The 54983-nt window shown below is 67.0% G+C and carries 55 protein-coding genes and 1 riboswitch (2 of these 56 cut by a window edge); of the genes, 23 read left to right on the top strand and 32 right to left on the bottom strand.

Features of this window, described 5'->3' with window-relative positions; translation table 11 throughout:
- Window positions 1-87 carry the beginning of a sensor histidine kinase gene (locus AC1DEZ_RS08500; protein WP_476779408.1) on the bottom strand. The gene continues 1467 nt to the left of window position 1, outside the view, so only the first 87 of its 1554 coding nucleotides appear in the window; it begins with the start codon at window positions 85-87; its stop codon lies off the left edge, out of view.
- A 168-nt stretch (window positions 88-255) separates the two neighbouring features.
- Between AC1DEZ_RS08500 and AC1DEZ_RS08505 the strand changes: the two genes are divergently transcribed.
- The 4 genes from AC1DEZ_RS08505 (at window position 256) to AC1DEZ_RS08520 (ending at window position 4565) form a co-directional block, all read left to right on the top strand.
- Entirely contained in the window at window positions 256-1278 is a 1023-nt protein-coding gene (locus AC1DEZ_RS08505) for an amino acid ABC transporter substrate-binding protein (protein ID WP_476779663.1), read from the top strand.
- Window positions 1279-1461: 183 nt separating this feature from the next.
- The gene (locus AC1DEZ_RS08510) at window positions 1462-2634 is read left to right on the top strand and encodes an amino acid ABC transporter permease (protein ID WP_476779409.1); all 1173 of its coding nucleotides are present in this window, start codon (window positions 1462-1464) and stop codon (window positions 2632-2634) included.
- 1 nt (window position 2635) lies between these two features.
- Entirely contained in the window at window positions 2636-3757 is a 1122-nt protein-coding gene (locus AC1DEZ_RS08515; RefSeq protein WP_476779410.1) for an amino acid ABC transporter permease, read from the top strand.
- Between the two features lie 124 nt (window positions 3758-3881).
- Complete coding sequence (locus AC1DEZ_RS08520; protein WP_441511829.1) at window positions 3882-4565, top strand: lysophospholipid acyltransferase family protein; 684 nt, start codon at window positions 3882-3884, stop codon at window positions 4563-4565.
- Between the two features lie 11 nt (window positions 4566-4576).
- Here AC1DEZ_RS08520 and AC1DEZ_RS08525 read toward each other — a convergent pair whose 3' ends face one another.
- Window positions 4577-5308, bottom strand: coding sequence for an EipA family protein (locus AC1DEZ_RS08525; RefSeq protein WP_476779411.1), 732 nt, complete (start codon window positions 5306-5308; stop codon window positions 4577-4579).
- Window positions 5309-5455: 147 nt separating this feature from the next.
- Between AC1DEZ_RS08525 and AC1DEZ_RS08530 the strand changes: the two genes are divergently transcribed.
- On the top strand, window positions 5456-6799 hold the full coding sequence (locus tag AC1DEZ_RS08530) for an ATP-binding protein (RefSeq protein WP_476779412.1): 1344 nt from the start codon (window positions 5456-5458) through the stop codon (window positions 6797-6799).
- A gap of 6 nt (window positions 6800-6805) precedes the next feature.
- Here AC1DEZ_RS08530 and AC1DEZ_RS08535 read toward each other — a convergent pair whose 3' ends face one another.
- The 8 genes from AC1DEZ_RS08535 to AC1DEZ_RS08570 all read right to left on the bottom strand — a co-directional run bounded on the left by AC1DEZ_RS08535 (window position 6806) and on the right by AC1DEZ_RS08570 (window position 14944).
- Window positions 6806-7489: a response regulator transcription factor gene (locus tag AC1DEZ_RS08535; RefSeq protein ID WP_476779413.1), complete on the bottom strand. Its 684-nt coding sequence runs from the start codon at window positions 7487-7489 to the stop codon at window positions 6806-6808.
- A gap of 144 nt (window positions 7490-7633) precedes the next feature.
- Window positions 7634-8278 carry an outer membrane protein gene (locus AC1DEZ_RS08540; RefSeq protein ID WP_476779414.1) on the bottom strand — a complete coding sequence of 215 codons (645 nt, stop codon included), beginning with the start codon at window positions 8276-8278 and terminating at the stop codon, window positions 7634-7636.
- A 225-nt stretch (window positions 8279-8503) separates the two neighbouring features.
- Window positions 8504-9379, bottom strand: a complete 876-nt coding sequence (locus AC1DEZ_RS08545; protein WP_476779415.1) for an alpha/beta hydrolase family protein — start codon at window positions 9377-9379, stop codon at window positions 8504-8506.
- Window positions 9376-10395, bottom strand: coding sequence for an ABC transporter ATP-binding protein (locus AC1DEZ_RS08550; RefSeq protein ID WP_476779416.1), 1020 nt, complete (start codon window positions 10393-10395; stop codon window positions 9376-9378). The genes AC1DEZ_RS08545 and AC1DEZ_RS08550 overlap by 4 nt, the downstream gene beginning before the upstream one ends.
- Complete coding sequence (locus tag AC1DEZ_RS08555; RefSeq protein ID WP_441511822.1) at window positions 10392-11372, bottom strand: ABC transporter ATP-binding protein; 981 nt, start codon at window positions 11370-11372, stop codon at window positions 10392-10394. The genes AC1DEZ_RS08550 and AC1DEZ_RS08555 overlap by 4 nt, the downstream gene beginning before the upstream one ends.
- Complete coding sequence (locus AC1DEZ_RS08560) at window positions 11369-12277, bottom strand: ABC transporter permease (RefSeq protein ID WP_476779417.1); 909 nt, start codon at window positions 12275-12277, stop codon at window positions 11369-11371. The genes AC1DEZ_RS08555 and AC1DEZ_RS08560 overlap by 4 nt, the downstream gene beginning before the upstream one ends.
- Window positions 12274-13251 carry an ABC transporter permease gene (locus AC1DEZ_RS08565; protein ID WP_476779418.1) on the bottom strand — a complete coding sequence of 326 codons (978 nt, stop codon included), beginning with the start codon at window positions 13249-13251 and terminating at the stop codon, window positions 12274-12276. Before AC1DEZ_RS08565 ends, AC1DEZ_RS08560 begins: the two co-directional genes overlap by 4 nt.
- A gap of 79 nt (window positions 13252-13330) precedes the next feature.
- Entirely contained in the window at window positions 13331-14944 is a 1614-nt protein-coding gene (locus AC1DEZ_RS08570) for an ABC transporter substrate-binding protein (RefSeq protein WP_476779419.1), read from the bottom strand.
- A 92-nt stretch (window positions 14945-15036) separates the two neighbouring features.
- Here AC1DEZ_RS08570 and AC1DEZ_RS08575 point away from each other — a divergent pair, with 92 nt between their 5' ends.
- Entirely contained in the window at window positions 15037-15909 is an 873-nt protein-coding gene (locus AC1DEZ_RS08575) for a MurR/RpiR family transcriptional regulator (protein ID WP_476779420.1), read from the top strand.
- A 118-nt stretch (window positions 15910-16027) separates the two neighbouring features.
- On the opposite strand, the gene AC1DEZ_RS08580 is transcribed toward AC1DEZ_RS08575, so the two are convergent.
- The 5 genes from AC1DEZ_RS08580 to AC1DEZ_RS08600 all read right to left on the bottom strand — a co-directional run bounded on the left by AC1DEZ_RS08580 (window position 16028) and on the right by AC1DEZ_RS08600 (window position 21700).
- Window positions 16028-17005: a MurR/RpiR family transcriptional regulator gene (locus AC1DEZ_RS08580; RefSeq protein WP_476779421.1), complete on the bottom strand. Its 978-nt coding sequence runs from the start codon at window positions 17003-17005 to the stop codon at window positions 16028-16030.
- A 106-nt stretch (window positions 17006-17111) separates the two neighbouring features.
- Entirely contained in the window at window positions 17112-17957 is an 846-nt protein-coding gene (locus AC1DEZ_RS08585) for an ABC transporter permease (protein WP_476779422.1), read from the bottom strand.
- Between the two features lie 10 nt (window positions 17958-17967).
- Window positions 17968-18909 (bottom strand): ABC transporter permease, encoded by a 942-nt coding sequence (locus tag AC1DEZ_RS08590; protein WP_476779423.1) that lies wholly within the window; start codon window positions 18907-18909, stop codon window positions 17968-17970.
- Window positions 18910-19003: 94 nt separating this feature from the next.
- Window positions 19004-20569, bottom strand: coding sequence for an ABC transporter substrate-binding protein (locus AC1DEZ_RS08595; RefSeq protein WP_476779424.1), 1566 nt, complete (start codon window positions 20567-20569; stop codon window positions 19004-19006).
- Between the two features lie 243 nt (window positions 20570-20812).
- Window positions 20813-21700: a LysR family transcriptional regulator gene (locus tag AC1DEZ_RS08600; protein ID WP_476779425.1), complete on the bottom strand. Its 888-nt coding sequence runs from the start codon at window positions 21698-21700 to the stop codon at window positions 20813-20815.
- A gap of 87 nt (window positions 21701-21787) precedes the next feature.
- On the opposite strand from AC1DEZ_RS08600, the gene AC1DEZ_RS08605 reads away from it, so the two are divergent.
- The 5 genes from AC1DEZ_RS08605 (at window position 21788) to pcaDC (ending at window position 26125) form a co-directional block, all read left to right on the top strand.
- On the top strand, window positions 21788-22228 hold the full coding sequence (locus AC1DEZ_RS08605) for a PACE efflux transporter (protein ID WP_476779426.1): 441 nt from the start codon (window positions 21788-21790) through the stop codon (window positions 22226-22228).
- A gap of 196 nt (window positions 22229-22424) precedes the next feature.
- Window positions 22425-23135 (top strand): CoA transferase subunit A, encoded by a 711-nt coding sequence (locus AC1DEZ_RS08610; RefSeq protein WP_441511811.1) that lies wholly within the window; start codon window positions 22425-22427, stop codon window positions 23133-23135.
- A complete protein-coding gene (locus AC1DEZ_RS08615; RefSeq protein WP_476779427.1) occupies window positions 23135-23797 on the top strand; it encodes a 3-oxoacid CoA-transferase subunit B in 663 nt (220 codons plus the stop codon). The genes AC1DEZ_RS08610 and AC1DEZ_RS08615 overlap by 1 nt, the downstream gene beginning before the upstream one ends.
- Entirely contained in the window at window positions 23794-24933 is a 1140-nt protein-coding gene (locus AC1DEZ_RS08620; RefSeq protein ID WP_476779428.1) for a lyase family protein, read from the top strand. Before AC1DEZ_RS08615 ends, AC1DEZ_RS08620 begins: the two co-directional genes overlap by 4 nt.
- Window positions 24934-24943: 10 nt before the next feature.
- Window positions 24944-26125, top strand: a complete 1182-nt coding sequence (gene pcaDC / locus AC1DEZ_RS08625) for a bifunctional 3-oxoadipate enol-lactonase/4-carboxymuconolactone decarboxylase PcaDC (RefSeq protein WP_476779429.1) — start codon at window positions 24944-24946, stop codon at window positions 26123-26125.
- Window positions 26126-26131: 6 nt separating this feature from the next.
- Here pcaDC and AC1DEZ_RS08630 read toward each other — a convergent pair whose 3' ends face one another.
- Entirely contained in the window at window positions 26132-27007 is an 876-nt protein-coding gene (locus AC1DEZ_RS08630; protein ID WP_476779430.1) for a helix-turn-helix domain-containing protein, read from the bottom strand.
- Between the two features lie 128 nt (window positions 27008-27135).
- Here AC1DEZ_RS08630 and pobA point away from each other — a divergent pair, with 128 nt between their 5' ends.
- The 6 genes from pobA to AC1DEZ_RS08660 all read left to right on the top strand — a co-directional run bounded on the left by pobA (window position 27136) and on the right by AC1DEZ_RS08660 (window position 33174).
- A complete protein-coding gene (gene pobA, locus AC1DEZ_RS08635) occupies window positions 27136-28308 on the top strand; it encodes a 4-hydroxybenzoate 3-monooxygenase (RefSeq protein WP_476779431.1) in 1173 nt (390 codons plus the stop codon).
- Between the two features lie 323 nt (window positions 28309-28631).
- Complete coding sequence (locus AC1DEZ_RS08640) at window positions 28632-29759, top strand: ABC transporter substrate-binding protein (RefSeq protein ID WP_476779664.1); 1128 nt, start codon at window positions 28632-28634, stop codon at window positions 29757-29759.
- Window positions 29760-29843: 84 nt separating this feature from the next.
- Window positions 29844-30707, top strand: a complete 864-nt coding sequence (locus AC1DEZ_RS08645; RefSeq protein WP_441511805.1) for a branched-chain amino acid ABC transporter permease — start codon at window positions 29844-29846, stop codon at window positions 30705-30707.
- A 1-nt stretch (window position 30708) separates the two neighbouring features.
- Window positions 30709-31716, top strand: coding sequence for a branched-chain amino acid ABC transporter permease (locus tag AC1DEZ_RS08650; RefSeq protein ID WP_476779432.1), 1008 nt, complete (start codon window positions 30709-30711; stop codon window positions 31714-31716).
- Window positions 31713-32477, top strand: a complete 765-nt coding sequence (locus AC1DEZ_RS08655; RefSeq protein WP_476779433.1) for an ABC transporter ATP-binding protein — start codon at window positions 31713-31715, stop codon at window positions 32475-32477. Before AC1DEZ_RS08650 ends, AC1DEZ_RS08655 begins: the two co-directional genes overlap by 4 nt.
- Entirely contained in the window at window positions 32458-33174 is a 717-nt protein-coding gene (locus AC1DEZ_RS08660; RefSeq protein WP_476779434.1) for an ABC transporter ATP-binding protein, read from the top strand. Before AC1DEZ_RS08655 ends, AC1DEZ_RS08660 begins: the two co-directional genes overlap by 20 nt.
- 145 nt (window positions 33175-33319) lie before the next feature.
- Here AC1DEZ_RS08660 and AC1DEZ_RS08665 read toward each other — a convergent pair whose 3' ends face one another.
- Window positions 33320-34285: a phosphoglycerate dehydrogenase gene (locus tag AC1DEZ_RS08665; RefSeq protein ID WP_476779435.1), complete on the bottom strand. Its 966-nt coding sequence runs from the start codon at window positions 34283-34285 to the stop codon at window positions 33320-33322.
- A gap of 19 nt (window positions 34286-34304) precedes the next feature.
- A complete protein-coding gene (gene ggt, locus AC1DEZ_RS08670; RefSeq protein ID WP_476779436.1) occupies window positions 34305-35981 on the bottom strand; it encodes a gamma-glutamyltransferase in 1677 nt (558 codons plus the stop codon).
- Window positions 35982-36120: 139 nt separating this feature from the next.
- A riboswitch (TPP riboswitch) is annotated at window positions 36121-36248 on the top strand.
- 89 nt (window positions 36249-36337) lie between these two features.
- On the opposite strand from ggt, the gene AC1DEZ_RS08675 reads away from it, so the two are divergent.
- The 6 genes from AC1DEZ_RS08675 to AC1DEZ_RS08700 are packed head-to-tail and all read left to right on the top strand — an operon-like array spanning window position 36338 to window position 42162.
- The gene (locus AC1DEZ_RS08675; RefSeq protein ID WP_476779437.1) at window positions 36338-37414 is read left to right on the top strand and encodes a LuxE/PaaK family acyltransferase; all 1077 of its coding nucleotides are present in this window, start codon (window positions 36338-36340) and stop codon (window positions 37412-37414) included.
- A gap of 5 nt (window positions 37415-37419) precedes the next feature.
- Window positions 37420-38868 carry an acyl-CoA reductase gene (locus AC1DEZ_RS08680; protein ID WP_476779438.1) on the top strand — a complete coding sequence of 483 codons (1449 nt, stop codon included), beginning with the start codon at window positions 37420-37422 and terminating at the stop codon, window positions 38866-38868.
- A 7-nt stretch (window positions 38869-38875) separates the two neighbouring features.
- Window positions 38876-39655, top strand: a complete 780-nt coding sequence (locus AC1DEZ_RS08685) for an ABC transporter ATP-binding protein (RefSeq protein WP_476779439.1) — start codon at window positions 38876-38878, stop codon at window positions 39653-39655.
- Complete coding sequence (locus AC1DEZ_RS08690; protein ID WP_476779440.1) at window positions 39652-40401, top strand: ABC transporter permease; 750 nt, start codon at window positions 39652-39654, stop codon at window positions 40399-40401. Before AC1DEZ_RS08685 ends, AC1DEZ_RS08690 begins: the two co-directional genes overlap by 4 nt.
- 4 nt (window positions 40402-40405) lie before the next feature.
- A complete protein-coding gene (locus tag AC1DEZ_RS08695; protein ID WP_476779441.1) occupies window positions 40406-41398 on the top strand; it encodes an ABC transporter substrate-binding protein in 993 nt (330 codons plus the stop codon).
- Entirely contained in the window at window positions 41395-42162 is a 768-nt protein-coding gene (locus tag AC1DEZ_RS08700) for an SDR family oxidoreductase (RefSeq protein WP_441511794.1), read from the top strand. Before AC1DEZ_RS08695 ends, AC1DEZ_RS08700 begins: the two co-directional genes overlap by 4 nt.
- Before the next feature lie 15 nt (window positions 42163-42177).
- Here AC1DEZ_RS08700 and AC1DEZ_RS08705 read toward each other — a convergent pair whose 3' ends face one another.
- From AC1DEZ_RS08705 to AC1DEZ_RS08770, 14 genes are all read right to left on the bottom strand, one after another.
- Window positions 42178-43131: a catechol 2,3-dioxygenase gene (locus AC1DEZ_RS08705; protein WP_476779442.1), complete on the bottom strand. Its 954-nt coding sequence runs from the start codon at window positions 43129-43131 to the stop codon at window positions 42178-42180.
- Window positions 43128-44237, bottom strand: a complete 1110-nt coding sequence (locus tag AC1DEZ_RS08710; protein ID WP_476779443.1) for a 5-methyltetrahydropteroyltriglutamate--homocysteine S-methyltransferase — start codon at window positions 44235-44237, stop codon at window positions 43128-43130. Before AC1DEZ_RS08710 ends, AC1DEZ_RS08705 begins: the two co-directional genes overlap by 4 nt.
- A gap of 25 nt (window positions 44238-44262) precedes the next feature.
- Window positions 44263-44970 carry an ABC transporter ATP-binding protein gene (locus AC1DEZ_RS08715; RefSeq protein WP_476779444.1) on the bottom strand — a complete coding sequence of 236 codons (708 nt, stop codon included), beginning with the start codon at window positions 44968-44970 and terminating at the stop codon, window positions 44263-44265.
- Window positions 44963-45715, bottom strand: coding sequence for an ABC transporter ATP-binding protein (locus tag AC1DEZ_RS08720; protein ID WP_476779445.1), 753 nt, complete (start codon window positions 45713-45715; stop codon window positions 44963-44965). The genes AC1DEZ_RS08715 and AC1DEZ_RS08720 overlap by 8 nt, the downstream gene beginning before the upstream one ends.
- Window positions 45715-46719 carry a branched-chain amino acid ABC transporter permease gene (locus AC1DEZ_RS08725; protein WP_476779446.1) on the bottom strand — a complete coding sequence of 335 codons (1005 nt, stop codon included), beginning with the start codon at window positions 46717-46719 and terminating at the stop codon, window positions 45715-45717. The genes AC1DEZ_RS08720 and AC1DEZ_RS08725 overlap by 1 nt, the downstream gene beginning before the upstream one ends.
- Window positions 46716-47573: a branched-chain amino acid ABC transporter permease gene (locus tag AC1DEZ_RS08730; RefSeq protein WP_476779447.1), complete on the bottom strand. Its 858-nt coding sequence runs from the start codon at window positions 47571-47573 to the stop codon at window positions 46716-46718. The genes AC1DEZ_RS08725 and AC1DEZ_RS08730 overlap by 4 nt, the downstream gene beginning before the upstream one ends.
- A 34-nt stretch (window positions 47574-47607) precedes the next feature.
- Window positions 47608-48783: an ABC transporter substrate-binding protein gene (locus AC1DEZ_RS08735; protein ID WP_476779448.1), complete on the bottom strand. Its 1176-nt coding sequence runs from the start codon at window positions 48781-48783 to the stop codon at window positions 47608-47610.
- A gap of 49 nt (window positions 48784-48832) precedes the next feature.
- On the bottom strand, window positions 48833-49516 hold the full coding sequence (locus AC1DEZ_RS08740) for a 4-carboxy-4-hydroxy-2-oxoadipate aldolase/oxaloacetate decarboxylase (protein ID WP_476779449.1): 684 nt from the start codon (window positions 49514-49516) through the stop codon (window positions 48833-48835).
- Window positions 49513-50238 carry a PIG-L deacetylase family protein gene (locus tag AC1DEZ_RS08745; RefSeq protein WP_476779450.1) on the bottom strand — a complete coding sequence of 242 codons (726 nt, stop codon included), beginning with the start codon at window positions 50236-50238 and terminating at the stop codon, window positions 49513-49515. Before AC1DEZ_RS08745 ends, AC1DEZ_RS08740 begins: the two co-directional genes overlap by 4 nt.
- Window positions 50239-50260: 22 nt before the next feature.
- Window positions 50261-51379 carry a 4-oxalomesaconate tautomerase gene (locus tag AC1DEZ_RS08750; RefSeq protein ID WP_476779451.1) on the bottom strand — a complete coding sequence of 373 codons (1119 nt, stop codon included), beginning with the start codon at window positions 51377-51379 and terminating at the stop codon, window positions 50261-50263.
- Window positions 51380-51383: 4 nt separating this feature from the next.
- Complete coding sequence (locus AC1DEZ_RS08755) at window positions 51384-52370, bottom strand: Bug family tripartite tricarboxylate transporter substrate binding protein (protein WP_476779452.1); 987 nt, start codon at window positions 52368-52370, stop codon at window positions 51384-51386.
- Complete coding sequence (locus tag AC1DEZ_RS08760; protein WP_476779453.1) at window positions 52370-53194, bottom strand: NAD(P)-dependent oxidoreductase; 825 nt, start codon at window positions 53192-53194, stop codon at window positions 52370-52372. Before AC1DEZ_RS08760 ends, AC1DEZ_RS08755 begins: the two co-directional genes overlap by 1 nt.
- A gap of 91 nt (window positions 53195-53285) precedes the next feature.
- A complete protein-coding gene (locus AC1DEZ_RS08765) occupies window positions 53286-54200 on the bottom strand; it encodes a LysR family transcriptional regulator (RefSeq protein WP_476779454.1) in 915 nt (304 codons plus the stop codon).
- A gap of 92 nt (window positions 54201-54292) precedes the next feature.
- Window positions 54293-54983 carry the 3' portion of a glycosyltransferase gene (locus AC1DEZ_RS08770; RefSeq protein ID WP_476779455.1) on the bottom strand. The gene runs 503 nt beyond the window's last position, so 691 of the gene's 1194 nt are visible here — the last part of the coding sequence; its start codon lies beyond the right edge, outside the window; the stop codon is at window positions 54293-54295.

The following is a 54983-nucleotide window of genomic DNA, read 5'->3' on the forward strand; positions in this document are numbered from 1 at the left end:
TGTGAATTCGATCGCGGCCCCCAGCCCGAGGCCGATGAGCGCAAGCGGAACCCACAGCAGCAGGAATGTGGCGAGTCGGGACTTCAAGGGCGCAATCCGGTTCGCGCCCAGCCTACCGTGCCGGCCCCGCGCCGTCACTCCGCACCGTCAAGGGATTTGGCGCGGAAGGTCCTTGCGGCGGCAACCGCAGCTCAATAGGCTCCCTGTCGACGCGCCGACGACAGGCACGCACCAGGGGAAACGCCTATGCCAAAAATGTTCTGCAAGCTGGCCGCGATCGGTCTCGCCGCGGCCGCCTTTTCCGTGTTCGCCGCTCCCGCATCGGCGCAAGCGACGCTCGAGGCTGTGAAGAAGCGCGGCAAGATTCTCTGCGGCGTCTCCCCCACGGCTCCGGGCTTCTCCTACGCCGACGACAAGGGCGTTCGCCAGGGCTTCGACAGCGACATCTGCCGCGCCGTGTCATCCGCCGTCTTCGGTGTTCCGGACAAGGTCGACTTCGTTCCGCTCAACACCAACGTCCGCTTCCAGGGGCTTCAGTCCGGCGAGGTCGACCTGCTTTCGCGCCAGACGACGATGACCTTCTCGCGCGACACATCGCTCGGCCTCGATTTCGCGCCGGTCGTTTTCTATGACGGCCAGGGCCTGATGGTTTCGAGCAAGCTCGGCGTGAAGAGCGCGGCGGAGCTGTCGCAGTCGGCCGTCTGCATCCTACCGGGCACGACGACGCTGCAGAACCTCGAAGACTACTTCAAGCCGCGCAACATCAAATACGAGGCGGTCGTCTTCGAGAATCCCGACGAGTGGCGCAACGCCTTCTTCTCCGGCCGCTGCGACGTCATCACCACCGACCGTTCGGATCTCGCCTCGGTGCGCGCGATCGCGAACGACCCCAAGCAATACGTCATCCTGCCCGAGACGATCTCGAAGGAGCCGCTTGCGCCCGTCATCCGCCAGAACGACAGCAACTGGCGCGACATCGTCTCCTGGACGGTCAACGCCCTGATCGCGGCCGAGGAGTACGGCATCACCAAGGCCAATATCGACGAGCAGCTCAAGAGCAAGGACCCCGAGATCCAGCGCCTGCTCGGCGTCAACGGCGATCTCGGCAAGATGCTGAACCTCGACAACAAATGGGCCTACAACGCCATCAAGCAGCTCGGCAATTACGGCGAGCTCTTCGAGCGCCATCTCGGCGAGAAGACCCCGCTCGGCCTGACCCGTGGCCCGAACCAGCTCTGGACCAAGGGCGGTCTGCTCTACTCCCCACCCTTCCGGTGATCCCGGCCATCGCATCGGACCGAAAAGTGGCTTCCGCTTTTTAGAAAATCCGATGCGGTATCAAATGAATAGATCGCCGTCGTCGCGTCCGGTGGGACGCGCGGCGATCTGGCGTTCCCTCGATTGACCTGAGACCGCCGGCCGTCGCGCGCGGCCGGTGCGTCTCCAGCACGGAACAGCCCGATGGCCTCTCCAGCATCCAGCCCGCTGCGGCTCATTTACGATGTGCGCGTGCGCGCCGTGCTCTATCAGGTCGTGGCCGTGGTCCTCGTCGTCGGGATCGGCCTCTACCTCTTCGGCACGGTCTCGCGGAAGCTCGCCGAACAGAACATCGCAACGGGCTTCGCCTATCTCTCCCGGCCGGCGGGCTTCGTCATCAGCCAGTCCTTCATCAGCTACGAATCCAGCGACACCTACGGCCGCGCCATTCTCGTCGGGCTGCTCAACACGGTCTGGGTTTCGATCTTCGCCGTTATCCTCTCGACCGTGCTCGGCCTGATCGTCGGCATCGCCCGACTGTCGCGCAATCCGCTCCTGTCCTTCCTCGCGCTGATCTATGTCGAGGCGCTGCGCAATGTGCCGCTGCTGCTCTACCTCTTCCTCTGGTATGCGCTGATCGTCGCGGTGTTTCCGCCGGTGCGGGACGCCTGGCAGGTGCTGCCCGACGTCTTCCTCAGCAATGGCGGCCTGATCGTCCCTTCGCTGCGCTGGTCGGCCGCCCATACCGGCGTGCTGGTCTCCGCCTTGGCCGGCATCGTGCTCGCCTTCGTGGTCGCCGCGTTCATGCGGCGCCACCGCGTCGCGTCCGGCCACGCCAGGGCCGCCTGGCCCTATGTGCTCGTCGCCCTCCTCGCGCCACCGCTCATCGGCCTCTTGCTGTTTCAGCCGGATCTCGTGGTGAACTGGCCGGAAAAAGGCCGCTTCCGCATCACCGGGGGCCTGCAGGTCACCCCGGAATTCACCGCGCTTCTGGTCGGGCTCGGCCTCTCAGCTTCCGCCGGCATCGCCGAGATCGTCCGCGCCGGCATCCTCGCGGTCGGGCGCGGCCAATGGGAGGCTGCGCGTGCCGTCGGGCTGCACGACCGCCAGACGATGCGGCTGGTCGTGCTGCCGCAAGCGCTGCGCGTGATCATTCCGCCGCTGACCAGTTCCTATCTCTCGACCTTCAAGAACTCCTCGCTCGCCATCGCGATCGGCTACCCCGATCTGGTGATGGTTTCCAACACCACGATGAACCAGACCGGACAGGCCATCGAGGGCATCGCGATCTTCATGCTGGTCTATCTCGGCCTGTCGATCACGATCTCGCTGCTCATGAACTGGTACAACGCCCGCGTCGCCCTGGTGGAGCGCTGAGATGTCCGAGCTCACCAATACGGCGATGCTTGGCGTCGAACGCGCCGACCGCCCCCTGCAGGGACAGCGGCGTTGGCTGGCTGGGCTGAAGCCCTTTGTCGGCTCTCCGCTCAACGCCGCCATCACCCTCGCCTGCCTCTGGCTGATCTATCGCCTCGTGACCGGCGCTTGGGGCTGGCTCGTCACCCGCGCGGTGACGGAAGGCGGACCGCAGGCCTGCAAGGCCGGGAACGGGGCGTGCTGGCCCTTCCTGGCGGCGAAGCTGCGCTTCATGATCTTCGGCTTCTATCCTTACGAGGAGCATTGGCGCCCGGCACTCGCCGTGCTGCTGTTCCTCGCTGCGGTGATCATCTCGATGATTCCGCGCTTCTGGTCGCGGCGTTTGGTCTGGCTCTGGCTCGCTGTCGTCATCGTCTGCGGCGTGCTGATGTATGGCGGGCTGTTCGGCCTCATGGTGGTGAGCACCACGAACTGGGGCGGCCTGCCGCTCTCCTTCATGCTCTCCTCGGTCGGGCTCGCCTTCGGCTTCGTGCTTGGCGTGCTGCTGGCGCTGGCGCGCTCCTCGAAGCTGCCCGCAATCCAGGTCATCGCCGTCATCTTCATCGAGACGGTGCGCGGGGTGCCGCTGGTCTCGATCCTGTTCATGGCCTCGGTGATGCTGCCGCTGTTCATGCCGGACGGTGTCACCATCGACAAATTGCTGCGGGCGCAGGTCGCAATCATCATCTTCGCCGGCGCCTATATCGCCGAGACCGTCCGCGGCGGTCTGCAGGCAGTGCCGAAGGGCCAGCACGAAGCCGCCGCCTCGCTCGGCCTCGGCTATTGGCTGTCGATGCGCAAGATCGTGCTGCCGCAGGCGCTCAAGATCGTCATCCCGCCGCTGGTCAACATCTTCATCGGCTTCTTTCAGGACACGACACTCGTCACGATCATCGGCCTGCTCGACTTCCTCGACACGGTGCGCTCGGCAATGCGCGATCCGGTCTGGCAGGGCATCGCCGTGCTGGAGGGCTATGTCTTCGCGGCGCTGGTCTATGCCCTGCTCAGCTACGGCATGGGCTCCTATAGCCGCTTCATCGAGCGCCGCCTGCGGACGGACCATAGCCATGGCCGGAGCGCCTGACGGGGCGGCAAGCGCGTTCAAACCCTGATTTTGTGCGAAGCCGGCCTCTCCGCCGGCTGCCGCGCAATGTTCCAGCAAGCCGGAGCACCGACCACTCCATGTGATTCATCATGGAGAGCGGAAGATGCGTCCCAGCTCAGGCCAGTCAGCGGCGCTCGCCGGCCGCGCACTGCACGGCTATATCAACCTCGTGCAACGAACCACCCGGTTCAGGCCGGTCATTCCCGGGGCCTGTCCTTGGGAGCGCAGCCGCGAGCCGTTCATCGCCCTGACATGGCACGGCCAGCAGATGCTGAGCCTTGCGGCGCTCGAGGGGGCATCGCGCGTGGCAATCCTGGCCTCGCTGCATTTCGATGGCGAGGTCGTCGCCTCCGTCGTCGAACGGGCCGGTTTCCGGACCATCCGTGGCTCGGGGACGCAGAGCCGCCCGAAAATTCAGACCAAGCGGGCAATTCCAGCGTTCTTCGAAATGCGGGACGCGCTCCGCGACGGCACCAGCGTCGTTCTCACGGCCGACGTGCCGAAAGTGTCGCGGGTGGCCGGCAAGGGCGCCGTGCAGCTCGCCCGCGTCACCGGTCGGCCGATCTACCTCTTCGCCGCCGTCACGAGCGCGCGCTTCGATCTGACAAACTGGGACCGGTCCAGCATCGCCCTGCCCTTTGGCCGCGGCTGCATCCTCTGGTCGGAGCCGCTCTATGTCCGAAAGGGTGCCGACGATCGCGAGGTCGGCCTCATCGCCATGGACATCTCGGCGCGCCTCGACGAGCTCCACTCTGCGGCCTACCAATCGCTCGAGCGGGCCCGCTGAGCATCGTCCCGTCAGGGGCGTCCCGGCGGCGGACAATCGGCCGGATTGCCGCAGATGTTTGCTGGTGGGCGCAGGATCTCCGGCGAACCCGCCGGCTCGATGCGGATGCGGCTGAGATCGCCCGAGAAGCGCAGGCCAAGGCCCGACGAGATGAGGACGATCCGCGCGCGCGGCGAGGCGAGGATCGTCGCATTGGCCCCGGCCAGGAAATGGGCGCTGCCGCCGAGGCTGGCATAGTCTCCGAACACGTCCTCCCGCCGGTCAAGCCCGTAGACCAGCATGATCACCCGGCCGTAATCGGCGCCGAGTCCGATGCCGACCGACAGCGCCGACCAGATCACCGGCTCAGGGGACCCGTCCGAAAAACGCAACTCGCCGCTGCCATGTCGCCCGCCGACAACGAAAGAGCCGCTCAGCTCGCCGCCGACGATATAGGCATTGGGCTCGCCGAACAGGGCGAACGCACGTTCGATCGGAAGGCTGACCGTTTTCGACGCGGTGTCGAATACCCCCTCGACCAATCGCAAGATATCGTTGCGCGATGTCGTCGGCAGTTGGCCCGGCCGGATCTGTTCCTTCGCCGGCGGTCTGCCCTGTGCCAACGCCGTGGCTTCGATCGGCGCGGCCGCGAGCAGCGCCGCCAACGCCCAGACCGGACGGCTCCCCCTTGCCACGGTGCGCAACACAGGCATCAGGTTGGCAGATCCATGGAAGAGTTGAACGGCAACGCTATTACGGTCCATGCAGAGCGAGCCAGAGCAGCGCGCCCTGTCCGACAAGCCATACCCGCACAGAGGCTCCGTGACGACCCGCAACATTGAACCGATTTCCGTGAGGCCGTCGCCGGCGACTTCGAACGCTCACGGCCGTCGTGAGAACGGGGGCCTGGCGTGACCTCGCTGTCGCGCGCCCTTACGCTCCGGCTCGGCCTGCTGGGCATCGTCCTGTTCGCGGCCTTCATCGCGGCCGTTCTGGCGTTCACCTTCATCACCGAAGACCCTGGCGCCCTACGCAACGACGTCACCTCACAAATCATCCAGCAAGGCGTACGGCCGTCGACGGGCGGCGGACTGCAGGTCGAGAAGACCGCGGCGCTTGTGCAGATCGAGCATGCCAGCCCCCGTCTCTGGTATCTCGTCTCCGATGGACGTTCCGTCGTCGAGTATGCGCCAGAGTTGCGTCCGGGGTTGCCCATCGACATCCGATTGGATGGCCCGACGATCGCGGCGCAGATGCGCGTCGGCGGCGACAACGCACTCGCCTTCGACGTGATCGAGAAGGATGGCAGCCGCGTCATCGTCGCGACCGGCGGCGGCGTGCCGGGTTGGGACCTGATCCTCGGCTATTTCCTGCGCGCGATCGCCGGTCCGGCCTTCGCGATCTCGGTGGTCTTCGGCATCATCATCGCTGCCGCAATCGCGATGTCGGTCTCCTATATCAGTGCGCGGCTGCGCAGCGCTGCCGAAGCGGCGGCCCGCATCGATCCCCGCGCGCCGCGCGGCCTGCTGCCGACCGAGGAAACCCCGATCGAGCTCATGCCCCTGACGACCGCGCTCAATTCGGCGCTCGACCAGATCGCCGGCAACATGGAGGGACAACGGCGCTTCATGAACAATGTCGCGCACGAACTGCGCACCCCGCTCGCCGTGATGCGCAGCCGGGTCGACGCGCTCCCGGACGAGCCGGCGCGCCTCCAGCTGACCACGGATCTGAGCCGGCTGACCACCATCGTCTCCTCGATGCTGCAACTCGCCCGCCTGCATGCCACCGAACTGCCCTTCGAACCGCTGCAGCTCAACGCGCTCGCTCGCTCCGTCCTGGCCGAGCTCGCTCCGCTCATCCTCAGCCACGGTGTGGATGTCGCGCTGGAAGAGGAGGGCGATCTGCACGGGGTGATCGATGCCAATGAGCCCACGGTCCGGGCCGCGCTCGCCAACCTCGTCGACAACGCCCTGCGCCATGCGAAGGCCAGATCGACCATTCTGGTCCGCGTCCTCGACGGAGCCGTCTTGGAGGTCATCGACGACGGCGTCGGCATCGCAGCGGCGAAGCGCCCGCAGGCGATGGAGCCGTTCAACCGTATGTCGCCGAGTTCGACCGGCGCGGGTCTTGGCCTGACCATCGTGCGCGACATCATGGCCGCCCATGGCGGCTCCATCGCCATTCTCGGCAATGAGGATGGCGGCACAACGGTGCGCCTGGCCTTCCCGCCGGACGGCACCAGCCGCGATTGAGATGCGCTAGAGCGCCGACACTGTCGTCTTCAGCATGTAGCCGATGCCGCGCAGCGAGGTGATCTCGACCTGGGCACCGGCGTCGCGAAGCTTGCGGCGCAGGCGCGAGATCTGCGCCTCCAGCGTGTTCGATTCGATCAGATCGTCGAAGCCATAGACGGCCTCGATCAGTACATCGCGGGTGACGACGCGGCCGACGCGCTGAACGAGGGCTTCGAGGATCAGCGCCTCGCGCCGGCGCAGGTCGAGAGGCTCGGCTCCGACACAGGCGCTGCGGCCCTCAAGATCGAGCGAGAGGTTACCGGCCGCAATGACCAGGGATCGCTTGGGATGACGCCGCCGCACGATCACCCGCAGGCGCGCAAGCAGCTCGCCCGGCTCGAAAGGCTTGACCAGATAATCGTCGGCGCCGCCATTGAGGCCTTCGATGACGTCGGCCTTGGCGTCGCGCGCGGTCAGGATCAGGAAGGCCGGACGCGCATCGTCGGCGCTGAGCGCCTTGACGATCGACAGGCCGTCGCCGTCCGGCAGGCGCCTATCGACGATGGCGATGTCGAAGGGCGCGGTCCGCAGGGCCGCCAATGCGGCATCGATCGTCGTGGTCCGATCCACGATCAACCCCGCATTCGTGAGAAGCGAGGACAGGAAGCTCATCAGATCCGGCTCGTCCTCGACGATCAATGCGCGCATGTCTGTCCTGTGGAGGTGCAGGGATGGAACGTGATGCCGGACAAGGGACGGTATTTCCGAACATCCCGCCCCATCCCTACCAGAGAACGGCCAAGAAGGCCGTGAATCAGGACTGGCCTTGCGAAACCGGCCGCTATGGCGGGGTCAGAAGCGGTAGTTGAGGCCGGCCTTGACGAGATGCTCGGTGACGCCGATGCGGCTGCGGGTATTGCCGAACTGGAAGTCCTGCTTGCCGAGCGAGACGTAGTTGTATTCGAGCTTGGCGGAGAGATGGTCGGTTATGCCGTATTCGGCGCCGGCACCAACCACATAGCCGATCTTGCTCTTGGTCTTCGACAGCAGGCCGTCCGTGGCCTTCAGGCTGCCATAAGCGAGACCGCCGGTGCCGTAGATCAGCACACGATCGAAGGCGACACCGGTGCGTGCCTTCAGCGTGCTGACATATCGCATGTCGGCGCCGGTGCCGGCACCGCGCTGCTTGGAGCTGTTGCCGAGGCCGTTCATCGACATGTCGCCCTCCATGCCGAAGACCATGCTGCCGAGCTGCAGGTTGTAGCCGAGCTGGCCGCCGAGCAGCACTTCGTTGCGGCTCTTCTTGGCGGCGCCGTCGAAGCGGTCGAAGGCTGCGCCGGAATGGATACCGGCATAGATGCCGTTCCAGTTGTAGGTGCGCGGCGCGGTATAGGCCGGCCACTCCTGAGTACGCGGCAGCAGGCGGTCCGCCGCCGCCGCGGGCACCGCGAACAGGGCCAGCAGGCCGAGGCCCGCCATCAAGATGGTGCGAAACATGACAACAACTCCTTGCGGCGGCTTTCCCCGCCGCCGACGCATCTGCCTGCGCCCTGGCTCCGTGAATCGGAGCGGGTCGGCATCCGCAGATCGCGTGCGAAGATTACGGGAGCGTTGCCCATGGACGAGGCGGTGACGGGGCGCTCAAACGCCCCGCGCGGGAAGCCCGACCAACCCCGGTGGCCCTCGCACCGGGTCAGCAATATTGCGCCGCAGCAGGAGTTGTCAGAGTACGGGTTCGACCTGCTTTCCAAGCTCCTCCACCGGTGGAATCCGGCCGGCTTCGAACCAATAGGCCGCCGCCGCGCGCGACATCGCCCCGCCGTCATGGCCGATCCCCGGCACCGTGATCAGCTGCCAGTTGCAGGGCACGCCAAGACGCGCGGCCTCGGCCCGGGCGAAGTCGAGCATGAAATGGGCGCGGCCATAGCGATGCGGCCCCTGAGCCAGCGCTTCGGCCTGCGCCGGCAGGTTGGGATCGTCGGTGACGATGTCGCGGTCCCCAGCGAAGAGCATCATGGGATAGGCGAGCCAGCGTGTGAGCGCACTACGGTCGAGATCGAGCCCGCCGAGCCCTTCCGGAAAGCGCCGATCGAGCGTCGGCAGCGTGTACCAGCCCGGATTGGAAGCCATCGCCGCCGCGAAGAGCTCACCGCCCTCCGTCGCCAGCATCCGGTGCACGAACTGGCCGCCGGCCGAATGGCCGAAAATGCGGATGACGGGGCTATCAATCACGCCGCCGGCCCGGAGCGCATCCAGCACGCGCTCGGGCACCGCGTAGAGCCACTGCTCGCGCGGAGCGATGGCATCGTCAGCGGAGACGACCAGACCGTTGTTGTAGCCTTCGGCTTTGGGGAAATGCTCGTCGGGAAAGGTCGGCGCGACGATCAGCAGATTGTGCTTCTCGGCCGCATCGATCCAGAAATCCCTGTAGTCGTCGCCGTTGCGCATCATGCCGTGCTGCACGACGATGACAGGGTCGTTCGGCTGGTGGCGCTCCGGGCGATAGAAATTGACAACCAGCGGCCTGTCCGGATGGCGCCGGTCGATGAAGGGCAGTGCGCCGCGCCCGACGGGCGGGTTGAGGGTGGTGGTGGTCATGCGGCCTCCGGAGCCTTGTGCAGATGACATGCGGCGCTGCGGCCGGGCGCGATCTCGGTGAGCTTCGGCCGGACCTCGCGGCAAACCGGCATCGCCTGCTCGCAGCGCGGATGGAAGGGGCAGCCGGGCGGCGGCGCCAGCGGTGACGGCAATTCGCCCTTGAGCGGCTGGAAGGCGCGCTTGCGCCGCGCCGCCGAGGGGATCGCGGCGATCAGCGCGGCGCTGTAGGGATGCGCCGGTTCTGCGAAGATCTCCGCCGCCCGCCCAACCTCGACGATGCGGCCGAGATACATGATCGCGACCCGGTCGCTGATATGGCGGACGAGGCCGAGGTCATGGCTGACGAAGAGATAGGTCAGCCCATGGCGCTCGCGCACATCCATGAACAGATTGACGACCTGCGCCTGAATCGAGACGTCCAAGGCCGAGACCGGCTCGTCGCAGACGAGGAAATCCGGCTTCACGGCCAGCGCCCGCGCGATGCCGATGCGCTGTCGCTGCCCGCCCGAGAACTGGTGCGGATAGCGCTCGCGATAGGCGAGATCGAGCCCGACCTCGCTCAGCGCCCGGTCGACAGCCCCATCGATCTCGGCCTTCGGCAGGAGTTTGTGGACGCTCAGCGCCTCGCCGACGATGCGGCTCACCTTCATGCGCGGGTCGAGCGAGGCGTAGGGGTCCTGGAAGATCATCTGGACCTTCAGCAGGAAGTCGAGTCGCTCCTTGCCTCTGAGCCCGGCCACCGGCCGCTGCTCGTAGACGACCTCGCCGGCGGTCGGCTTCAGGATGCCGGTGACGACGCGGGCGAGCGTGGACTTGCCGCAGCCGGATTCGCCGACGAGACCAAGCACCTCGCCGCGCTTCACACTGAGATCGATGCCGTCGACGGCGCGCAGCACCGGCGGTGCCTTGCCGCGGCCGGTCGCCATCAGGATGCGCTCAGCCAGCGTCGGCTTGCGTCGGAAATGCTTGGTGATGCCCTTGAGCTCGATGATCGGGGCGCTGGATTGGGCATTCATGCCGCTTCTCCCACCGGCACCGGATTATGGCAGCGGAAGCTGCGGGCGCCCTCCCCCACCGTCTCGGGATCGCGCTCGGCGCAGACCGGCTGCACGCGCAGGCAGCGCGGCCGGAACGGGCAGCCGCTCGGGCGCGCATCGATGCGCGGCGCGACGCCGTCGATCTGGTTCAGCCGCTCGCCGGGCGCGACATTGGCGGCCGAGGAGTTGAGCAGGCCGAGCGTGTAGGGGTGGCGCGGCGCATCGAGAACCTGATCGACCGGGCCGATCTCGACGACGCGGCCGGCATACATCACCGCGACCCGGTCGGCGAGCTCGGCCACGACGGCAAGATCATGGGTGATCCAGAGTACGGCCGTGCCGGTCTCGCGGGCGAGCTTCTGCACCTCGAACAGGATCTGACTCTGGATGGTGACATCGAGCGCCGTCGTCGGCTCGTCGGCGATGATCAGGTCGGGCGCGTTGAGCAGCGCCGTCGCGATCGCGACCCGCTGGCGCATGCCGCCGGAGAATTCGTGCGGGAACTGTTTCAACCGCGCTTCCGGCGAGGAGATGCCGACGCGCGCCAGCGCCTTCGCCGCCTCGGCCAGCGCCTCCATTCGGGTGCATTGACGATGCTCCAGGATTGCCTCGCTCATCTGCTCGCCGATGCTGAGCACCGGGTTCAGCGTCATCAGCGGGTCCTGGAAGATCATCGCGATGCGGTCGCCGCGCAGATCGCGCAGCCGCTCTTCAGTCGCGTTGCGCAGATCCTCGCCGTCGAAGCGGATCGTGCCAGAGACGATCTCGCCGGGTGCATCGATCAGCCGGACCAGCGAGAAGCCGGTCACCGATTTGCCGGAGCCGGACTCGCCGACGAGCCCCAGCACCTCGCCGCGCGCGACGCTGAGATCGACACCGTCGACAGCGGGCCAGGCACCGTCGAGCGCATGGAAGACGGTCCTGAGACCGCGGACATCGAGCAGGGCGTCGGTCATGAGCGCACGTTGAAGCTGCGGCGCAGCCGGTCGCCGACGAGGTTGAGCGAGACGATCAGCAGCACCAGCGCGATACCCGGGAAAACCGCGATCCAGTATTCGCCCGAGAGCAGGAACTCGAAGCCGTTGGCGATGAGCAGGCCGAGCGAGGGCTGCGTCACCGGCACGCCGACGCCCAGGAAGGAGAGCGTCGCCTCCAGCGTGATCGCGCTGGCAACGCTGATCGAGGCGACCACGAGCACCGAGCCGACCGAGTTCGGCAGCAGGTGCGCGATCATGATGTGCCGGGTCGGCAGGCCGAAATTCAGCGCCGCCTCGATATACTCCTTGCGCCGCTCCACCAGCGCGGAGGCGCGCATCAGCCGGGCATATTGCGCCCATTGCACCAGCACGATGGCGAGGATGACCTTGTCGACGCCGCGCCCGATCGAGGCGAGCAGCACGAGCGCGACCAGGATCGAGGGAAAGCCGAGCATGAAGTCGACGACGCGCATGATGATGGCATCGACGGGTCCGCCGAACTGCGCCGCGAGAAGCCCCGCGGAAATCCCGATGAAGAGCGCGCCGAGCGTCGCCGAGAGGCCGACCATCAGGCTGGTGCGCAGCCCGTAGAGGATCGCGCTCAGCATGTCGCGACCCTGCGAATCCGTGCCGAGCCAGTAGGTCATGCCGTTCATGCTGGTCTCGCCCGGCGGCAGGCGATTGTCCATTACGCTGAGCGCGGCGAGATCGTGCGGGTTCTGCGGCGCAATGACGGGCGCCAGCAGCGCGAGAAGAACCATGATGCCGAGCAGGATCGCGGCACCGCGCGTCGTCGGCCGGTTGCGGATACGGCGGAGCACCCTCTCGCGCAACGGTGTGTCGGCATAGTCGGGAACGGCGGGCGCCTTGCTCTTTGCGCTCATGCCATCTCTCCCGTCAGCTTCACCCGCGGGTCGAGCGCGGCATAGAGGATGTCGACGAGGAAGTTCACCGTGACGAAAAGCAGCGTCGCCAGCAGCACATAGGCGACCACGACCGGCCGATCGAGCTGGTAGACCGAGTCGATCAGCAGCTTGCCCATGCCCGGCCAGGCGAAGACCGTCTCGGTGATGGTGGAGAAGGCGACGAGGCTGCCGAACTCGATGCCGACCACGGTGACGACCGGGATCAGGATGTTGCGCAGCACATGCCGGCCGACGATGCGCCGGGGACGTACGCCCTTGGCGCGGGCATATTTGACGTAGTCCTGCGTCATCGTCGCGGTCGTGCCGGCGGCGACGAGGCGGATCATCAGCGCCATGTTGGGAATGGCGAGGTTGATCGCCGGCAGCGCCAGATGCTTGAGCCCGTCCAGCGTCAGCAGGCTGGTCTTGAAGCCGAGGATGGATACCGTCTCGCCGCGCCCCGCCGTCGGCAACCAGCCGAGCAGCACGGCGAACAGCAGGATCAGCATCATGCCCTTCCAGAAACTAGGCAGAGAAAAGCCGAGGATGGTGCTGCCGAGGATGATGCGCGAGGGACGGCTCTCCGGATCGAGCCCGGCATAGAGGCCGAGCGGCACGCCGGTCACGATCGCCAGCGTCATCGCCAGCAGCACGAGCTCGAAGGTCGCGGGCAGACGGGCGAGGATCAATTCGATCGCCGGCACGCCATGGACGAAGGAGCGGCCGAGATCGCCCTTCAGCGCATTGCCCATGAAGACGAAATATTGTTGCCAGATCGGCAGGTCGAGGCCGAGGCGCCGGATCAGCGCCTCGCGCTCGGCCGAGCTGGCCGAGGGCGAGACCAGAAGCTCGATCGGATCGCCGATGCCGTAGACGGCGAAGAAGACGACGACCGAAACCGCGAGCAGCACGAGCGCGCTCTGGATCAGCCGTTGCAGGACATAGGCGGTCATGGCTGAGACCGGCTCCGCTACATGTTCCGAACGGGCGGTCCAGCAGACCGCCCGTCATTTTTGGGGTGATCGGCGAGGCCTACTTGGCGGCCGGCCTGACTGACATCGCCAGCATGTATTGATCGGCGCGACCGGTGACAGCGAGGTTGGACTTGAAGGCCCAGACGCCGCTCTCGAAGTGCAGCGGGATGAAGGCGCCGTCGGCGAGCACAAGCTTGCCGGCTTCCTGCAGCAGTTCGGCCCGCTTGGCGTCGTCGAGCGTGGTGACGGCTTCGCGGATCACCTTGTCGAACTGGTCGTTCTTGTAGCCGCCATAGTTCGAGCCGCCCAGCGTCTTGGTCTCGTTGGGGGTCGGCGGCCACTGGCGCAGGAAGGACGCGGCCTCGCCGGTGCCGGAGCCCCAGCCGCCGAGCGCGGCGCTGAATTCCTTCTTGGCACGGCGCGGGAAGTAGATCGCCCGCGTCATCGCGTCGACCTCGGTCTTGATGCCGATCTGGGTCAGGTACTGCGCGACCGCCTGGGTGATCTGGCTGTCGTTGATGTAGCGGTCATTGGTGGTCGAGAGGGTGAGCTGGAAGCCCTTGGCATAACCGGCCTCGGCCAGCAGCTTCTTTGCCTGCGCGGGGTCATAAGCCAGCTTCGGCGGGCTCGGCAGCGTGCCGAACATGCCGGTCGGCAGATACTGGTAAGCCGGCTCGGCCGCGCCATCCATGATGCGCTTGACGATGGCGTCGCGGTCGATGGCGAGCGACATCGCCTTGCGAACGCGCGCATCCTTCAGCGGGTTCTTGCCATCCTCGGCCTTGACGAAGGGGCTCTGGTCGCGGGCGACGTCGAGCTGGAAATAGATCACGCGGGTCGAGGGCGTGATGACGTGGCCGAAGCGTTTGTCATCCCTGATCCGGCCGAGATCGCGCGCGGCCGGATTTTCGATCACGTCGTAATCGCCGGCGAGCAGGCCCGCGAGGCGCGGGCCGGCATTGGTCACCGGCAGCAGACGCACCAGTTCCCAGGGCTCGGCCTTGCCCCAATAGGTCGGGCTGCGCTCGAGCTCGATCGCCGAGCCCCGCACATAGGATTTCAGCTTGTAGGGGCCGGTGCCGATGGCGAGCGAGCCGTCATTGAAGCCGCTGACGGTCGGCCAGGGGCCCGTCACGCCGCAGTTCTTGGCGATGTCGTAGCTGATCGGCCCGTGCTCGACGATGGAGGCCGAGAGGATGGGAAGCGCCGAGAGCAGGTTCGGCAGCAGCGGCTCCGGATTGATGGTGTTGATGACCAGCGTCTGCGGATCGGGCGACTCGACCGAGGCGAAATTGCCGGTGACGTCGGCAAACGAATCCGACACCTTGGTCTCGTTCTTCAGCGTGCGGCAGAAGGTGAAGACCACGTCCTCGGCGGTAAACGGCTTGCCGTTAGAGAACTTCACGCCGTCGCGGAGCTTGAAGGTCCAGCGGTTCTTGCCGTCATTCTCCCAGGAAGTGGCGAGGCTCGGATGGAGCTTCTGCTTCTCGTCCTGGGCGACGAGCGAGTCGAAGATGTGCTGCGCCAGGGCGTTGTTCGGGGTGAGGTCGTGGTAATGCGGATCGACGGCGGTCGGCTCGGAAGCCAGCGCGATGCGCAGGGTTTGCGCCGAAGCCGCCGTGGCGGACAGGCACGTAGCGGCGAGCGCCGCGACGAACAGGGATTGACGCATGATGGTATCCGCTCCCGCTTGTCGTTTTGACAGGTTTATTTTCGTCGGGTAGCAAACATGAAAATTTTTGAACGTCAACAGGGCGGAGGCACATGTCCCAGGGCCTGAGGCCTTCGACGGATCTCTCGAACCGGATCGCGCAGATCTACCCCTCCCTCAGCAACGGCCACCGCCGCGCGGCCGATTTCGTGCTGCAGCACCCGCTCGACGTCGCGACGATGACGATCGAGGGGCTGGCGGAAGGGAGCGGCACCTCCAACGCGACGGTGACGCGCTTCGTCCGGGCGCTCGGCTATGGCGGCTATGGCGAGTTTCGTGGCGCGCTCTCGGCCGCGCTGAAATTCGCCCATGCTCCGGTCGACAGCTTCGCCGGCGCCCGCTCGGCCGCCGGCTCGACCTTCGCGACCGTCGAGGCTGCTCTTGCCGACCAGGCCGCCAATCTGCAGGCGGCCCGTGAAAGCCTGACCGAGGAAGCCGTGACACGGGCGGTCGAACTGCTGCTCAAGGCCCCGCGCGTCTTCATCGCCGCCTCGGGCGCGAGCCACCACGTCGCTTCGTTCCTCGAAGACGGGCTGGCGCTCTATCTCGGCGCCGACGTGATCTTCGCCTCCGCACGCACCGGCCCGGAGCGCGCGGTCCGCCACATGATGTCGGCGCGGCCGGACGATCTCCTGGTGGCGATCTCCGTCCCGCGCTACTCGCGCTCGACGCTGGATCTGGCGAGCTTCGCCAAGAAGCGCGGCGCCAAGCTTCTGGCGCTGACCGACGGCCCGACATCGCCGCTCGCGTCGATCGCCGATGTCACGCTCTTCGCGCCGGCGCGCAGCCGCCTGCTGCCCAACTCCCCCACGGCCGTCTTCGCACTCGCGGACGCCCTGATCGCCGCGGTCGCTCGCGAACGGCCGGACGCCGTCGAGGCGCTGAAGGAATTGAGCGAGAGCCTGCTCTGGACCTTTCACCAGTAGCAGCAAGAGCATTTTCAAGCGAAGCAGCTACCGGTTCGCGTGAAGAAAATGCTATAAAACAAAGACCTGGAGCATTTCCGCGCTTCGAAGAAACGCGGAAATGCTCTAGCGGGCCGCGTCAGCCCGTTTCGGACGACCCCGGATCAGAATCCAGCATCTGGCGCCAGCCGGCATGCAGGACGGACGGGTCTTCGCGGTCGACGCCGTAAGTGTTCAGCACATGGTGGAGATCGTTCATGCGGGCGATCAGTTCCGGGCCCTGACGCAGCCCGACCATGATCATCAGAATCTCGATGGCGATGAGCTGGACGACATAGGCGTCCGTTCCGACCAGCATGGTCGCATCGCGCGGCACATCCATCGGCAGGACTATGTGGCCGAGTTCGGCGAGCGGCGTGCGCGCCTGCGTCAAGGCGATGATCGTTGCCCCGCGCGCCCGGCCGACCTCGACGGCGCGCAGTAGCGCCGGCATGCGGCCGACGAAGGAGATCGCGACGAGCACGTCGGCCGAGGTCAGGGTCGCGGCGGCGACGAGCTGGAAATGGGCGTCGGAGAAGGCGTTCGCCGTCAACCCGAGGCGGAAGAGCCGCGCCTGCAGGTCCTGCGCCAGGAAATGCGAGGTCGCGCCGGTGCCGAGACAGTCGATCCGGCGCGCACGCTTGATCGCCGCCGCCGCCCGGTCGAGCTCGGCCGGGTCGAGCCGGCGCTGCCATTCCGCGATCACCGTCGTCATGCTGCCGGTGACATTGCGCACGACGTCGGCCGCGGTCTCGCCGACATGCACGGAGCGATGCAGGAAGGGCGCGCCCAGCGCCAGCGCCCCGGCGAGCTTCAGCTTCAGGTCCTTGAGGCCTTCGCAGCCGATCGCCCGGGCGAAACGCACGATTGTCGGCGCACTGACTCCGGCGCGCGCGGCGATATCCTCGACATTGGCCTTTACTGCCCAATCGGGATCGTCGAGGAAGAGCATCCCGACACGCCGCTGGCTCTCGGACATCTGGCCGAGGCCGGCGCGGATCGCGCTGAGGATGTCGGAGGCTCCGACCGTCTCCTCAAACCCTGCGGCCCTCGCGATGGGATCGGACTCGCCGGTCATGTCCGGTGAGCTCCGCCGAAACCGGCCTTGCGGATACCTGTCGTTCCGATCCTCACCCGCCGCGCGAGATCGCCGCAGGCCGAAGGGAAGAGCGGAACACCGGACATCACAAGGCCTTTCTGAGGCGCGGATCGAGCATGTCGCGCAACCCGTCGCCAAGAACTTGCAACGACAATGCCACGAAGACGATGGCGAGGCCCGGGAAAGCGACGATCCAGAAGGCATCGTCGGCATATTGCTGGCCGGAGGCGATCATGGTGCCCCAGGTCGGTGTCTCCGGCGGCACGCCGGCGCCGAGGAAGGACAGCCCGGCTTCCGCCAGCACCGCATAGGCGAAGATGAAGGTCGCCTGGACCAGCACGGGCGAAGCGATGTTGGGCAGGAGATGCACCGCCAGGATACGCGGCGTCGAGACGCCGATCGAGCGGGCCGCCTCGACGAAGGGCAGCTCGCGCACGACCAAGGTCGACGCCCGGATCACGCGCACGACGCGCGGCGTATAGACGATCGACAGCGCCAGGATGACGTTGCCGGCCGAGGCCCCGAGCACCGCGACGAGGAAGATCGCCAGCAGGATGTCGGGCAGCGCCATCAGCGCATCGACGAGGCGCATGATCGGCGCATCCAGCCGCTTGAAATAGCCGGCGATCAGGCCGAACGCGGTACCGACCGTGACCGAGATCGCCACCACGGCAAAGCCGATGCCCAGTGAGGCCCGCGCGCCCCAGACGATGCGCGAGAAGATGTCGCGGCCGAGCTCGTCGGTGCCGAACCAGTTGACCTCGCTCGGCGGGCGCAGGCGCCGCGCCACCCGCATCGCGCCGGGATCATAGGGCGAGATCCAGGGCGCGAGCACCGCAAGGACGAAGGCCACCGCGAGCACGAAGGCAGCGACGAGCACGAGCTTGCGCCGGAACAGGCTGCGGAGGAAAGCCATGACGGGAGAGTTCATCGTCGCTCCCTCAGTAGCGGACACGCGGATCGACGAGCGTGTAGATCAGGTCGATCAGGAGGTTGATCAGGACATAGATCGCGGCGACCGCCAGCAGCGCGCCCTGAATCACCGGATAGTCGCGCCTCAGCACGGCTGAGACGACGAGGTTGCCGATGCCCGGCAGCCCGAACACCGTCTCGGTCACGATCGCGCCGCCGATCAGCAGTGCCAGCGTCAGGCCGAGCACGGTGATGACCGGGACGAGCACGTTGCGGAAGGCGTGCCCGAGCAGGACGCGCCGCTCGGACAGCCCCTTCGCCCGCGCCGTGCGCAGGAAATCGGCGTCGAGGATGTCAAGCATGCTGGCGCGGGTGAAGCGCGTGATCAGCGCGGAATTCACGACCCCGAGCACCGCCGACGGCAGCAAGAGGTGCTGGAGCCGCTCAGTGAAGCTGGCTTCCGGCGATCCGTAGCCGGCGACCGGAAACCAGCCGAGCTTGACCGCGAAGAGCTGGATGAAGATCAGGCCGAGCCAGAAGCTCGGGATGTTCGCGGCCAGCATCGCAAGCCCGCTCACGGTCTGGTCGACCGGGCGTCCGCGCCAGACCGCCGAGGCGATGCCGGCGGGGATGCCGATCGCCGCAGCGATGGCGAGCGAGAACATCGCCAGAAAGAAGGTCGGCTCTGCGCGCTCCAGCAGCGCCTGCGTCACCGGCCGCTGCAGGAAGATCGACTGGCCGAGATTGCCGCTCGCGACCTCCTTCAGCCACAGGAAGAATTGCAGCAGCAGCGGCTTGTCGAGGCCATAGGCGGTCCGCAGCCGCGCGATGTCCTCCGCCGTTGCCTGCTCGCCCAGCATCAGCGCCGCCGGATCGCCCGGCGCCAGCCGCGTCAGGAAGAAGACCAGCGCGGCGACGATGAAGAGCACGAGCAGCAGGCCGGCGAAGCGGCGTCCGATATGCGCGAGCATCCAATACGCTCCGTTGGCCAAATCGGCGTGTCTGAAAATGGCCCCGGCGCGGACTTTCCGCGCCGGGGCCGACTAGGGCCGGTAGCTCCAGCGGCTACTTGGTCAGGCCGACATTCCAGAAGGACGGCCACGGCATCGCGGCGTAGTCGGTCATCTTGGCCGAGGCGCCGGAGAGCGCGCCGAAATTGCCGGCGCGGATATAGGGCACCTCGTCATAAACAACCTGCTGGACCTTGCCCCAGAGCGCGCCACGCTTGGCCGGGTCCGGCTCGGCGTTGAAGGCGGTGAGCGCGGCTTCCTTGGCCGGGCTCGACCACCAGCCCGGCGCGCCTTCGCCGAGCTGCGGCGGGGAGAGCATCGGCTCGGGCAGGAAGGCCGAATGGGTGATGTAGATGTCCCACAGCGCGGGATCGCCGCGGCGCTGGATCAGCGTCGCCCAGTCGACGACGTCGAGCTGCACCTTGAAGCCGGCCGCCTTCAGCTGCTCGGCCATGACAAGCGCCATGCGGTGATGGAAGTCGTACTGCTTCGAGTTGAGGATGCGGATCGGCGTCCCGTCATACTTGGCCTCGGCCAGCAGCTTCTTGGCGCCGGCCGCATCGCCCTTGCTGTACTTGTCCTTGCCGGCCTCGGAGAAGAAGGGCGACCCCTTCGGGAAGTGCTCGGCGGCGGTCGCGAAGAACTTCGGCTCGCCGAAACCGGCCATCAGCACCTCTTCGAGGTCGAGCGCCATCTGGAAGGCCTGGCGGACCTTCAGATCGGCCATCGGGCCCTGCTTGGTGTTGGTCGGGAAATAGGGGAAGCCGAAGGGCATGGTCAGCACGGCGCGCGCCGCGCTCGCCCCGGACAGCTTCTTGAAGCTCTCGACCGCGAGCTGGTCGGAGAACTGGTACTGGCCGGCGATGACGCCCTCGAGCCGGGTATTGGCGTTCGGCACCGGGATGAAGCGGAGTTCGTCGATCTTGGCCTCGCGCTTGCCGGCATAGCCGGAAGCCGGCTCGCTGCGCGAAGCATAGCCCTCGTGCTTCACCAGCACGACGAACTGGTCGGGCTTGCGCTCGCGGAACTTGTAGGGGCCCGTGCCGACGAACTCGGTCAGCGGATTGGCGATCGTCTCCTTCGCCATGATCGCGGCGAAGCCGGACGGCAGCGCCAGATGCGCCAGCAGCGCCGGCTCGACCTTGTTCAGCACGATCTCGACCGTGGTCGGCCCCTTCGCGGTCAGGCTGGCGAGGCTCTTCGCCAGGCCCTTGCCGCGCGGCGTCATGTCGAACCAGCGCTTCAGCGATGCCACCACGTCCTCGGCGTCGAGGTCGCGGCCATTATGCAGCTTCACGCCCTTGCGCAGCTCGATCGTGTAGGTCTTGCCGTCGGCCGAGACGGTCGGCAGCGCGGCCGCCAGCATCGGCTGCGTCGCCCAGTTGGCGTCGAAGGTGAACAGCGGCTCGTAGACATGCTGCATGATCGTGCCGACGAGATCGGCGGTCGACGCCATCGGATCGAGCGACTGCGGCTCACCGACCATGGCGAGGTTCGCGCTCGAAGCGGCCTGGGCCCAGGCCACAGCCGGAGCCAGCATGGTCGAGCCGGCAAGACCGGCGGCAAGGCCGCCCAGGCCACGGCGCGTCAAACCGGCGCGAGAGAAGGAATCGTTGTGCATCGTCACTCCCCGGATGAAACCGCCCTCGGCGGCATTATGAAATTTTATTACTGATAACGATATTCGACACTGCCTCGCGTGGCAAGATGGTGCATCGATCGCTCTCGACAAACTCCGACGATATCGGACTTTGTAGACAAAACTCATCCGCACACGCCGCCGTAGATATGTAATTTAATTCCCGCAACCTGTCGCATTCGACCCTTACCGCGCTTCGAAGCGAAAGCACGAGCGCTGATGCGATCAGGCCGCACCGATGCGGGCAGCGGCGAAGCGTTCGCGCAGCCAGCTCGCGGCCGGCCCACAGGGGCGCTGCTTGTGCCAGACCATCTCCAGCGCGACGGGCAGGTCGAAATTGTCGAACTGGAGATCGGGCATGGCGAGATCGGCGGCGACCGGCGAATGCTCGATCACGGAGCCGGAAACGAAGGCCCAGCCGATGCCCTGCTTCACCAGCTGCAGGATGACCCAGTGGCTCTCGACCCACCAGACCTCCGCCGCGACGCGCAGGCGCTGCTTCTCCGGCCCGTCGCCACGCGCCGCAACAAGAATCTGCCGGTGCCGCTTGAGATCCTCCCAGTCGACGCGGGTGCCGGCCAGCGGATGCTCCTTGCCGCAGACGAGCTTGATCGGCACCCAGCCGACCGTCTGGAAGCCGAGCTCGGCCGGCAGCACCTCCTGCCGCCACATCACCCCGATATCGGCCTGCCCGGCCAGGACGAGCTGGCTGACATCCTCCATCAGCGGGAAAAGCAGCTCCAGCTCGACATGCGGGAACCGCCGGGCGAAATCCGCGAAGAGCGCACCCAGCAGATGTTCCGGATAGAGCTCGTCGATCGCGACCACCAGCCGGTTCTCGACATGCGCCTCAAAGCCGCTGGCGACGCCGAGCAGATGCTCCCGCCGGTCGAGGATCACCTTCGCCTCGCGCAGCAGCCTCTCGCCGGCCGCCGTCAGCACGGGGTTGCGGCCGGCACGGCTGAACAGCGCGATGCCTAGATCCTCCTCCAGATTGGCCACCTGCGTACTGATTGCCGACTGCGCCTTGCGCAGGACCCGGCCCGCCGCCGAGAATGAGCCGTGCTCGGCCGCCGCGACAAAGGCTTCCAACTGCTCGAAGGAGACGCTCATCTATCTGCAATCCAGATAACACCCAACTTGAGATGCTCAAATTTGGCGATAGAAGACCGGGCGTCAACGAGAACAACGGGTTTTTGAATGTCGATGCGCTCCTTTCCCGACAGGGTTCGCCACACAGTCTTGTTCGAAGTGATCGGACTGGCGCTCGTGATTCCCGGCGGCGCCCAGCTCTTCGGACTGCCCGCGACGCATATGGGCGTGATCGGCGTCGGCTCGGCCACCGTCGCGACGATCTGGAACTTCTTCTTCAACCTCGGCTTCGATCACGCCATGCACCGGCTGGTCGGGCACACGCAGAAGAACATCCCGGCGCGCGTCCTGCATGCGCTGCTCTTCGAGGGCGGCCTTCTCCTGCTGCTCCTGCCGCCGATCGCCTGGTATCTCGGCATGGGCCTGTGGGAGACCTTCCTGATGGATCTCGCGATCGTGATTTTCTACGTGGTCTACGCCTTCCTGTTCAATCTGGCCTATGACCGGGCATTTCCGATCCCGGGATCTGAGCGGCTGGCCGCCGCCTGAAGCCGGTAGCAGATTGAACACGCCGACATTGCGCGAAGGCCGTGCCAGTTGCGTCACGGCCATAGACATTCTCCCACGTTCGTATTCTGATCGCGCCGGAAACTTTGGACCGGTCTAACTGTGGCGCCGCCGGCACCGAGGCAGCCGGAACACCGGAGCGAACGCTGAGGCCACAAGCCTCGCCCAGGGAGGACAGATGACGCGCAAGATTTACGACAGCCCCGCCGCGGCGCTGGAGGGGCTGCTTTTCGATGGCATGACGATCATGTCCGGCGGCTTCGGCCTGTCGGGCAACCCGGAAAGCCTGATTCCGCAGATCCGCGATTCCGGCGTGAAGAACCTGACGGTTATCTCGAACAATGCCGGCGCCGACGGCTTCGGCCTGTGGATGCTGCTGCAGACCCGGCAGATCAAGAAGATGATCGCGTCCTATGTCGGCGAGAACAAGCTGTTCGAGCAGCAATATCTCGCCGGTGAGCTCGAACTGGAGCTCAACCCGCAGGGCACGCTGGCCGAGCGCATCCGCGCCGGCGGCGCCGGCATCCCGGCCTTCTACACCAAGACCGGCGTCGGCACCGTCGTCGCCGAAGGCAAGCCGATCGAGGAATTCGAAGGGCACCTTTATGTCCGCGAGACCTGGCTCCGGGCCGACCTCGCCATCGTCAAAGCCTGGAAGGCCGACACCGCCGGCAACCTCGTCTATCGGAAGACGGCGCGGAACTTCAATCCGAACATGGCGACCGCCGGCAAGGTGACGGTGGCCGAGGTCGAGGAGATCGTGCCGGTCGGCTCGCTCGATCCCGAGGCGATCCACACGCCGGGCATCTACGTCGACCGCATCATCAAGAGCACGATAAACGAGAAGCGCATCGAGAAGCTGACCGAGCGCAAGAGGGAGGCGGCATAATGGCCTGGACCCGCGAAGAGGTCGCCGCCCGCGCGGCCAAGGAGCTGAAGGACGGTTTCTACGTCAATCTCGGCATCGGCATTCCCACACTGGTGGCGAACTACATCCCCGAGGGTGTGGACGTCACGCTGCAATCCGAGAACGGCCTGCTCGGCATCGGCCCCTTCCCCTATGAGGGCGAGGCCGATCCCGACCTGATCAATGCCGGCAAGCAGACGATCACGACCCTGCCGAGCTCCAGCTTCTTCTCCTCAGCCGATAGCTTCGCGATGATTCGCGGCGGCCATATCGACCTGACCATCCTCGGCGCGATGGAAGTGTCTGCGAATGGCGACATCGCCAACTGGACCATCCCCGGCAAGATGGTGAAGGGCATGGGCGGCGCGATGGACCTCGTCGCCGGTGTCAAGAAGGTCATCGTCGTGATGGATCACGCCAACAAGGTGGGCGAATCCAAGGTACTGGAGCGCTGCTCGCTGCCGCTGACCGGCGCGGGCGTGGTCGATCTCATCATCACCGACCTCTGCGTCCTGAGCTGCGACAAGGAGAATGGCGGTGGCCTCACCCTGATCGAGCTCGCCCCTGGCGTCACCCTCGACGAGGTCAAGGCCAAGACGGCGGCGCCCTTCACTGTGGCGCCGAGCCTCGCCAAGGCCGCGTGAGCGGGTTCCTCCGCTCAAGGCCGGCGACCACCGAAGCCATGCTGGCCGTGTTCTCGGACGCGGCCACGCTTCGGCATACGCTGGCCTTCGAAGCCGAACTCGCCCGCGCCGAGGCGGCGGAAGGGCTGATCGGCCCCGATGCAGCCGGCGCGATCGCCGCGCTTTGCGCAGAGATCGTAATCGACCCTGCCGCGCTTGCCGAGGAGACCGCGCTGGCCGGCACGCTGGCGATCCCGCTGGTGGCACGGCTGCGCGCCGCCTTGAGCGGCGAGGCCGCCAAGGCCCTCCACAAGGGCGCCACCAGCCAGGATGTCGCCGATACCGTACTGGCCTGCCAGATCCGCGCCGCCAGCAATCTGCTCGGCGGCGATCTCAAGCGTATCGCGACGGCGCTCGCCGCACTCGCACGACGCCATGCCGAGACCCCGGCGATTGGCCGCACGCTGTTGCAAGACGCGCTGCCGATCGGCTTCGGCCTGCGCATCGCACATTGGCAGGCCGGCATCGTGGAAGCCGCCGCCCGCCTGAACCGCGAGGTCGAAACCGGCGCAACGCTGCAATTTGGCGGCGCCGCCGGCTCGCGCGCCGGCCTCGGCGGCAAGAGCGCAGCCGTCTCCGCCCGCCTCGCTGCCGCCCTCGGCCTGCCCGACTCTCCGCCCTGGCATGCACGCCGCGGCGGCATCGCCGGTATCGCCACGGCCCTAGCCATCGCCATCGGGGCCCTCGGCAAATTGGCGCGCGACGTCTCGCTCCTCGCCCAGAACGGCATTGGCGAGGCCCGCGAGCCGGCGATCCCCGGCCGTGGCGGTTCCTCCGCCATGGCCCACAAACGCAACCCCACCGGCTGTCAGGTCGCGCTCTCCGCCGCCTTGCGCGCTCCTGGCCTCGTTGCCGGCATCCTCGCCGGTCTCCCGGCCGAGCAGGAGCGCGGTCTCGGCGGCTGGCAGGCCGAGGGTCCCGCCCTGGCAGAGCTTTTTCTGCTCGCGGCCGGCGCGGCCGGCGCCATGGCGATGGTCGCAGAAGGGCTTGAGGTCGACAAAGCCGCCATCGCCCGCAATCTCGCGGCCGCCGGCCTCGGAACCGATATCGGCGAGAGTTCGGCACTCGTCGCCGCGTTGCTCGCGCAGTACGACTAAGGGACGAACGATGCCTTTCGCAGCAAGCAGCGACGCCCGCATCTATTGGAAGCTCGAAGGCACGGACGACAAGCCGGCCCTCGTCCTGCTCAACTCGATCGGCACCGATCTCGGCCTCTGGGACGCGGCTATGCCCGCTCTCCTCCCCTCCTTCCGTGTCCTGCGGCTCGACACCCGCGGCCATGGCGCCTCCGACGCGCCAAGCGGCGACTACACGCTTGCCCAGCTGGCCGGAGATGTTGCCGCGGTGATGGACGCAGCCGGCGTGGAGCGTGCGGCAGTCGCCGGCGTCTCGCTCGGTGGCATGATCGCGATGGAGCTCGCGCTCACCCGGCCGGAGCGGGTCGCGGCGCTGGCACTGATCTGCACTTCGGCCACCATGGACAAGGCGGCATGGCAGGATCGCGTCGAAAAGGTCCGCGCCGGCGGCACAGCGGCGATAGCCGATCTCGCCATGCAGCGTTTCCTCTCACCGGCTTTCGCCACAGGCCAGCCGGCAGTCGCTGAGAGCGTCCGGCGCGGTCTCATCGCCATGAACAGCGAAGGCTATGCCGGCGCAGGCGCCGCCATCCGCGACATGGACCTGATCGGCCGGCTCGCCAGTCTCTCCTGCCCGACACTCGTCGTCGTCGGCGATCGCGACGCCTCCACCCCCTTCGCCGGCCATGGCGAGAATCTCGTCGCCGCGATCCCGGGCGCGACCCTCGAACGGCTCGACTGCGGCCATCTCGCCCCGCTCGAGGCGCCCGCTGCCCTGGCCGGTGCGCTGCGTGGCTTCCTGTCGCCCGGTCCCGATGCGGCCGGCGCTGCAGAAACCCTGTTCGAAGCTGGCCTGAAGAACCGCCGCCGCGTCCTCGGCGACGCGTGGGTCGATCGCTCGCTCGCCAATCGCACGCCATTCAATGCCGAGTTCCAGGCGATGATCACCCGCATCGCGTGGCAGGAAATCTGGAGCCGCCCCGGCCTCGACGACCGGACGCGGCGCCTGCTCGTCCTTGCCATCACCGCGAGCCTCGGCCGCTGGGAGGAATTCCGCCTGCATGTCCGCACCGGGCTGACCCGTGGCGGCTTCACTGCCGACGATCTCAAGGAGGTGCTGATGCAGACGGCGATCTATGCCGGCGTGCCCGCGGGCAACACCGCCTTTGCCGAGGCTGCCGCGGTGATGAAGGAAATCGAGGCCGCGGGCTGACCGGCGTCAGGGCTTCGCCCGATAGTCCGAGGGCGACAAGCCCGCGCGCTTGGCGAAAAAGCGCGAGAAATAGGCCGGGTCGGAAAATCCCAGCCGGAACGAGATCTGCGAGATCGTCATCGCGGTGTAGACGAGATCGCGCCGCGCCTCAATCATCAACCGGTCCTGGATGACGCGCGCCGCCGAATGGCCAAGCAGTTCCCGGCAGCTGCGTGACAGATGCGGCACCGAGGCACCGAGCGCGCGGGCGTAGTCCGTGAGCGCGTCATGGTGCTGGAAGCGCGTCTCGACCTGCTCGACGAAGCGGCGCACCAGCTCGGCCCGTGCATCCCGCGCCGGCTCGGCAACTGCGCGTGCGCCCCGCATCGCCCGCACGAACCAGGACGCGATCAGGTCGGCATAGGCGCCGAGCGAGAATTCCCGCACCGGCAGGTTCGCCGCGAACTCGCTCATCGCCAGCCGCATCGTGGCGTCGAGTGCGGCGAACTGCGCGCTCCCGACCGGCACATGCAGCACCGCTGCCGCACCGAGCAGTGCGTGCGCCTCCGGTTCGTTGCCGAACAGGCGCTTCAACGATGTCGCGGCCGCGCTGGCAACAAAACCGTTGGTATCGTCGAGGAAGGCAAATTCATGGATCGTCGACGGCGGCAAAAGCAGCACCGATCCCGGCGTCAGCTGGTGCTCGCGACCGTCGACCCGCGTCCGGCCGCCGCCCTCCGTGACGAGGAAGAACTGGAAGAGATCGTGATGCAGATGCGGCTGGATCGTCCAGCCATGCAGCGAGCTGCGCGCCACGATCGGTTCGATATGCAGCGCGTCGGGGAAGCGATCCGTCAGGCGCTCGCCATAGAGCCAATAGGCGGGGACGCTCCTGCCGGGCATGCTTTCCTCAGGATCGATTTGTCCAAGACAATGCGCGAATCCTCCATTCCGTCAATCGCGTTGCGTAGGTTATCCTTTGGTCACGGATCGAACGGTGCAAATCGACGCTCCGTGGGAGGTCAAAAAGAATGCGAACGCAGGTCGCCATCATCGGCGCCGGACCTGCCGGCCTGCTGCTCGGGCAGCTTCTGTCGCGTGCCGGCATCGACAACGTCATCCTGGAGCGGCGCAGCGTCGACTATGTGCTGTCGCGCATCCGCGCCGGTGTGCTCGAGCAGGGCATGGTCGACCTCCTGCACGAGGCGGGCGTCGGCGAGCGGCTCGATCGCGAAGGTCTCGTCCATGACGGCTTCGCGCTGGCCTTCCGCGGCACGCTCCACCGCATCGAACTGAAGGAGCTCAGCGGCGGCAAGACGGTCACCGTCTACGGCCAGACCGAAGTAACGCACGATCTCATCGACGCCCGCCAGCGGCTCGGGGGGACGACATTCTACGAAGCCGAAGATGTCGCGCTGCACGATTTCGGCGGAACCTCGCCGCGCGTGACCTTCCGGGCGAACGGCGAGGCCAAGGAGCTGCATTGCGACTTCATCGCCGGCTGCGACGGCTATCACGGCATCTCCCGCGCCTCCGTCCCTGTGGATGCGCTACAGATTTTCGAGCGCGTCTACCCGTTCGGCTGGCTCGGCCTGCTGGTGGACCGTCCGCCGGCAGCGCACGAGCTGGTCTATGCCAATCACGAGCGCGGCTTCGCGCTGTGCTCGATGCGTTCGGCCGAGCGCAGCCGCTACTACGTCCAGGTTCCGCTGGAGGAGCGGGTCGAGAACTGGTCGGACGATGCCTTCTTCGACGAGTTGCGCCGACGTCTGCCCACGGGGATCGCCGATGCCGTCGTGACCGGTCCGTCGCTGGAAAAGAGCATCGCGCCGCTGCGCAGCTTCGTCGCCGAGCCCATGCGCTTCGGCCGGCTCTTTCTCGCCGGAGACGCCGCCCATATCGTGCCGCCGACAGGCGCCAAGGGGCTCAATCTGGCGGCGAGCGATGTGCGTTATCTCTTCGACGCCCTGCGCGAGCACTATCGCGATCATTCGGATGCCGGCCTCGACGCCTATTCGGCCCGCGCACTTGCCCGCGTCTGGAAGGCAGAACGCTTCTCCTGGTGGATGACCAATCTGCTGCACCGCTTTCCCGAAAAGGACGGCTTCGACCGACGCATTCAGGAGGCCGAGTTCGATTACCTCACGCATTCGCGGGCGGCGGGCGTCACCATCGCGGAGAACTATGTCGGCCTGCCCTATTAGGGCCGGGTTCGCCCAGCACCTCAGCAGGATCATCTTCATTTTTAGCCCCGGAAGGACGAAATCATCTCCAGCCAGCCTCAGTTCGAGGGTTTTGAGTTCCGGACGGCGATGGGCATTGCCCTCGCGCGAAAAATTGCGTTGGTGACAACAAGAGTCGGGCGCCGCAGCGCAGCGATCCGGCCAGGAACGAACGGCAAGAGTTGTCGCACCGCGCGAAAAGGCGGCCGCGGCAGAGGAAAGATCGGGAGGTAGGGACAATGCAGAAGACATCCTTCGGCCGGCTGCTGCGTGCCGGCGCCCTGGCGCTTGCAGGCACTTTGGGCATGGCCGGCGCAGCCAGCGCCGACACCATCAAGATCGGCATCATCGGGCCGTTCTCCGGCCCCTTCGCCTTGCAGGGCAAGAACTTCCAGGCCGGCGCCGAGGCCTGGCTGGCGCAGAACGGCAAGACCGTCGCCGGCCACGACATCGAGCTGGTCTATCGCGACCTGCCGACCGCCAATCCGCAGCAGGCTCGTGCCCTGGCGCAAGAATTGATCGTCCGCGACAAGGTGCAGTATCTCGGCGGCGTCTACTTCACCCCCGACGCCATGGCGATCACGCCGCTGCTGAAGCAGGGCAACGTGCCGCTCGTGATCTTCAACGCCGCGACTTCGGCGATCATGACCTCCTCGCCGCTGGTGGTCCGCACCTCCTTCACCACCGCACAGACCGCGACGCCGATCGGCAAGGCCGCAGTGGAGCGCGGCATCAAGAAATTCGTCTCGGTCGTCAGCGATTACGGCCCCGGCGTCGATGCTGAAGGCGCCTTCAAGAAGGCGATCGAAGCGGCTGGTGGCGAAGTCGCCGAATCGATCCGAATGCCGCTCAACACCACCGAGTTCAGCCCGATCATGCAGCGCATCCGCGATGCCGGCGCGCAAGGCGTCTTCGCCTTCCTGCCCTCGGGCCCGCCGACGCTCGGCTTCGTCAAGGCCTTCAGCGATACCGGGCTGAAGCAGGCCGGCGTCAAGCTCTTCGCCACCGGCGACCTGACGCAGGAGTCCGATCTGCCGGCGCTCGGCGAGGCGGCGGCGGGGATGGTGACCTCCTTCCACTATGCCGTCTCGCACGACTCCGAGATCAACAAGCGCTTCGTCGCCGCCGCCGACAAGGCGATCGGCGCGCCGGATCTGCTCTCCTTCCCCGCCGTCGGAGCCTATGACGGCCTGTTCGTGATCTCGAAGATGATCGCGGCCACGGGCGGCAAGCAGGATGCGGAAAAGGCGGTCGAGGCGGTCAAGGGCCTCGCCTGGGAGAGCCCGCGCGGCCCGGTCAAGATCGATCCCGAGACCCGGCACATCACGCAGACGATCTATCTGCGCGAGGTCGCCAAGGATGCGCAGGGCCGCTGGATCAACCGGGAGATCGCCAGCTTCCCGGACCAGAAGGACCCCGGCCTCGCCAAGTGAGCGCGGCCGGCAACCAGCACTAAGATTCGCGAGGGTGCGCCAGGCACCCTCGCTCTCCACTGTCCGGTTCGACGAGGCCCGCAGATGCAGACCGCGCTGAGCATCGCCATGGACGCTTTCGCCTATGGCATGGCGCTGTTCATCATCTGCATCGGCCTGTCGCTGACGATGGGACTGATGCGGGTGGTCAATCTCGCGCATGGCGCCTTCGCCATGATCGGCGGCTACATCGCCTCCTATGCGGCGCGCGATCTCGGCCTCGGCTACGGCTTCGCCATCATTCTCGCCATGGTCGGCACGGTGCTGCTCGCGATCCCGCTGGAGCGCCTGCTCTATCGCCGCATCTACGACCGCAGCGAGCTCTCGCAGGTGCTCATGACGATCGGCATCACCTTCTGCGTCATCGGCATCACCAACTACTTCTTCGGCCCGACGCTGAAGACGATCCCGCTGCCGGCCGAGCTCGCCCGGCCGATCGATCTCGGCTTCCGCAGCATCGCCGGCCACCGGATCTTCGTCATCGTCAGCGGCCTCGTCGTCGCCGGAGGTCTGTGGCTCCTGATCGAGCGCACCGGCTTCGGCATCCATCTGCGCGCCGCCGTCGAGAACGCTCCGATGGCGCGCGCGCTCGGCGTGCGCACTGAGATCATCTATGCAGCGAGCTTCGCGCTCGCGATCGGTCTCGCCGCCTTCGGCGGCGTGGTCGGCGCCGAATTCCTGCCGATCGAACCCTATTACGCCTTGCGCTATATGGTGACGTTCCTGGTCGTGGTCTCCGTAGGCGGCGCAGGCTCGATCCCAGGGGCGCTTGCCGCTTGCCTGCTGCTCGGCGCCATCGATGTCACCGGGCGCTATCTCATGCCGGAATTCGGCAATTTCTTCTTCTATCTCGCAGTGATCCTGGTGGTCTGTGCCTTTCCGCGCGGCCTGATGGGGCGGGCGCAGTAAGATGACTGACGCCACGCTCCGGCATCCCGGCACGCATCGTCTCCGCACGCTCGGCCGCGATCTCCTTGGCCTCGCCGTCATCGCGCTGGTCGGCCTCGCCGGTTATGTGCTCTTCCCTGACAACCTCGCCTTCCTGACCCGCGTCATCTCGGTTGCGCTGCTCGTGCTCTCGCTCGACCTGATCGTCGGCTATTGCGGCATCGCCTCGCTCGGCCAGGGTGCGCTCTACGGTGCCGGCGCCTATGCCGCCGGTATCGCCTGCGTGCATGGCGTGACCGAGCCCTTCCTGCTCATCCTGATCGGCGCCGCAGCAGGCGCCGTCATGGGGCTGCTCATGGGCACAGTGATGCTGCGCGCCCATGGCCTGCCGCAGCTCGTCCTCTCAATCGCCATCGTCCAGCTCCTGCACGAGGCCGCCAACAAGGCCTCCTCGCTGACAGGCGGTAGCGACGGCCTCTCCGGCATGGTCCCCGCCCCGCTCTTCGGCATCTTCGAATTCGACCTCTGGGGCCGCAGCGCCTATCTCTTCGGCCTCGCTCTGCTCATTGTCGTCTTCGCGGCGCTACGCCTCATCACGCGCTCGCCCTTCGGCATGGTCTGCCGTGGCCTCAAGGAAGACCCGCTGCGCATCAGCGCGCTCGGCATCTACGCCTTCCCGGTGCTGCTCAAGATGTTCGTGATCTCCGGCGCGGTCGCCGGCATGGGCGGCGCGCTCGCGGCCATCGCGACGCAGGTCGTCGGGCTCGACAGCGTGAGTTTCGAGATCTCGGCCAACGCGCTCGTCATGCTGGTGCTGGGCGGTATCGGCAACCTCTACGGGGCGCTGATCGGCACCGTGATCTTCATGGCGCTCGAGCATATCGTCGCCGCGATCAACCCCTTCCACTGGATGACGCTGGTCGGCGCCGTGCTGATCGCCATCGTGCTCTTCGCCCCGCGCGGGCTTTCCGGCACGCTGGACGAAATCGCACGCCTGCTGACGCGCAACCGCTGGGGGGCCGGCCGATGAGCGCCGTGTTCGAGGTCTCGCATCTCACGAAGGAGTTCGGCGGGCTCAAGGTCAGCCGCGACATCTCGCTGGCGATGACCGAGGGCGAGCGCCTCGCCCTGATCGGCCCGAACGGCGCCGGCAAGACCACCTTCGTCAACCTCGTCACCGGCCGCATCCCGCCGAGCGCAGGCAGCGTCCGCCTCGCCGGCGAGGACATCACGGGCCTGGGCGCCGTGAAACGCGTGCGACGCGGTCTCGTCCGCACCTTCCAGGTCACCCGCCTCTTCCCGGACATGACGCCGGAAGAGCATGTCGTCATGACCATCCTGCAGCGGCAGGGTCGCGCGACGCGCATCTTCGCCCGTTTCCACGGAGCTTCCGAAGCACGCGACGAAGCCGACGAGATCCTCGCCATGCTCGGGCTTGCCGAGGTCGCGCGCCGCAAGGTCGCCACCATCGCCTATGGCCAGCAACGCCTGCTGGAAATCGCGATCGCGCTGGCGCAGCGCCCGAAGGTGCTGCTGCTCGACGAACCCGCGGCCGGCGTGCCCTCCGCCGACACGCCGCGCATCGAGGAGGCGCTGGCCCGCCTGCCCGCCTCCCTCGCGGTTCTGATGATCGAACACGACATGGACCTCGTCTTCCGCTTCGCCAAGCGCGTGGTCGTGCTCGCTGCAGGCGAACTCATCTTCCAGGGCCTGCCGGCCGATGTCGCCAGGGACCCCAAGGTCCGTGAAGCCTATCTCGGGAACTACGCGCATGCCGGCAGCCACGCTTGACGTCCGCGGCCTGAGCGCCGGCTACGGCCAGACCCATGTGCTGGAGGATGTCTCGTTCTCCGTGCCGGCGGGCGGACGCCTCTCCATCCTCGGCCGCAACGGCATGGGCAAGACCACGCTGATGGCGAGCTTGATGGGGCTGACGCGACGCTATTCCGGCAGCATCAGCGTTGACGGCATCGACATCACCGCGCTCGCCACCGCCGCCCGCGCCCATAGCGGCATCGGCCTCGTGCCCCAGACACGCGAGGTATTCAAGGGCCTGACCGTGGAGGAAAACCTCTTCGCCGGGCTGAAGGGCCGCCCGCGCAGCGCGATCGAGGAGGCCTATGCGCTCTTTCCCCGCCTGCAGGAACGCCGCCGCAACCTGGGCTCGCAGCTTTCGGGCGGCGAGCAGCAGATGCTGGCGACAGCCCGCACCATACTCGGCGAGCCCTCGGTACTCCTGCTCGACGAACCGCTGGAGGGCCTGGCCCCAGTCATCTGCGACATGCTGATGGAAGCCTTCACGCGGCTCGCCGCGAGCGGCGCAATGACAATCCTCTTCGTCGAGCAGCGTCTGGAAAGCGCGCTCGCTTTCGCCGAGGACGTCATCATCCTCGAACGCGGACGCATCGTCTGGTCGGGCAAACCCGACGCGCTGCGGAGCGATGCCGCCGTGCTCGAACGCTATGTCGGCGTCGGCGGGCTGCATTGAGCTTCACCGCACCCAAACCTGGCCGTCATGCTCGGGCTTGACCCAAGCATCTCGGAAACCAGCGCCTTCTCGTCACGAGATTCTCGAGTCTGCGCTTCGCTTGGCCCGAGAATGACGGATACCCAAGCCGGCAGACAGCGCCGACTCACACCACGAGATCGAGCGGCGGCACCAGCTCGCCACGCGACACATGCTGCATGTTGGTGAACATCCGCATCACCACCGGGGCGAAATTGTCGGACGCCATGGCGGCGAGATGCGGCGTGGTCACGAGATTGTCGAGGGTGAGCAATTCGCTCTCGGCCGCGAGCGGCTCGATCTCGTAGACATCCATCGCCGCGCCGGCGATCTCCTTCGCCCTGAGCGCCGTGACGAGATCGGCCTCGTTGACGACGCCGCCGCGCGCGACATTGATCAGCACCGCCGTCTTCTTCATCGCCTTCAAGGCCGCCAGATCGATCAGATCCTTGGTTTCGGGCGTCAGCGGGCAATGCAGCGAGACGACGTCCGCCTGCGCCAGGATTTCGGCCATCGAAGCATGCTTCACGCCCAGCGCTGCTTCTTCGGCAGCGTCGAGCGGCGTGCGCTTGCTGTAGAGGATGGTGCAGCCGAAGCCCTTCAGCAGCTTCGCGACATTCTTGCCGATCGCCCCGAAGCCGACGATGCCGACCGTCTTGCCCGAGAGCGTATAGGTATCCGAAGGCAATTGACCCGTGCGCCAATGGCCCTTCTTAAGCTCAGCATTCCCGTAGGCGATGAGGCGCAGGGTCGACAGCATCAACCCGATCGCGAATTCCGAAACGGCGACCGCATTGGAGCCTGTCGTGCGCGCGACCTGGATGCCAAGTTCCTTGGCTGCGGCGATGTCGATGTTGTCGTAGCCGACGCCCCATTTGTGCAGCAGCTTCAGCTTCTTCGCCGCCCGCAGCACGTCGGCGGAGACGCCGACCTGCCCGGAGATCGCGTAATCGGCCTCGGCGATGATCTCCTTCATGTGCTCGTCGCCGCGCGCGGTCCCATGCGTCAGCACGAAGCCATCCGGCAGCAGCGCACGCAGCCGGTCGGCCCGCTCGGGGCTGGTCATATCGAGGAGAACGATCGTCTCGGGCATGGAAAGGTCCGGAAATAGGTCAGATGGTGAAGCGTGCGCCGGCACGGGCAAGCCCGCCGGAGATGGCGACCGGCGTGCCATCGGCGCGCCAGCAGGCGGCGCCCGTCAGCGTGCCATCCGGGTTGAAGGCGATGGCATTCATCCCGCCGGCGACGCGCGGCGAACGCAGGATCCTGTGGCCGCGGGCCGCGAGCTCCTGCGCGACCGCTTCGGGGATGGCTTCCTCGAGCTCGAGCACGCCGCCTTCTGTCCAGACGCGCGGCGCCTCGACCGCTTCCTGCAGCGTCATGCGGTGGTCGATCAGGTTCACGATCGCCTGCAGCGCCGACGGGAAGATGCGCAATGCACCCGGCAATCCCAGCGCGAAGGCAAGCTTGCCCTCCTTCAGCGCCATCATCGGCGCCATCGAGGTGAAGACCCGCTTGCCCGGCGCGATCGAGAGCGCGCGGCCGGGATGCGGATCGAAGTTGAACATGTAGTTGTTGGCGATCATCCCGGTGCCCGGAATCTGCACGCAGGCGCCGAACAGCCCGTTGATCGTCTGCGTCGCGCTGACGACATTGCCTTGCGCATCCGCGACGGTGACATGGGTGGTGTCGGCGGATTCACCGCCCGAAAGCCCGGCCGTCCAGCTCTTCGCCCGGCCGATCTCGATCAGGGCGCGCCGCTCGGCCGCATAGCCCTTGTCGATCAGCCTGTTGACCGGCACCTTGACGAAGGCGGGATCAGCCGTCGCCACCGCCCGGTCGGCGAAGGCGATCTTCAGCGCCTCGGCCAACAGATGCACCGCATCCGCCGAGCCGAAGCCGAGCGCACCGATATCGTAACCTTCGAGGATGTTGAGCATCTGCGCGATATGCACGCCCGAGGACGAGGGCGGCGGCGGGCCGATGATCTCATAGCCGCGATAGGAGCCGCGGATCGGCTCGCGCAACTCGATGCGGTAATTCGCGAGATCGGCCTGATCGATCAGCCCGCCATGGGCCGCCATGTAGTCGGTCAGCGCCCGCCCGAGCCGCCCACCATAGAGCGCATCCGGCCCCTCCACCGCAATCAGCTTCAGGCTGGCGGCATAGTCCGGCTGAACCAGCCGCATGCCGGGCTGGAGTGGCTGGCCGCCCGGCAGCAGGAGCGCGGTGAGGCCCGGATCGCGGGCGAGATCGGCGGCGTTGTCGGTGATGCAATTCGAAAGATAGGGCGTGACCACGAAGCCGCGCTCCGCCAGACCGATCGCCGGCTGCAGCACCTCGGCCAGCGGCAGCGTGCCGAAGCGCGCCAGCGCCTCACACCAGCCCTTGAGCGCGCCCGGCACTGCAACGGCCTTGGCGCCGACCACGTTCTCGCGGTCGCGTGTCTCGCGCTGCCTGCCGATCTCGTCGGACAGGCAGTCATACATGTCCGGAGTCGCGTGGCCCGGCGCGGTCGAGAGATTGTCGATCACGACATGGCGGCCGTCCGCGAGGCGGATATGACTCAGGCCACCGCCGAGAATGCCGACCATCATCGGCTCGGCCACCGTCAGCGCGAACAGCGACGCCACCGCCGCATCGATCGCATTGCCGCCGGCGAGCAGCATCTGCGCGCCCGCCGCCGAGGCGAGCGGATGATTGGTGACGACCATCCCGCGCGAGCCGGTGGCCGGCTTCTTCTCGCAGGTGAAGGAGGCGATGCGGGGCGGCGGCGCGGAAAGGTTCATGGCCGGCACAGAAACGGTTTTGAAGGCCGGCGTCGAGCCTCTTCTTCGGCATGCGCGCCATGTCAGGATTTCGAGTCGGCTCCAACCTGGCCTTGCGCCGGCAACGCTTGACAAGCCATGGCCCGAAGCCCCACCTAAACCCTGTTCCCAGGGGGGCCTCGCTAGGAGGCTGAGATTCCGCCGGCTGGCTCTTGAGACCGGCAACGCGGTGACCCTCCGAACCTGATCCGGATCATACCGGCGTAGGGATGCGGGACATGCGGCCATCCAAGGCCCTGATTCCAGCTTGCGCCCGTGATCCTTTTGCGATCGACGCTCCCGGCTTGGCCGCGAGCGTCCGAACGGAGTGGGCCGCAGTGACGCAAGCCGAGATCATCGAGGCGCTGCTGGCGTTCATCGCGCTTCCCGACGCGTCGGAAGCCGAGTTCGAGGCGATGGCGCTGAAGGTCTTCGCCTATCAGTTCCGCAACAACGAGCCCTACAAGCGCTTCTGCTTGCAGCGCGGCCGCACGCCGCTTTCGGTGAAGCGCTGGCGCGACATCCCGGCCGTGCCGATCACCGCCTTCAAGGACCTGACGCTGAGCTGCAGCCCGCCGGAGGCGTCAAGCCATGTCTTCATGACGAGCGGCACAACACAGGGCGTGCGCGGCCGCAGCTACCACCCGACGCTCGCCGTCTGGAAGCGCTCGATGCTGGTGAATTTCCGCGCGCGTTTCATGCTTGGCCGCGAGCGCATCCGCATGGGCATCCTCTTCCCAGATGAGACGGCGCTGCCGAATTCCTCGCTCGCGCATTATCTCGGGCTCGCCCGGCGCGAATGCGGAACGCCCGATTCCCAGGTCTTCATTGGCGCCGCCGGTCTCGATCTGGATCGTTTACTGCCGGCGCTCGCACAGGCCGAGGCCAGCGGCGAGCCCTATGCCCTGCTCGGCGCGAGCTATTCCTTCGTGCCACTGATGGATGAGCTCGCGGCACGCGGCCTGCGGTTTGCTCTGCCGGAAGGCAGCCTCATCCTTGACACCGGCGGCTTCAAGGGCCAGTCGCGCGAACTTACGCCGGACGAATTCTATGACGGGCTCGCCGCCGCCTTCGGCGTGCCGCGCTCATCCTGCATCAACATGTACGGCATGACCGAGCTGAGCTCGCAGCTCTACGACGACGGCAATGCGGTCTGCCCGTCGGTGAAATCCGGCCCGCACTGGATCCGCAGCCGCGTCGTCGATCCGCTGAGCGGAGCGGATTTGCCGGAGGGCGAGCGGGGCGTGATCGTCCATCACGACCTCGCCCATTTCAACTGCGTCGCGGCGATCCTGACCGAGGATGCCGGCGAGATCGTTCCGGGCGGGTTCAAGCTGCTCGGCCGTGTCGATGGCGAGGCCTCGAAGGGCTGCTCCGTCGCCGTGGCCGAATTCCTCGCCGCGGCGCGGGGCTGACGGACGTGATCGAGCATGCGGGCCATCTGCCGGGCCTGAGCCGCGAGGCACTGCGCTGGCGCGAGGTCGGCCACAGCGCCTGGGGCGAGAGCGTCTCGGTCGCGCTGCCGGAACTCGACGAGGCTCAGGCCGCGACGCTCTGCGAGCATGTGCGCAGCAATGCCCGCGCCCGGCTGAAGCGGATGGACACGGCGCGCATCGTCGCGGCGATCGACGCCGCCGTCGCGCGCCTGCTCGACCGCAGCCACCCGCTGCGGCGCAAGGCCGAGCACCTGCTACCGATCGTCACCGGCTATGACCGCGAGACGGTCCGTCTCGGCCTGACCAGCTATCTCAAGACCTTCCGGCGCCCGCAGCTCCTGCGCTTCCTGGCCGAGGATTTCGCCAATCCCGCCATGCTCGACGGCTTCCAGCCGACGGCCAAGGGCGGTTACCTGCGCGCCCATGGCCCGGAACTGCTGCTGCATGTCTGGGCCGGCAATGTCCCGGCGCTCTCGCTCTGGAGCCTGATCTGCGGATTGCTGGTCAAGGCCGGCAGCGTCGGCAAGCTCGCCTCGGCCGAGCCGCTGACGGCCGGTTGGTTCGCGGGCCTCCTCGCCGAAATCGACCCGGAACTCGGCGAATGCCTCGCCATCGTCTGGTGGAAGGGCGGCGAAGCAGCTGCCGAACCGGCGTTCCTGCGCGCGGCCGACACCGTCATGGCCTATGGCGGCAACGACACGCTCGCGGCACTGCGAGCGAAACTGCCGATCACGACCCGCTTCCTGCCCCATGGCCACAAGATCGGCTTCGGCGTGATCGCGCGCGAAGTGCTCGACAGCCGCAAGGCTCCGGCCCTGGCCCGGCTCGCCGCCCATGACGTCGCCCGATACGAGCAGCAGGGCTGCTATTCGCCGCAAATGCTCTTCGTCGAGCGCGGTGGACGCGTCAGCCCCGCCGAATTCGCGCGCTACGTCGCGCAGGAACTCGCCGCCCTCGCCTCCCGCCACCCCCGCCGCGCGCTTTCGCAAGGCGAAGCCTCTTCCATCGTCGCATGGCGCGGCGCACAGGAGATGCGTGCGCTGGGCGGCACTGCGGAACTCCTTGGCGAGGCCTCCGATGGCTGGAGCGTGGTTCATGTCGATGCGCCGGAAGCCCTGAACCCGACCGGCCTGAACCGCACGCTCAAGCTGGTCTCGGTCGAAAGCCTCGATGACGTCCCCGCCCTCGTCGCGCCCTATCGCAGCTTCCTGCAAACGGCGGGCGCCGCCGCAGCCCCCGAGAGGCTGTTCCGGCTCGCGGAGCAATTGGGCGAAGTCGGCATCAGCCGCATCGCCCCGCTGGGCCGGATGACCGCACCGGAAGCCGGCTGGCATCATGACGGGCGCTTCAGCCTGCTCGACCTCGCCACCTTCACCGAGATCGAGCAATCGACGGAAGCGGCGGCAGAGGGGTTCGCGCCCTATGTCGACTGACCCTGCCATGTCCGATTTCGTCACAATCAAACAGGTCCGCTATCGTTATGGCGCGGCAGGTTCCGCGGTCGTCGACGGCGTCGACTGGGCGATCCCGCGCGGCGAGATCCATTGCCTGCTGGGTCGCAGCGGCTGCGGCAAGACCACGCTGCTGAAGCTCGCGGCCGGCCTGCTCATGCCGAGCGAAGGCGCCATCCGCATCGGCGGCGAGGCGCTGCATGGCCCGAGCGCCCGCGCCGGTTTCGTCTTCCAGGCCCCGACGCTGCTCGACTGGCTGAGCGCCCTCGACAACGTGCTGCTGCCGATCTCGCTGAAGCGCCGGCCGACGGGAGCCGACCGTGACGCGGCACTCGATTTGCTTGCCCGCATCGGTCTCGTGGATTTCGCCGCGCGCCGGCCCTCCGAACTCTCGGGCGGCCAGCAGAGCCGCGTCGCTGTCGCCCGTGCGCTGGTCGACTATCCCGATCTGCTGCTGCTCGACGAACCCTTCGCCGCGCTCGACGCACTGACGCGCGAGGAATTGCAGGACGACCTGCTGCGGCTCTGCGCACTCAACGGCACCACCGCGCTCTTCGTCACCCATGACATCGGCGAGGCCGTCTATCTCGGCGACAAGGTCGCGGTGATGGCCGCTGGCCGCCTCACCCATGCGCGCCGCATCGAGCTGCCCCGCCCGCGCCACCGCGACATGCGCTACGCCCCCGGTTTCAGCGCCGCCTGTCGCGAATTGCGCGACGCCATGGATGGCGAGGCGACGGCCGCAACGAGCCGGAGGCCGGCAGCATGACGGCGCGCCTGCCCTCCCTCCTGCTGCTGCTCGCCCTGCTCGCGGGCTGGGAGACCTGGTGCCGGCTCGGCGGCTTGTCGGCACTCGTCCTCCCGCCACCCTCCGCCGTGCTCGCGACGCTATGGAGCGAGATCGCCACCGGCCGGCTCTGGCCTCATCTTGCCGTCACGGCCGCGGAGATGGCGCTGGGCCTTGGCATCGGCGCCGTCGTCGGGCTCGGTGTCGGCATCCTCCTGGCGGAAGTTCCGGCGCTCAGCCGCCTGCTGCGCCCCTATGTGCTGGCGAGCCAGCTCGTGCCCAAGCTCGCGCTCGGGCCCCTCTTCATCATCTGGTTCGGCTTCGGCATGACGCCGACGATCGTCATCACCGCGCTGATCTGCTTCTTCCCGCTAATGGAAAACACGCTGACCGGCGTGAGCGAGGTCGATCCGGCCAAGCGCGAGCTCTTCCGCATGCTCCGCGCGAGCCGCCTCCAGACCCTGCTGCGCCTCAAGCTGCCCGCCGCCCTTCCCGTCATCATGGCGGGCCTGCGCGTCGCGGTCGTGCTTGCGCTGGTCGGCGCCGTGGTCGGCGAGTTCATCGGCGGGCGCACCGGCTTGGGCGCCTCAATCATCGCCGCGCAGAGCGTGATGGATTCGAGCCTGATCTTCGCGCTCTTCATCGTCATCACCGCCCTGGGAATGCTGCTCTACGAGGCCGTGCGTCTCATCGAGCGCCGCGTCCTGCACCGCTTCTCGAAAGGCTAGATCCATGCCAATCCGCCGCGCCTTCCTTGCTCTCGCCCTGTCGTGCCTCATCGCCGCCCCCGCCATGGCGCAGCAGTTGGACAAGGTTACCGTCGCCGGCTGGAGCCAGCCGATCAGCGAGATCACCAACCTGCTGGCCGAGCCGGACAAGGGCTTCTTCAAGGCCATGGGCATCGCGCTCGACTATGTGCCCGGCAACGGCGGCGGCGCGGCGATCCAGAACATGCTGACGGGGCAGGCCGATATCGCCTTCACCGACCCCGCCTCGCTCTACATCGCGCTCGACAAGGGCGAGAAGCTCGTCGCGATCTACAACATCTATCCGCAGAACGTCTTCAACGTCGTCGCGCTGAAAGCCAGTGGCATCCGCAGCGCCGCCGATCTCAAGGGCAAGCGCATCGGCGTTTACAGCCTCGCCAGCGGCACCTATCAGAACCTGCTCGTGCTGCTGCACCAGGTCGGTCTCGGCGAGAAGGACGTCACCATCCAGCCGACCGGCCTGCTCAATTTCGCGCCGCTGATGCAGGGGCAGGTCGATGCCACCGCCGCGACCGATACCGGCCTGCTCGTTGCCCGCGCCAAGGGGCTGGGCGAGGCGGATGTCATCGAAGTCCGCGACCAGCTCAACCTTCCCAGCGACATCTTCGTCGTGAAGGAAGCCTTCTACGAGCAGAACAAGCCGCTGCTGAAGCGCTTCCTCGCCGCCTATCGCGACTCCGCCGCCTGGATGATCGCGCAGCCCGAAGAGGCCGCACGCCTCGCTGTGACCCGCGCCATCAACGGCCGCGACGAAGCGGTCAATCTGGAGATCATCAAGCTGCGCAATCTGTCCAGCGTCTCGCCGATGACGGAGCGCGACGGTCTCGGCCGCTTCGATCTCGATGCCCTGCAGAAGGGCGCCGATACCTTCCGCAGCCTCGGCCTGATCGCCCGCCCGCTCGACATGAACCAAATCGTAAAGAGCGATCTCCTCCCGCAGAAGGACGGCGCGCCGTGAAGTTCCGTGACCGGGCCATCCTCGTCACCGGCGCGAGCCGCGGCATCGGCGCGGCAATCGCCCGGGCTTTCGCTGCCGAAGGCGGGATCGTCGTCGTCAACTACCGGACGAACGAGGCGGCGGCCGAAGCCGTCGCAGCCGAATGCCGCGCACTTGGCGGCGAGGCGCTCGCCATCGCAGCCGACGTCACCGCCCCGGAAGCGGTCTCCGCCATGGCCGCGCGCATTGCGGAGGAGGTCGGGCGGCTCGACGTCGTCGTCAACAACGCCTTCGCGCCCTATCGCTTCGACCCGGACAATCGCGCTCGCTTCTGGGAGATGCCCTGGGAGGCCTATGGCCAGCAGTTCGAAGGCGCAGTGAAGGCGGCCTACACGGTCAGCCGGGCGATGCTGCCGCTGCTCCAGCGCCGCAGCGGTGCCAGCATCGTCAATGTCGCGAGCGATCTGGTGACGCGGCCGAGCATTCCCTATCACGACTACACCACGGCCAAGGCGGCGCTCATCGGCTTCAGCCGCAACCTCGCGGCAGAGCTCGGCCCGCTCGGCATCCGGGTGAACTGCGTCGCTCCGGGGCTGGTCTATCCGACGCAGGCGAGCGAGACGACACCGGAGGAGGTGCGCGAGATGCTGATCGCCCAGACGCCTTTGCGCCGGATCGCGACGCCGGCCGACATCGCCGGCCCCGTGCTCTTCCTCGCCAGCGACTGGAGCGGCTTCGTCACCGGCCAGACGCTGCATGTCGACGGCGGGCTGGTGATGGCCTGAACGGAGACCGCCGGGCTACGCCGCCGGCGGCGTGCCGTGCGTATGGAAGCTCTCGATCGTCTTGAGCCCCCAGGCTTGCCCCTTTTTCCGCTCGGTCTCGGTCCAGGTCACGGTCTGCCAGTCCGGGTCGAGGATCAGGCGCGCGCCGGCATTGGCGATCTCGACGCGGTTGCCGGCCGGCTCGTAGACATAGAGGAAGAATGTCTGCTGCACCGCGTGCTTGTGCGGCCCGGTCTCGATGAAGACGCCGTTCTCCAGAAAGAGATCGGCCGCTTCCAGGATGTGCTCGCGCTGGTCCACCGCATAGGTGACGTGATGGAAGCGCCCCTGCGCCTTGGTGTGGTCGCGCGTATAGGCGATGTCGTAGCTCTTGTTGTTGACAGTGAACCAGCAGCCGCCGACCTCGCCGGAATCCAGCACGATCTGCTCGGTGACACGGCTGCCCAGCGCCTTCGGTATGAAGTCGCGGATCACCGCGACATCCTGCGCCAGCAGGTTCAGGTGGTCGAGCCGGCGCACGGCGCAGCCGCGACCATGGTTGCGCTGCGCCTGGTTCTTCAGCGCCGGCCGCTCGTTTTCGGGCGCGACATATTTGTTGGTGTCGAAATAGATCTCGAAAATGTGGCCGTCGGGATCTCGGAAGCGATAGGCCCGGCCATGGCCGAGATCGCCCTCGCTCCAGCCGATGCCGGCGCCCATCGCCTCGATCGCTGCAACGCGGCGCCGCAGCGCCGCCTCGCTCGAGGCGCGGTAGCCGATATGGCCGACGCCGGTCGTGTTCGACGCCGTGAGCTTCAGCGTGTGGAACTCGTAATCGTCCCAGGCGCGCAGATAAACCGAGTCGCCCTCACGCCCGCTCTCCGTCAGCCCGAAAATGTTGACGAAGAAATCGAGGCTCGCCTCTGGCTTGTTGGTGAAGAGTTCGACATGGCCGAGATGGGCGATGTCGAAACAGGGTTCGCTGCTCATCCCCAGACTTCCTTGGCAACTTCGAGGATGCGCGAGAGCTTCGCCCATTGTTCGTCCTCGGCCAGCACATTGCCTTCCTCGGTCGAGGCGAAGCCGCATTGCGGCGAGAGGCAGAGCTGTTCGAGCGGAGCGAACTTGGCGGCTGCCTCGATCCGGCGCTTGAGATTGTCCTTGCTCTCGATCTCGCCGAACTTCGAGGTGACGAGGCCGAGCACGACCTGCTTGTCGCCCTTGGGCAGGAAGCGCAGCGGCTCGAAGCCGCCCGAGCGGTCGTCGTCCCATTCCATGAAATAGCCGTCGACATCGATCTGGTTGAACACCATGTCGGCCACCGGCTCGTAGCCGCCCGACGCGATGAAGGTCGATTTGAAGTTACCGCGGCAGGTATGGGTGGTGATCTGCATATCGGCGGGCTTGGCCTTCAGCGCGGCGTTGAGCACGTCGCGATAGATGAAGATCAGCTTGTCGGGATCATCGCCGCGATCGGCCAGCATCTTGCGCTGCTCCGGATCGCAGAAATAGGACAGGCTGGTGTCGTCGAGCTGGAGATAGCGGCAGCCGGCGTCGTAGAAGGCCTTGACCGCCTTGGCGTAGGCCTTGGCGAGGTCTTCGTAATAGTCCTCCATCCTGAGATAGACGGACGGATCGACCGCCTTCCGCCCGCCGCGATAGTGCAGCATTGACGGGCTCGGAATGGTCATCTTCGGCACGCGGCTGGTGACCGAGGCCAGGAACCTGAAATGAGCCAGATGCGGGTGATCCGCCGGGAAGTCGAGCTTGCCGGTGACGCGGATGCCGTGCCCCTTGGTGGCGACGCCCTTGAACTGGATGCCTGCGTCGGTCTCGTAGGTCGTGACGCCGGTCAGGCCGTCGAGGAAGTCGAAATGCCAGAAGGCGCGGCGATATTCGCCATCGGTCACCGCCTGCAGGCCGATCTCCTCCTGCTTCCTGACGAGTTTTCTGATCTCCTCGTCCTCAATCGCAGTCAGTTCGGCCTTATCCATCTCTCCGGCTGCGACCTTGGCGCGGGCGTCCTTGACCGGCGCGCTCCGCAGCAGGCTGCCGACCATGTCTCCCCGGAACGGCGGCTTTGTCCTCTGTGTCATGGTTCTTCCTCCCGGTTCTTGATGGTCAGGCGGCGGCGAGGCCGAGGTGATGTTCGAGCTGTTCGGGCTCGGCGATGAGCGTGGCGCTGCGCTCGGCGAGGACGATGCGGCCGCGCTCCAACACGATGGCGTCGTCCGTCAGCTCGAGGATCTTGCGCGCATGCTGCTCGATCACAATGGCGGAAAGTCCTTCCTCGCGGAACAACGCTTTCAACGCCCTCAGCAACTCCTCGACGATGATCGGCGCCAGCCCCTCGGTCGGCTCGTCGAGCAGCAGGAGCTTCGGGTTGAGCATCAGCGCCCGGCCGATCGCCAGCATCTGCTGCTCGCCGCCGGAGAGCTGGTTGCCGAGATTGGCCTTACGTTCGGCCAGCCGCGGGAACATGCGGAAGACGCGGGCGGTGTCCCATGGCCCTGGCCTCGCCACCGCGGTCAGGTTCTCCAGCACGGTCAGCGATTTGAAGATGTTGCGTTCCTGCGGCACCCAGCCGATGCCGGCATGGGCCCGCTGCTCGGGCGAGGCAGCGGTCAGGTCGCGCCCTGCAAGCACGATCCGCCCGCCGCGGCGGCGGGTGACGCCGATGATGCTGTTGACCAGCGTCGTCTTGCCGACGCCGTTGCGGCCGAGCAAAGCAAGCGAATGCCCTTCGGCCAGCGCAAGGTCGATATCGAACAGCACCTGCGCCTCGCCATAGCCGGCGCTGAGCTTCTCGATCTTCAAGAGCTCAGACATGGGCGTCCTCGCCGAGATAGGCCGCACGGACGGCCGGATCGCGTGCCATCTCCTCCGGCGTTCCCTCCGCCAGCACACGGCCATTGACCAGCACGGTGATGCGCGTCGCGAAGCGGAAAACGAGGTCCATGTCGTGCTCGATCAGCAGCACGGAAACGTCGTCTGGCAGATCGGCCACCGTCTGCATCAGTTCGCGCCGCTCCGCCTCGGGCACGCCGGCCGCCGGCTCGTCGAGCAGCAGCACCGAGGGCCGCGCGGCGAAGGCGGCGGCGATCTCGATCTGGCGCTGCTTGCCGTAGGGCAGCGTCGCGATCGTCCGATCCATGATGTCGTCGAGCCGGAAGCGGGTCAGGATTTCCGAGACCTGGCCGACGAGTTCCGTGTCACGGTCGAGCGCGCGAAACGGATGGCTGCCGCGCCCGAGCCGTTCGGAGGTGACGAGGGCGATCATTTCCAGTGGCGTCATCGACGCGAAGAGCTGGTTGATCTGGAAGGTGCGCGCGAGCCCGCGCTTCACCCGTGCTTCGCGCGGCAGCCTGGTGATGTCCTCGCCCATCAATTCGATGCGGCCAGAGCTCGGCTTGAGCACGCCGGTCAACTGGTTGACGAAGGTGGTCTTGCCGGCGCCGTTCGGGCCGATCAACGCATGGCGCGCGCCTTTCGCCAGCGTGAAATCGACATGGTCGGTAGCGGTGATGCCGCCGAAGCTCTTGCTCAGATCGACGGTCCGGAGGGCGACGTTCATCATGCCCCTCCCCGCCCGAACCGGGCGAAGCGGCCCGCGATAGTCTTGATCGCGCCATGGATGATCTCGCGCCCACCGAGCACGAAGAGCACGAGGAAGAGCCCGATCCAGAACATCCAGTATTGCGGCGTGAACGTCGCGATCGCGTCCTGCAGCAGCTTGAAGGCGATGGCGCCGATGAGCCCGCCATAGAGATAGCCGGCGCCGCCGATGATCAGCACGAGCATCAGATCGGCCGAACGGTGGAAGTCGAGCACGTCGAGCGAGACGAACTGCGTGGTCTGCGCCAGCAATGCGCCCGCCGCCCCGGCATAGCCTGCGGCGAGCGTGTAGGCGGCGGCGAGGCGCCGGCCGTTAGGCACGCCCGAGGCCGAGGCCCGCAGCGGGTTGTCGCGGATCGCGCGCAGGCTCAGGCCGAAGGGCGAATGTACCACCCGCCGCGCGATCAGGAACAAGACGAAGAGCACGCTGAGCGAATAGAGATAGGCGGTGCGGCCGAAGAGATCGAAGTCGAACAAGCCGAGCACCGGCGCGATCATGATGCCCTGCAAACCATCGGCCCCCCCAGTCAGCGAGCCGAAGGAATTCGCCAGCTCGTAGAGGATCAGCGCGACGCCGAGCGTGATCATCAGCCGCGTCAGATCGGTGCCGCGCAGCACGAGCGGGCTGGTGACGAGGCCGAGCAGCCCCGCCGCACCCATGCCGACGAGGAGGCCGGCGAACGGATCCCCCCCGACATGCTTGGCGAAGAGCCCCGCCGCATAAGCGCCCATGCCGAGGAAGGCGGCATGCCCCAGCGAGACGATGCCGGCATAGCCGAGAATCAGGTCGAGCGAGAGCGCGAACAGGGCGAGGATCGCGATCTCGTTGAGCAGGAGGAGGTTGCGCGGAAACAGCAGGAAGGCGGCAAAGGCGATGAGCCAAAAGGCGATCTCGGCCGGATGCCAGCGCCGACCTGCATAGAGCGTTTGCCTCACACGGCTGTCGAAGGTTTCCGCCCTCATGCCCGCGCCCTCGCGAACAGCCCGTGCGGGCGGGTGATCAGCAGCACGACCATCAGCGCGTAGATGATGAAGGCACCGATCTCTGGCACGAGATATTTGCCGACGACATCGGCGACGCCGAGGAGCATCGCGGCGAAGAACGGGCCGGTGATGCTGGAGGTGCCGCCGACGGTCACGACGATCAGGAAGTAGATCATGAACTTCAATGGAAAGGTCGGATCGAGGCCCATGAGTTCGATCCCGAGCGCCCCGCCCAGCCCAGCCAGGCCACAGCCGAGTGCGAAGGTCAGTGCGAAAAGCCGATTGACCGGGATGCCGAGCCCGCGCGCAACCCGCGCATCGTCCACCGCCGCCCGGAGCCGGCTGCCGAAGCGGGTGCGGGTGAAGCCCCATTGCAGCGAGAAGGCCAGCAGCCCGCAGATGACGATGACGAAGAGCCGGTAGCGACCGATGCCGATGCCGGCGATCTCGAAGCGCCCCTGCAGCCAGGCCGGCAGGTGGATGAACTGCTGGGTCGAGCCCATCAGCCAGTCCGTGCCGGCCACTGCCATGAAGACCAGCCCGATCGAGAACATCACCTGGTCGAGATGGCTCTTGGCATACATTGGCCGGTAAATCAGCCGCTCCAGCACGATCCCGACCAATGCCGCCGCGAGGAAGGCGAGCGGCAGGCTCGCCAGGAAAGGCACGCCCAACCTCTGCATCGACTGCACGGCGACATAGCCGCCGAGCATGGCGAAGGCGCCGTGGGCGAGGTTGACGAARTTCATCAACCCCATCGTCACGGAGAGCCCGCARCCGAGSACGAACAGCACCATCCCATAGGCGACGCCGTCGAACAGGATGGTCAACATGCGCGTCGATCCGCTGCGGTCGGATGTCTGCCCGTCACTTGCGGGCCTTCACCGGGTCCTTGACGTCCTTGATCGTCGCGAACTCGACATTGTGGAGCTCCGAGCCGACCTTCTGCGTCTTCCGGACATAGATGTTCTGGATGATGTCGCGGGTGTCGGGGTCGATCTTGACCGGCCCGCGCACGCTCTCCCAGGAAGCGCCCTTCATCGCCGCGATCAGCTTATCGCCGCTGGCATCGCCCTTGGTCGCTTCCAAAGCCCCAGCGATCAGCTTCATGCCGTCATAACCGCCGACTGCCATGAAGTTCGGCCGCATGCCGGGATTTGCTTTCTGGAAAGCCTCGACGAAGGCCTTGTTCGCCGGGCTGTCATGCGCCGCGGAGTAGTGATGCGTGGTGATCGCACCAACAGCCACATCGCCGATCCCCTCGAGGATGTCGTCATCGACCACGTCGCCGGGCCCGATCAGCTTGACGCCCGCCTTGTCGAGACCGCGCTCGACGAATTGCTTCATGAACTGCGCGCCGATGCCCGAGGGCACGAAGACGAAGAGCGCATCGGGCTTGGCTTCCGAGACCCGTTGCAGGAAGGGCGCGAAATCCGGGTTGCGCAGCGGCACGCGTACGCTCTCCACCGTGCCGCCCGCCGCCTTGAACTTGGCCGCAAAGGAGGTCTCGGCATCGATGCCCGGCCCGTAATCGGTGACGACGGTGAAGACCTTCTTGATGCCGTTGGCTGCGGCCCAGTCGGCCATCGGCTCTGACGCCTGCGGCAGGGTGAAGGAGGTCCGCACGATATAGGGCGAGGCCTCGGTGATCGAGGCGGTCGCCGCCGCCATGACCACCTCCGGCACCTTGGCCTGCGTCGCGACCTGAGCGGTCGCCATCGCGAGCGGCGTCAGGCCGAAACCGGCAAGCACCGAAACCTTGTCGTTGACGACCAGTTCTTGCGCGAGGCGGCGCGTCGCGTCGGCATTGCCGGCGTCGTCCTTGAGGATCACCTCGAGCTTGCGCCCGCCATGAACCGCACCTTCCTTCGCGAGGAAGAGCTTCACCGCCGCGTCGATCTGCTTGCCGGTCGAGGCGAACGGCCCCGTCATCGGCAGGATCAGGCCGATCTTCACCGCCTCCTGCGCCAGTGCGAACCCGCTCGTCGAGGCGGCGAGCGCCAGCCCGAGCATGCCACCCAGAATCGTCCTGCGATGCGTCATTGCCGTTCCCTTCCCCTGATCTGGCTTTCTGCGAAGCCCGTTCGTCGTCTCAATCGTCGTCGCGATAGACCAGGCCTGCTTTGGCGAGGCCTTCGCGCATAGCGTACATGTCCAGCCCGAGTTCGCCAGAGGCCAGCCTCCGACGCTTCTCCTCCTCGGCGGCCTCGCGCTTGCGGCCGGCCGCCGCCACCGCCTCCGCCTCCAGCCGCGGCACCACAACGACACCGTCGTCGTCGGCGACGATCACATCCCCGGGCTGGACGAGCGCCCCGGCACAGACGACGGGCACATTGACCGAGCCCAGCGTCGCCTTGACCGTGCCCTTGGCCGAGATCGCACGCGACCAGACCGGAAAGCCCATCTCGGTCAGCACCCGCACGTCTCGCACGCCGGCATCGATGACGAGGCCGATCCCGCCGCGCGCCTTGAGCGAGGTCGCCAGCAAATCGCCGAACATGCCGTCGGTGTTGTCTGTCGTGCAGGCGACGACGAGCACGTCGCCCGGCTGCACCTGCTCGATCGCGACATGGATCATCCAGTTGTCGCCGGGCTGGGCGAGGACGGTGACCGCCCCGCCGGCGATCTGCGCGCCAGCATAGATCGGCCGCATATAGGGCTTCATCAGACCCGTCCGCCCCATCGCCTCATGCGTGGTCGAGACGCCCAGCTCCTTGAGGTCGGCCGTCGCCGCAGCCGGCGCACGCTTTTTGGAGCGAATAACGACAGGGGTCATGCCAGCGCCTCCAGCGCTTCCGGGAAGAGCCGCTGATAGGCCTCGCCATAGGTCATCGCCTTGCCGGAGTTGCGGCCACCCTGCATGCCGCGATTGAGCGCGACGCGAGTGTAGTACTCCCAGAGATGCTTCTGCGCGGCGAGGATCTCGAAAGCCCGGCGCTTCTGCTCCCAGACCTCGTCGATGTTGAGGATGACGTTCGGCTTGAAATTGCATTGCTCGGGCTGGTGCGGCTCGAACAGGAAGACCGGCGGCGCTGCATAGGCGCGCTCCGGGTCGGGCTTGTGCCCGGCGGCCTGCGCGATGATGCGCGCCTCCTGGGCAAAGCGCGTCGCCTCGGGGTGGTCGACATTGTAGGGGTCTTCGAGCGCATGCGTCAGCACGAAGCTGGGCCCAAGCTCGTGGAAGATGTCGATGGCGCGGTCGAGCATTTCGGGCGTGGTGCGCAGCGGATAATCCCCGGCATCCATGAACTCGATCTCGGCGCCGAGCAGCTCGGCCGCGGCCTCTGCCTCCTCGCGGCGCTGCGCCTTGACCTCCTCCATCCCGACGCCGGCCTTCTTCCAGGCGAATTGGCTCTCGCCGCGCTCGCCATAGGACAGGCAGAGGATCTTCACGCGCATGCCGCGCTTCGCATGCAGCGCGATGGCGCCACCCGCCCGCCAGACGAAATCGCCGGGATGCGCGGTGATCACCAGACCTGTCTTCTGCAGGTTCGCCATCGGAATTCAGCCCTCTCTCACTTCATTCGGCAGCGTGACGGGCACCGCCCGCATGCGCCGCCAGGACGCGCGCCGGTACGAAGGCGCGGCCTTCCATCAGGATGCGCGCGGTCCGCAGCAGCCCGGCCCTCTCGATCACCGGCCGCTCGGCCGTCCCCTCCACCGTCAGCGTCACGGTGAACTCTCCTGTTGGATGCTCGACCGAAACCGTACGCTGGCGACCCAAGGGCATTGCCGCGACGGAGGCCGCGGGCGAACCGGGCAGCACGGCGGCGGTCGCCACCGTCACCGCGGCGAAGACGCCGATCGAGCCATGGCATTCATGCGGAATGAAGCTGCGGGTGCAGATTGCCCCGCCGGCTTGCGGCGGCGCGACCAACGCAATCTTGGGCACGACCTTCTTCGCCACGTCGCCGAGATTCATCAGCGGCCCCGCAGCGAGGCGGATGCGCTCGATCCGCGCCTTCAACTCGGCATCTTCATTCAGTTGCTCGCGCGGTTCGTAACCTGTGCGGCCGACATCGGCGGCGCGCATCACGATCACCGGCATACCGTTGTCGATCAGCGTGCAAGGCACGCCCTCGATCACATCGACGACGTTGCCGGTTGGCAGCAGGGCCCCGCAGACGGAACCTTCCGCGTCGAGGAAGCCGATATCGATCGGCGCGGAGGTGCCGGGAACACCGTCGATGCGTGCGTCGCCGTCGGCGCTCGCCTCGCCATCGGGCGTATCCATGGTCAGGTCGGCAATTGTGCCGGTATTGATGGTCCGGACACGGACGGTCGTCCGCGCGCCGCTCGCCTTGATGAGCCCGCGCGCCAGTGCGAACGGCCCGATGCCGGCGAGAATGTTGCCGCAGTTCGGCGTCGTATCGACCTGCGCCGTCTCGATGCTGACCTGCGCGAACAGGAAATCGATGTCGCAGCCCGGCTCGCTCGATGCTGAGACGATCGCGACCTTGCTGGTCAGCGGATGCGCGCCGCCGAGCCCGTCCACCTGCCGCTTGTCGGGCGAACCCATGACGGCAAGCAGGAAGGCGTCGCGCGCCGCGATATCCTCCGGCAAGTCGTCGTGCAGGAAATAGGCCCCCTTCGAGGTGCCGCCGCGGATCAGCATGCAGGGAACGGCGATCTGCCCCATCGCCTCACTCTCCCGCCTTGATGCCGGCGCGCGTGACGACGTCGCGCCAGAGCGCCAGTTCCGACGCGATCAGCTCGCCGAACCGGTCCGGCGATTCCGGCCGCGCGATGGCACCGTCCCGGGCGAGCGCCGCCGCGAAATCCGGCTGAGTCAGCAGGGCGTTGATCTCGCGGTTGAGCCTGTCGACGATCGGGCGCGGCGTCCGGGCAGGCGCCACCACCCCGTGCCATTGCACCGCCTCGAAATCGGGCAGCCCGGCTTCCGCAAGCGTGGGCAGGTCCGGCGCGAAGCCGACGCGCTCGCGGCTGGCGACGCCGAGCACCCGGAGCTGCCCGCCTTCCGACAGCGGCAGGACGGCCGGGCCGCCGGTCAGCGTGAACTGGACATTGCCGGCGACGAGATCGTTCACCGAAGGCGAGGTGCCGCGATAGGGCACATGCACGGCGTCGATGCCGGCACGATAGGTGAGATAGGCCGTCGCGATGTGCGCGGCGCTGCCCTGGCCGCCGGAGCTGTAGTTCAGCTTGCCGGAGTTCGCCTTGGCGTAGGCGATGAATTCGCCGAGCGTCTTGGCCGGCAGCTTCGGGTTGATTGCGAGGATGTTCGGCACCATCGCCACGAGCGCGACCGGCTGGAAATCCTTGACCGGATCGTAGGGCACATTGGGGTAGAGCGAGGGCGCGAAGGCCAGCGTGCCGATATGGCCCATCATCAGCGTGTGGCCGTCGGGCTCGGACTTCGCGACCTGCCCCGCCGCCGTCATGCCGCCGGCGCCCGGCCGGTTCTCGATCACGAAGCCTTTGCCCGGGATCGTCTGTTCAAGCTTGGCGGCGATCAGCCGGGCCAGCACGTCGGTGCTGCCGCCCGGCGTGAACGGCACGACGAGGCGGATGACCTGGCTCGGCCAGCCCTGCTGGGCCCGCACCGGACGGAGCCCTGCGAGACCGGCCGTTCCGAGACCGGCCAGAACGGAGCGACGATCGAGCGTCATCAGGCGCCTCCCTTCCGGCGCGCACCGCGCTCCTGGGCGTCGGCGATGGCACTGGCGAGGCCCGGTGCGAGCCCGGCCGCGGCAAGCATCTCGGCCGCCTCGCGCATCTCCGCTGCCCGGCGGATGCCATGGGTCGCGACGCGCTCGCGCATGTCGGCGGCGAGCGCATGGAAATCGATCGAGGGAAAGGTCGCGTGCAGACTGGCGAAGACCGGGTCCTTGACGTCCCAGGCCTCGCAGGCGGCGGCGCAATCGACCATCAAGGCCTCCAACCCCTTGATGACGATGCTGCGGCACAGCTTCATCGCCGACGCCCGGCCGAACATCTCGGAGACCGGCGTCAGGTTCATGCCGAGCCCGTTGAGCGTCCCGGCCGCTGCCTGCGCCTTCGGGCCGCCGGCGAGGATGGCGACCTTGAGCCCCGGCTTCAGCACCGGTGCCATCACCGCAGCCTCGACATAATCAGCGCCGCTGGCCTCGACCGCCTTTGCCGCCCGCTGCTTTGTCGAGGGTGCGGCCGAGTTCACGTCGACGAAGATCTGGCCGGGTTTCAGCCAACGCGCCGCCTCGGCGGCGACAGCCTCGGCGCGATCGGCCGTCACGGCGGAGAAGACGAAGCTCGCCTGAGCGCAGGCCGCGCCGGGCGAGGAGCCGCAGGTCACCCCGATCTGCCGCGCCGCATCCTCCAGCCGCTGGCCGGCCTCGCTGCCGAACAGCAGGTCATAGGCCCGGATTCCGGTCGCGCCATTGGCGACGAGGCCCCGCGAAAAGACCTGCCCGACCTCGCCGAACCCGATGAACGCGATCGCGGCTGTTCCAGCCATCGTCGCCACTCCTTGTGCGTTTCTTCCCGCAGCAAGGGTGGAGCAGGCTCATTGCTTCATCAAATGATAAGAATGCAGCGATTGATTAATTTCATTCATCTCGGCGCGCCGAGACCGAGCGCTTCAAGGCTTGGCTCAGCAACGAAAGGAGATCGCGCGCCACCGGGCGCAGCGGCACGGTCTTGCGGGTGACGATGCCGAGCGTGCGCGTCACCGCCGGGGAGCGCAGCGGCACCGCGACCAGATCGCCCGCATCGACGACATCGAGCGCGAGCTGCGGCACCACCGCATAGCCGATGCAGGAACGCACGAGGCTGACCGCGGTGACGACGCGCTGGACCTCGTAGCGCCAGGTCAGAGTCTCCCGCCGGGCGCCCAGCGCATCGTCGAGGAGGATGCGGTTGCCGGTCTCGGCGCTGATGCGCACCAGCGGTTCGCCCTGCAGCTGCGCCCAGGTCAGCGACTGCGCCTGGGCGAGCGGCATGCTGCGATGGCTGACCAGCACGAAGGGCTCCTTCACCACCGGCTTGAGCTCCAGATCCCAGCGATTCGCGGCCACGATGGTGACGCCGAACTCCGCCTCGCCGGACTGCACCTTGTCTGCGATCTCCGAAGCCGAATTATCGTGAACCCTGACCCCGATGCCGGGATGGCGCTTGGCGAAGGCAGCGATCACCGAGGGCATGCAATGGACCGCGACGGTGGGCAGGCAGCCGAGCGAGACCTGCTCATCGCCCTCCCGGACATCGACTCGGACCTCGTCGAGCGCCGAGCCGAGATCCTCGAAGATGCGCCGCGCGCGGGGCAGCAGCGCCGTGCCGGCCGCTGTCAGCGAGACCTGACGCGTGGTGCGCAGGAACAGCGGTGTGCCCAGCGATTCCTCGAGCTTCCGGATGCGGTGGCTGAGCGCCGTCTGCGACAGGTTGAGATGCGAGGCGGCGGCGCGGAAGCTGCCGCGCTCCGCGATGCTGATGAACGCCTGAAGCCCTAGAACATCCGCGCGCATGGGATTGCTTGGTCCTCGCGATGGCCGCCGCCGACGGAGGGCGATCCGTCACCGGTATCAGCAACCGCGCTGCTGACAAATATCCCGTAGCCCTATTCGCCGAACTGGCGGATCCAGCCGATCTGCCGGTCGATGCAGCGCTCCCGCTCATAGCCGGCAATCACCGTCTCGCGGGCGGCCCGTCTCAGAGAGCGGGCAAGCGCCGGCTGCGCCAGTGCCTCGGCGATGCGCTCGGCCAGGAGCTCTTCGTCATGGAACGGCGTGAGCAGGCCGTTGCCTCCGTCGCGGATGACCTCCCTCACCGGCTCCGTATCCGAGCCGATGACGAGGCAGCCACAGGCCATCGCCTCGAGAAGCGACCAGGACAGAACGAAGGGAACGGTGAGATAGACATGCGCGGCCGAGACCTGGAACAGCCGAATCAGATTCTCGTAAGGCAGCCAGGGAATGTGGACGATGCGCTCGCCAAGCCCGGTCTCGCCGCACATCGCCTCACGCCAGCTGTTGTCATCGGAACGCGGGCGTCCATAGCCGGCTCCATCACCGCCGACCACGACGAAGACGAGGTCCGGATGGCGGGCGGCGAGAATAGCCGCAGCGCGCATGAACTGGGGGTAGCCGCGATAGGGATCGAGATCGCGGGCGACGAAGGTGACCACCGGCGAGCCCGGTCTCAGCACGCGGCCATCGGGCAGCACGAAGGACGCATCCGCATCGGGCCGGCAGACGGTCGTGTCGATGCCGTCATGACAGACGGCGATTCGCTTGCGGTAGGCCATCGGA

It is taken from the genome of Allobosea sp. 10L422, assembly GCF_056395345.1.

Excerpts from the sequence above, each read along its gene's own strand:
- AC1DEZ_RS08590 (WP_476779423.1), bottom strand. The coding sequence starts at position 18,909 with ATGCTCGCGCATATCGGACGCCGCTTCGCCGGCCTGCTGCTCGTGCTC.
- AC1DEZ_RS08560 (WP_476779417.1), bottom strand. The coding sequence starts at position 12,277 with ATGAGCGCAAAGAGCAAGGCGCCCGCCGTTCCCGACTATGCCGACACA.
- AC1DEZ_RS08735 (WP_476779448.1), bottom strand. The coding sequence starts at position 48,783 with ATGACGCATCGCAGGACGATTCTGGGTGGCATGCTCGGGCTGGCGCTC.
- AC1DEZ_RS08615 (WP_476779427.1), top strand. The coding sequence starts at position 23,135 with ATGGCCTGGACCCGCGAAGAGGTCGCCGCCCGCGCGGCCAAGGAGCTG.
- AC1DEZ_RS08515 (WP_476779410.1), top strand. The coding sequence starts at position 2,636 with ATGTCCGAGCTCACCAATACGGCGATGCTTGGCGTCGAACGCGCCGAC.
- AC1DEZ_RS08745 (WP_476779450.1), bottom strand. The coding sequence starts at position 50,238 with ATGGCGAACCTGCAGAAGACAGGTCTGGTGATCACCGCGCATCCCGGC.
- AC1DEZ_RS08595 (WP_476779424.1), bottom strand. The coding sequence starts at position 20,569 with ATGCACAACGATTCCTTCTCTCGCGCCGGTTTGACGCGCCGTGGCCTG.
- AC1DEZ_RS08545 (WP_476779415.1), bottom strand. The coding sequence starts at position 9,379 with ATGACCACCACCACCCTCAACCCGCCCGTCGGGCGCGGCGCACTGCCC.
- pobA (WP_476779431.1), top strand. The coding sequence starts at position 27,136 with ATGCGAACGCAGGTCGCCATCATCGGCGCCGGACCTGCCGGCCTGCTG.
- AC1DEZ_RS08570 (WP_476779419.1), bottom strand. The coding sequence starts at position 14,944 with ATGCGTCAATCCCTGTTCGTCGCGGCGCTCGCCGCTACGTGCCTGTCC.
- AC1DEZ_RS08750 (WP_476779451.1), bottom strand. The coding sequence starts at position 51,379 with ATGGGGCAGATCGCCGTTCCCTGCATGCTGATCCGCGGCGGCACCTCG.
- AC1DEZ_RS08510 (WP_476779409.1), top strand. The coding sequence starts at position 1,462 with ATGGCCTCTCCAGCATCCAGCCCGCTGCGGCTCATTTACGATGTGCGC.
- AC1DEZ_RS08715 (WP_476779444.1), bottom strand. The coding sequence starts at position 44,970 with ATGTCTGAGCTCTTGAAGATCGAGAAGCTCAGCGCCGGCTATGGCGAG.
- AC1DEZ_RS08585 (WP_476779422.1), bottom strand. The coding sequence starts at position 17,957 with ATGAACTCTCCCGTCATGGCTTTCCTCCGCAGCCTGTTCCGGCGCAAG.
- AC1DEZ_RS08720 (WP_476779445.1), bottom strand. The coding sequence starts at position 45,715 with ATGAACGTCGCCCTCCGGACCGTCGATCTGAGCAAGAGCTTCGGCGGC.
- AC1DEZ_RS08765 (WP_476779454.1), bottom strand. The coding sequence starts at position 54,200 with ATGCGCGCGGATGTTCTAGGGCTTCAGGCGTTCATCAGCATCGCGGAG.
- AC1DEZ_RS08705 (WP_476779442.1), bottom strand. The coding sequence starts at position 43,131 with ATGAGCAGCGAACCCTGTTTCGACATCGCCCATCTCGGCCATGTCGAA.
- AC1DEZ_RS08540 (WP_476779414.1), bottom strand. The coding sequence starts at position 8,278 with ATGTTTCGCACCATCTTGATGGCGGGCCTCGGCCTGCTGGCCCTGTTC.
- AC1DEZ_RS08660 (WP_476779434.1), top strand. The coding sequence starts at position 32,458 with ATGCCGGCAGCCACGCTTGACGTCCGCGGCCTGAGCGCCGGCTACGGC.
- AC1DEZ_RS08755 (WP_476779452.1), bottom strand. The coding sequence starts at position 52,370 with ATGACGCTCGATCGTCGCTCCGTTCTGGCCGGTCTCGGAACGGCCGGT.
- AC1DEZ_RS08760 (WP_476779453.1), bottom strand. The coding sequence starts at position 53,194 with ATGGCTGGAACAGCCGCGATCGCGTTCATCGGGTTCGGCGAGGTCGGG.
- AC1DEZ_RS08655 (WP_476779433.1), top strand. The coding sequence starts at position 31,713 with ATGAGCGCCGTGTTCGAGGTCTCGCATCTCACGAAGGAGTTCGGCGGG.
- AC1DEZ_RS08580 (WP_476779421.1), bottom strand. The coding sequence starts at position 17,005 with ATGACCGGCGAGTCCGATCCCATCGCGAGGGCCGCAGGGTTTGAGGAG.
- pcaDC (WP_476779429.1), top strand. The coding sequence starts at position 24,944 with ATGCCTTTCGCAGCAAGCAGCGACGCCCGCATCTATTGGAAGCTCGAA.
- AC1DEZ_RS08630 (WP_476779430.1), bottom strand. The coding sequence starts at position 27,007 with ATGCCCGGCAGGAGCGTCCCCGCCTATTGGCTCTATGGCGAGCGCCTG.
- AC1DEZ_RS08650 (WP_476779432.1), top strand. The coding sequence starts at position 30,709 with ATGACTGACGCCACGCTCCGGCATCCCGGCACGCATCGTCTCCGCACG.
- AC1DEZ_RS08505 (WP_476779663.1), top strand. The coding sequence starts at position 256 with ATGTTCTGCAAGCTGGCCGCGATCGGTCTCGCCGCGGCCGCCTTTTCC.
- AC1DEZ_RS08710 (WP_476779443.1), bottom strand. The coding sequence starts at position 44,237 with ATGACACAGAGGACAAAGCCGCCGTTCCGGGGAGACATGGTCGGCAGC.
- AC1DEZ_RS08690 (WP_476779440.1), top strand. The coding sequence starts at position 39,652 with ATGACGGCGCGCCTGCCCTCCCTCCTGCTGCTGCTCGCCCTGCTCGCG.
- AC1DEZ_RS08575 (WP_476779420.1), top strand. The coding sequence starts at position 15,037 with ATGTCCCAGGGCCTGAGGCCTTCGACGGATCTCTCGAACCGGATCGCG.
- AC1DEZ_RS08725 (WP_476779446.1), bottom strand. The coding sequence starts at position 46,719 with ATGAGGGCGGAAACCTTCGACAGCCGTGTGAGGCAAACGCTCTATGCA.
- AC1DEZ_RS08535 (WP_476779413.1), bottom strand. The coding sequence starts at position 7,489 with ATGCGCGCATTGATCGTCGAGGACGAGCCGGATCTGATGAGCTTCCTG.
- AC1DEZ_RS08740 (WP_476779449.1), bottom strand. The coding sequence starts at position 49,516 with ATGACCCCTGTCGTTATTCGCTCCAAAAAGCGTGCGCCGGCTGCGGCG.
- AC1DEZ_RS08640 (WP_476779664.1), top strand. The coding sequence starts at position 28,632 with ATGGCCGGCGCAGCCAGCGCCGACACCATCAAGATCGGCATCATCGGG.
- AC1DEZ_RS08520 (WP_441511829.1), top strand. The coding sequence starts at position 3,882 with ATGCGTCCCAGCTCAGGCCAGTCAGCGGCGCTCGCCGGCCGCGCACTG.
- AC1DEZ_RS08605 (WP_476779426.1), top strand. The coding sequence starts at position 21,788 with ATGTCGATGCGCTCCTTTCCCGACAGGGTTCGCCACACAGTCTTGTTC.
- AC1DEZ_RS08600 (WP_476779425.1), bottom strand. The coding sequence starts at position 21,700 with ATGAGCGTCTCCTTCGAGCAGTTGGAAGCCTTTGTCGCGGCGGCCGAG.
- AC1DEZ_RS08565 (WP_476779418.1), bottom strand. The coding sequence starts at position 13,251 with ATGACCGCCTATGTCCTGCAACGGCTGATCCAGAGCGCGCTCGTGCTG.
- AC1DEZ_RS08665 (WP_476779435.1), bottom strand. The coding sequence starts at position 34,285 with ATGCCCGAGACGATCGTTCTCCTCGATATGACCAGCCCCGAGCGGGCC.
- AC1DEZ_RS08695 (WP_476779441.1), top strand. The coding sequence starts at position 40,406 with ATGCCAATCCGCCGCGCCTTCCTTGCTCTCGCCCTGTCGTGCCTCATC.
- ggt (WP_476779436.1), bottom strand. The coding sequence starts at position 35,981 with ATGAACCTTTCCGCGCCGCCGCCCCGCATCGCCTCCTTCACCTGCGAG.
- AC1DEZ_RS08645 (WP_441511805.1), top strand. The coding sequence starts at position 29,844 with ATGCAGACCGCGCTGAGCATCGCCATGGACGCTTTCGCCTATGGCATG.
- AC1DEZ_RS08550 (WP_476779416.1), bottom strand. The coding sequence starts at position 10,395 with ATGAATGCCCAATCCAGCGCCCCGATCATCGAGCTCAAGGGCATCACC.
- AC1DEZ_RS08555 (WP_441511822.1), bottom strand. The coding sequence starts at position 11,372 with ATGACCGACGCCCTGCTCGATGTCCGCGGTCTCAGGACCGTCTTCCAT.
- AC1DEZ_RS08685 (WP_476779439.1), top strand. The coding sequence starts at position 38,876 with ATGTCCGATTTCGTCACAATCAAACAGGTCCGCTATCGTTATGGCGCG.
- AC1DEZ_RS08525 (WP_476779411.1), bottom strand. The coding sequence starts at position 5,308 with ATGGACCGTAATAGCGTTGCCGTTCAACTCTTCCATGGATCTGCCAAC.
- AC1DEZ_RS08610 (WP_441511811.1), top strand. The coding sequence starts at position 22,425 with ATGACGCGCAAGATTTACGACAGCCCCGCCGCGGCGCTGGAGGGGCTG.